Raw genomic sequence first — 57,671 nt, forward strand, 5'->3', positions numbered from 1 at the left:
CATCTATTCGATCGAAGATCTGGCGCAGCTGATCCATGACTTGAAGAACGCCAATCCGCGCGCCTCGATCTCCGTGAAACTGGTGTCGGAAGTGGGCATCGGCACGGTGGCTGCCGGCGTCACGAAGGCGAAAGCCGACCACGTGGTCGTCGCCGGCCACGACGGCGGCACGGGCGCTTCGCCTCTGTCGTCCGTGAAACATGCGGGCACGCCGTGGGAGCTGGGTCTGGCTGAAACGCAACAAACGCTGGTCTTGAACGGCTTGCGCAGCCGCATCCGCGTGCAAGCCGACGGCCAGATGAAGACGGGCCGCGACGTGGTCATCGCCGCCCTGCTGGGCGCCGACGAGATCGGTTTCGCCACGGCGCCGCTGGTGGTCGAAGGCTGCATCATGATGCGCAAATGCCACTTGAATACGTGCCCGGTGGGCGTGGCCACGCAAGATCCGGTGCTGCGCGCCAAGTTCTCGGGCAAGCCCGAGTACGTCGTCAATTACTTCTTCTTCGTCGCTGAGGAAGCCCGTCAGTTGATGGCGCAGCTGGGCATCCGCACGTATGACGAGCTGATCGGCCGCGTGGACTTGCTCGATAAATCGAAGGCGATTTCGCACTGGAAGGCGCAGGGACTGGACTTCTCGGCCATCTTCTACAAGCCGGAAACCCCGGATGGCCAGGCCTGTCGCCACGTGGAGTTCCAGGACCATGCACTGGAAAAGGCGCTGGACCACAAGCTGATCGCGCAAGCGCGCGCGGCGCTGGAAAAGGGCGAGCGCGTCTCCTTCATCTCGCCCGTGCGCAACTTGAACCGCACGGTGGGCACCATGCTGTCCGGCGAAGTGGCGAAGAAATACGGCCATGCCGGCTTGCCGGACGACACCATCCACATCCAGCTGCAAGGCACGGCGGGCCAGTCGGCCTGCGCCTTCCTGGCGCACGGCATCACCATCGACCTGGTGGGCGAGGGCAACGATTACGTGGGTAAAGGTTTATCCGGCGGGCGCATCATCGTGCGGCCGAATACGGAATTCCGTGGCTGGGCCGTGGACAACATCATCATCGGCAATACGGTGCTGTACGGCGCCATTGCCGGCGAAGCCTTCTTCAATGGCGTGGCGGGCGAACGCTTTGCCGTGCGCAACTCGGGCGCCACCACGGTGGTCGAGGGCCTGGGCGACCATGGCTGCGAATACATGACGGGCGGCACGGTGGTGGTCCTGGGCAACACGGGACGCAACTTCGCGGCCGGCATGTCGGGCGGCATCGCCTATGTGTATGACCCGGCGGGCGACTTTGCCAGCAAGTGCAACACGGCCATGGTCAGCCTGGACAAGGTCGTCTCCGCGGCGGAGCAGCATCTGGACCGCGACGCCTGGCATACGCAGCACCGCGACGGCGTGCCGGAAGCGGATGAAGTCATCCTCAAGCGCCTGATCGAGCGTCACTTCAAGCACACGGGCAGCACCCGCGCCCGCGTCTTGCTGGACGACTGGGCCGCGGCGCGCGGCAAGTTCGTGAAAGTCTTCCCGAACGAATACAAGCGTGCGCTGATTGAAATGGCTGCCGATGCCGCCATGGAAGTCCAAGCCGTCGCCGCCTGAGCCAGCCAAGATCAATCGCATAGAGCAATGACAGGGAGCGGCCCGGCCGCTCCCAGCCAGCAAATACAAAGGAAACATCGTGGGTAAAATTACCGGCTTCATGGAATTCAAGCGCCAGGACGAACACTATCTGGAGCCTGCCGCGCGTCTGAAGAACTACAAGGAATTCGTGCTGCACCTGTCGGACGCGCAAGCGACCGTGCAAGGCGCGCGCTGCATGGATTGCGGCATTCCCTTCTGCACCACGGGTTGTCCCGTGAATAACATCATTCCCGACTGGAATGACCTGGTGTACCGCGGCGCTTACCGCGAAGCGCTCGACATCTTGCATTCGACCAACAACTTCCCGGAATTTACGGGCCGCATCTGCCCGGCGCCGTGCGAATCGGCCTGCACCCTGGGCATCCATGAAGATCCGGTCGGCATCAAGTCGATCGAGCATAAAATCATCGACATGGGCTGGGAGCACGGCTGGGTCACGCCGCAGCCTGCAGGCTTCAGTACCGGCAAGAAAGTGGCCATCGTCGGTTCCGGCCCTGCGGGCCTGGCGGCGGCGCAGCAGCTGGCGCGCGCCGGTCACGCCGTCACCGTGTTCGAGAAGAGCGACCGGGTCGGTGGTTTGTTGCGCTATGGCATCCCCGACTTCAAGATGGAAAAGTCGCACATCGACTTGCGCGTGAAACAGATGGAAGCCGAAGGCGTGGTGTTCCGTACCAGCGTACTGGTGGGCAAGGATTTCCCTGCCCACGTGAACAACTGGGCCAAGGAAACCATTTTCCCGGAAGACCTGGAAAAAGAATTCGACGCCGTCATCATGGCCGGCGGCGCCGAGCAGCCGCGCGACTTGCCCGTGCCGGGCCGCGAGCTGAAGGGCGTGCATTTCGCCATGGATTTCCTGCCGCTGCAAAACAAGGTCAACGCGGGCGACAAGCTCAAGGACCAGATCAAGGCCACGGGCAAGCACGTGGTGGTGATCGGCGGCGGCGACACGGGTTCCGACTGCGTCGGCACCTCGAACCGCCATGGCGCCGCCTCGGTGGCCCAGTTCGAACTGATGCCGCAGCCGCCGGAACAGGAAAACAAGCCGCTGGTGTGGCCGTACTGGCCGACCAAGCTGCGCACCTCGTCTTCGCACGAGGAAGGCTGCGAGCGCGACTGGGCCGTGGCCACCAAGCGTTTCGAAGGCAAGGGCGGCAAGGTGGAAAAGCTGATCGCCTGCCGTGTCGAATGGAAAGACGGCAAGATGAGCGAAGTGCCGAACTCGGAATTCGAGATGAAGGCGGACCTGGTCTTCCTGGCCATGGGTTTTGTTTCCCCTGTGCAACAGGTGCTGGAAGCGTTCGGCGTCGACACGGATGCGCGCGGCAATGTCAAAGCGACAACAGATGGCGCCGGCTGCTACCAGACCTCGGTGGCCAAGGTGTTTGCGGCCGGCGACATGCGCCGCGGCCAGTCGCTGGTGGTGTGGGCCATCCGCGAAGGGCGCCAGTGTGCGCGCGCCGTCGATGAGTTCCTGATGGGGGCTTCCCTGCTGCCGCGCTAAAATTAACGAGCAATTGGTCGTTTTTTTGCCAGGGCCACGGCGCGGAATGCGGCGTGGCCCTTGTTATTTTTACTTGTCAAGTCAACAGCTGTGAACATCGCCGGACAGGGACGCGATGTGCGGGCCAAATTTCCACTACAATATCTGACTTTCGATTCATTAGTGTTGTATTCTTCCCCTTTACGGGGCTGTCCCGAGGGGTGTCTCAGCAGAGGTTGGCGTTTCTGCACTACAATACGCCATTAAAATAGTGAGCTTCGTCGTGCCAAATCTTGTTGAGATCCGTGATTTACACTTTGCCTATGGAGAACGTTCGATTTTATCGGGCCTTCAAATGGATTTCCCACGTGGAAAAGTTGTGGCCGTCATGGGTGGCTCCGGCAGTGGCAAGACGACCGTATTGCGCCTGATCGGCGGGCAGCTGCGTCCCAGTTCCGGTTCCGTGAATGTCGACGGCCAGATCGTGCATACGCTGGGAACCGACGAGCTGTATCAGCTGCGCCGCAAGATGGGCATGCTGTTCCAGCACGGCGCTTTGTTTACAGACTTGACGGCGTTCGAGAACGTGGCGTTCCCCCTGCGCGAACACACGGACTTGAATGAAGAGCTGATCCGCACCCTGGTGCTGATGAAGCTGCATGCCGTCGGCTTGCGCAATGCGGCGCAATTGAAACCGGCCGAGATCTCGGGCGGCATGGGCCGCCGCGTCGCGCTGGCGCGCGCTATCGCGCTCGACCCCGAACTGATCATGTACGACGAGCCGTTCGCCGGCCTGGACCCGATTTCCATGGGCGTGACGGCGAATTTGATCCGCAATCTGAACGATGCGCTGGGTTCCACGTCTATCCTGGTATCGCACGATGTGAAGGAGTGTTTCGCCATCGCTGATTATGTCTATTTTCTGTCATCGGGCAAGATTGTGGCGCACGGCACGCCGGCCGAGATGGCCGTGTCGACGCATCCGTACGTCAAGCAGTTCGTCAATGCCGAGGCCGATGGCCCCGTACCGTTCCATTACCCGGGCAAGTCGCTGGCCGACGACCTGGGCTTGCAGGCGGGGGGCGGCCGATGATCGCGCGTTTCCTGGCGGCGATCGGAGCATGGTTGCGCAATTCGGTACAAGACCTCGGCTTTGCCGTGCGCTCGTTTTTCATCATCATCGCCTCGTCGGGCGGCCTGTGGCGCCGTCCGCGCTTGGTGATTGAGCAACTGTTTTTTATCGGTAACCGCTCGCTGGTGATTACCGCCGTCTCCGGCCTGTTTGTCGGCATGGTGCTGGGTTTGCAAGGCTATTACACCCTGACCACGTATGGCGCCGAGCAGTCGCTGGGCTTGCTGGTGGCGCTGTCGCTGACGCGCGAACTGGGCCCCGTCGTCACGGCGCTGCTGTTTGCCGGCCGCGCCGGCACCTCGCTGACGGCGGAAATCGGCCTGATGAAGGCGGGCGAGCAATTGTCGGCCATGGAAATGATGGCCGTGAACCCGATCCAGCGCGTGCTGGCGCCCCGTTTCTGGGCCGGCGTGATCGCCATGCCTATCCTGGGCGCCATCTTCACGGCCGTCGGCATCATCGGCAGCTACCTGGTCGGCGTGGTGCTGATCGGCGTCGATGAAGGCTCGTTCTGGTCGCAGATGCAGGGCGGCGTGGATGTCTGGAAAGAAGTGGGCAATGGCACCATCAAGAGCCTGGTGTTCGGTATTGCGGTGACCTTCATCGCGCTGTTCCAGGGGTACCAGGCACAGCCGACGCCGGAAGACGTGTCCGGCGCCACCACGCGCACGGTGGTCATTTCATCGTTGATGGTGTGGTGGCTCGATTTCATGATGACGGCGTTGATGTTTAGCAAGTAATTGCCAATCAGCGACAAAACAGCGGGCCTGGGCAAGATGTTGCGCAGGCGGCAGCAAGTAAAAATTATTTAGGATTGTTTATGCAACGTAAATCTTTGGATGTCTGGGTCGGCTTGTTCGTCTTGCTGGGTGTGGCGGCATTGATGTTTCTGGCGCTCAAGGCCGGCAATATGAGCTCGCTGTCTTTCAGCAAGACGTATACCATTAGTGCCAAGTTCGACAATATTGGCGGCCTCAAGCCGCAGGCGCCCGTCAAGGGCGCTGGCGTGGTGGTGGGGCGCGTGGCGGAGATCCGCTTTGACGACAAGACGTATCAGGCGCTGGTGAAACTCGACATCGAAGATGGCTACAAATTTCCGAAAGACAGCTCGGCCAAGATTTTGACGGCCGGTTTGCTGGGTGAGCAATATATCGGCCTGGAAGCAGGCGGCGATCTGGCGAACCTGGCGGAGGGCGACAAGATTGCCCGTACTCAATCGGCCACAGTGCTGGAAGACCTGATCAATCAGTTCATCTACAGCAAGGCAGCGGAAGGAAAGGACAGCAAATGAGCGAGTCGACCAAACAATCCCAAGGCAGCCTGGCGCGTATCGGCCTGGCCCTGGCCATCGCCGCCAGCGTGAGCGCTTGCGCCACCGGCACCAATCCGCGCGACCCGCTCGAGGGTTACAACCGCGCCATGTTCAAGTTCAACGACACCGTCGACCAGGTGGCCCTGAAACCGGTCGCCACGGCTTACAAGACCGTCACGCCATCGTTCGTGCAAACGGGCGTGGGCAATTTCTTCGGCAACTTGTCCGATGTGTGGAGCGCCGTGAACAACTTGCTGCAAGGCAAGGGTGAGGCGGGCTTGCAAGACGTCGTGCGCGTCAGCATGAACTCGACCTTCGGCATCTTCGGCCTGATCGACATCGCGTCGCAGGCGGGCATTCCGAAGCATAACGAAGACTTTGGCCAGACCCTGGGCTGGTATGGCGTCCAGCCTGGTCCGTACGTGATGCTGCCGCTGCTGGGCCCATCGACCGTGCGCGACACGGTGGCCCTGCCGCTCGATATCACGGGCGACCCATGGCGCTACAAGGAGCCTGTCTCGGTGCGCAATATCGGCACGGTGACGCGCGTCGTCGACAAGCGCGCCGCGCTGCTCGACGCGACCAACCTGATGGAAGCGGCCGCACTGGACCGTTATGAATTCATCCGCGACGGCTTCCTGCAGGCGCGCGAAAGCAAGGTTTTCGATGGCGATACGGACCGCCGCGACCGCAAAGTGCCAAAAAACGACACCAGCGATTACGAGCCGGCCTATGAGGCGCAACCGCAGCCTGTCCCAGCGGAAACGCCGCCTGCGACGGCCGCGGCCGATGTGGCGCCGGCGGACCTCGTAACATCTGGTAGCAATACCGTGGCTTCCCAGGCTAGGCCTCAGGAGTAAACTGCGGTAAAGAAACACCACGGCTGCGATCGACGCCAGCCGGTGCATAGCAACACCATGAAAGGTAGAACCATGAAATTGATGAAACAACTGCTGGCGATGGCCACCATCGCCTTTGCCACCGCCGCCCAGGCCGCTCCCGCCGTGGAAGCGCCGGACGTCTTGGTCAAACGCATCAGCCAGGACGTGATCGAGACGGCCAAGAACGACAAGGCCATCCAGGCTGGCGATATCAAGCGCGTCACCGAATTGGTGGAAAGCAAGATCCTGCCGTACGTGGATTTCCAGCGCATGACGGCCCTGGCCGCCGGCCGCTTCTGGCGCGACGCCACGCCGGACCAGCAAAAACAGCTGTCCAGCGAATTCCGTACCCTGCTGATCTACACATATTCGGGCGCCTTGTCGCAGATCAAGAACGAAACCGTGGAATTCAAGCCGCTGCGCGCCGACCCGGCCGACACGGAAGTGGAAGTGCGCTCGCAGGTGAATGTGGCGCGCGGCGAACCCGTGCCCCTGAACTACCGCGTGGCGAAAACCCCATCCGGCTGGAAGATCTATGACATCAACGTGCTGGGCGCGTGGCTGGTGGAAACGTACAAAAGCAGCTTCGCCAGCGAGATCAGCAAGGGCGGCATCGATGGCCTGATCAAGACCTTGCAGGCAAAAAACAAGGCCCTGGCCAGCCGTCCCGCTGCCAAAGCCAAATAATCGGCTATCATATAGCTCCTGACCCAGCTCCAGACCAGCGCAGCCCGACGCCATGCCCGACTCTCTCGACACCTTGCAGTCCCTGACTTCCCTGACCGTGCACAATGCCACTTCGGCATTGGAGCAGGGTCTGGACGCCATCCGCTCGGGTCAGACGAAGTTTGACTTGCGCAACGTCAAAGCCGTCGATTCGGCCGCCGTCTCCGTCATGCTGACGTGGCAGCGCGCCGCGCAGGATGCCGGCGGCGTGCTGGAGCTGAAAAACCTGCCGGACAACCTGAAAAACCTTACCAAGCTGTATGGCGTCTGCTCGCTCGTTTCGAGCACGTTGACGACCGACGACTGCGCCAGCGCCGGCGGCCACGCCGAACGCAGCCCGTCCGACCTGCATCATCATTGATCCTGTCCCACTCCCCGCATCAGCAGTAGCTTTCAAGCCGGCAGGCCAGCAGCGCCGTCGGATTGATCTCCAAGTGTTCCACGAAGTTTCCAACTATAATTGACTGTTGCGCCACCCTCTGCGGAAGGGGCGCCCTGCACCGGCCAGCCGGCCTGCATTGCACCGGCAACTGGCGCATCACACCAGACGCATTACACTTGAAACAAGCACATGACCGCAATTCAAATAACGAATGTAGAAAAGAGCTATAAATCGCTCAAGGCGCTGGGCGGCGTGTCGCTGGCCATCGAAGAAGGCGAGTTTTTCGGCCTGCTCGGCCCGAACGGCGCCGGCAAGACCACCCTCATTTCCATCATCGCCGGCCTGATACGCCCCGACGCGGGCACCGTCAAGATCCATGGCCACGACGTGGTCACGGACTTCCGCAATGCGCGCCGCAACCTGGGCGTGGTGCCGCAGGAACTGGTATTCGACCCGTTTTTCACCGTGCGCGAAACTTTGCGCCTGCAGTCCGGCTATTTCGGCTTGCCGAACAACGACAGGTGGATCGACGAGGTCATGGAAAACCTCGACCTGACCGGCAAGGCCGATACGAACATGCGCGCCCTGTCCGGCGGCATGAAGCGCCGCGTGCTCGTGGCCCAGGCGCTGGTGCACAAGCCGCCCGTCATCGTGCTCGATGAGCCGACGGCCGGCGTCGACGTGGAACTGCGCCAGACGCTGTGGAAGTTCATCTCGCGCCTGAACCGCGAAGGCGGCCACACGGTCGTGCTGACCACGCACTACCTGGAAGAGGCGCAAGCCATGTGCCAGCGCGTGGCCATGCTGAAAACCGGCAAGGTGGTGGCGCTCGACACCATGTCGGCCCTGATCCGCCGCATCGCCGGCTCGCAGCTGCAGCTGCACCTCAAGAATGGCAGCCTGCCGGCCGACCTGCAGCACCTGGTGCTGCACCCGGAAGAACAGCAGGCGCCGAACAAGTTCAGCCTGCGCGTCAACGAATACAGCGAAGTCGAAAAAATCCTCGCCCGCCTGCGCGAAGCGGGCGCCGAGATCGATGAAATGCAATTGCAACAAGCCGACCTGGAAGATATCTTCTTGCAGATCATGGATAAAGGTACCGTATGATTTCGACAGGATTTCGCACCCTCGTCTACAAAGAGACGCTGCGCTTCTGGAAAGTGGCGACGCAAACCGTGGCCGCGCCCGTGCTCACGTCGATGCTGTACCTGCTGGTGTTCGGCCATGTGCTCGACGGCCGCGTGGAGCCGAGCCCCGGCGTCAGCTACACGGCCTTCCTGATTCCCGGCCTGGTGATGATGAGCGTGCTGCAAAACGCGTTCGCCAATTCCTCGTCCTCGCTGATCCAGTCCAAGATCACGGGCAACCTCGTGTTCGTGCTGCTCACGCCTTTGTCGCACTGGGAAATCTTCTCGGCGTATGTACTCGCTTCCGTCGCGCGCGGCCTGGCCGTGGGCTTTGGCGTGTTTGCCATCACGTGCTGGTTCGCCGACCTGTCGTTTGTCGCGCCGCTGTGGATCGTCGTCTTCGCCTTTTTGGGCGCCGCCATGCTGGGCACCATGGGCTTGATCGCCGGCATCTGGGCCGAGAAATTCGACCAGCTGGCCGCCTTCCAGAACTTCCTGATCATGCCGGCCACCTTCTTGTCGGGCGTGTTCTATTCGATCCACTCGCTGCCGCCGTTCTGGCAGACGGTATCGCATCTGAACCCCTTCTTTTACATGATCGACGGTTTCCGCTACGGCTTCTTCGGCGTGTCCGACGTCAGCCCGTGGCTCAGCGTGTCCATTGTCGCCGGCTTCCTCGTGATCCTGGCGCTGGCGTCGATCCGCCTGCTGAAGAGCGGCTATCGTTTGCGACATTGATTACGACACTCATTGCGCCGTTGATTGCGGCACATCACATCACTACATTATTCAATATCAAGGACTTATCGTGACCACCACTCCAGAACTGATCCACGGCTATCTGTCGGCCGGCCTCGAATGCACGCACCTCGAAGTGGAGGGCGATGGCCAGCACTTCCAGGCCGTGATCGTTTCGCCCGCGTTTGCCGGCAAGCGTTTGATCCAGCGTCACCAGATCGTCTACGCGGCGCTGGGCGACCGCATGCGCGAGGAAATCCACGCGCTGTCGATGAAAACCCTGACACCTGAAGAATTCCAAGGATAAGCACATGGACAAGCTCCTCATCAACGGCGGCAACCGCCTGAACGGCGACATCGCCATCTCCGGCGCGAAAAACGCGGCCCTGCCCATCCTGTGCGCGGGTCTGCTGACCGCGGGCGACCTGAACCTGACGAACGTGCCGCACCTGCACGACGTGGCCACCATGCTGAAACTGCTGGGCCAGACGGGCCTGAAAGTGCAGCAGGACGGCGACCGCGTGGTTCTCAACGGCAGCGCCATCGACACCCTGGAAGCGCCGTATGAACTGGTGAAAACCATGCGCGCCTCGATCCTCGTGCTGGGCCCCCTGCTGGCGCGCTTCGGCGAAGCCAAGGTTTCGCTGCCGGGCGGCTGCGCCATCGGTTCGCGTCCCGTCGACCAGCACATCAAGGGCCTCGAAGCGCTGGGCGCCGAGATCCGCATCGAAGCGGGCTACATCTACGCCAAGTGCGCCAAGCTGAAAGGCGCGCGCATCGTCACCGACATGATCACCGTCACCGGCACCGAAAACCTGCTGATGGCAGCGACCCTGGCCGAAGGCGAAACCATCCTGGAAAACGCCGCCTGCGAACCGGAAGTCACCGATCTGGCGCACCTGCTGGTGGCCATGGGCGCGAAGATCGACGGCATCGGCACCAGCCGCCTGGTGATCCAGGGCGTCGACGCCCTGCACGGCGCCTCGCACGCGGTGATCGCCGACCGTATCGAAACGGGCACCTTCCTGTGCGCCGTGGCGGCCACCGGCGGCGATATCACCCTGCGCAACGTGCGCACCGATATCCTCGACGCGGCCCTCGACAAGCTGCGCGCCATGGGCCTGACGATGACCTTCGGCGCCGACTGGATCCGCGCCGAGATGTCGGCCCGTCCGAACCCCGTCAGCTTCCGCACCACGGAATACCCGGGCTTCCCGACCGACATGCAGGCGCAGTTCATGGCGGTGAACACGATCGCGAATGGCGCCAGCCGCGTCACCGAGACGATCTTCGAGAACCGCTTCATGCACGTGCAGGAAATGAACCGCCTGGGCGCCGACATCACCATCGAAGGCAACACGGCCATCATCGCCGGCGTCAAGCAGCTGCGCGGCGCGCCCGTGATGGCGACCGACCTGCGCGCTTCGGCGTCGCTGGTGATCGCGGCCCTGGCCGCCGATGGCGAAACCCTGATCGACCGCATCTATCACCTCGACCGCGGCTACGACCGCATGGAAGTGAAATTGTCGGCCGTCGGCGCGAACATCGTACGCATTAAATAACAAGGAACGAGCATGAACGGATCGAACACGGGCGACAATTCGCAGCTGATACTGGCGCTCTCGAAAGGCCGCATTTTTGAGGACACCATGCCGCTGCTGGAAGCGGCCGGCATCAAGGTGCTGGAAAACCCGGAGACCTCGCGCAAGCTGATTTTGGCCACCAACGATCCGAACGTGCGCGTCATCATCGTGCGCGCCAGCGACGTGCCGACCTACGTGCAGTACGGCGCGGCCGATTTCGGCGTGGCGGGCAAGGATGTCTTGCTCGAACACGGCGGCGAGGGCCTGTACCAGCCGATCGACCTGAATATCGCCTCTTGCCGCATGTCGGTGGCGGTGCAGGCCGGCTTCGACTACGAAAAGGCCGTGCACCAGGGCGCGCGCCTGCGCGTGGCCACCAAGTTCGTGCACACGGCGCGCGAGCATTTCGCCGCCAAGGGCGTGCACGTCGACCTGATCAAGCTGTATGGCTCGATGGAGCTGGCGCCTTTGGTGGGCCTGTCGGACGCCATCGTCGACCTGGTCAGCACGGGCAGCACTTTGCGCGCGAACAACCTCGTCGAGGTCGAGCACATCATGGAAATTTCGTCGCGCCTGGTGGTCAACCAGGCTGCGCTCAAGCTCAAGCGCGAGCGCTTGCAGCCGATCATCGAGGCGTTTGAACGCGCTTCGCAAGCCTAGATACCTTCAGTAGCAGAAAGCCGATTATGCCGATACAGATACGCAAGCTCGATTCAAGCCAGGATGGTTTCCAACAATCGCTCGATACGCTGCTGGCGTTCGAGGCGGGCACCGATGCAGCGATTGAAACGTCGGTCGCAAAAATCCTGGCCGATGTGAAAACGCGCGGCGACGCCGCCGTGCTGGAATACACCAACCGTTTCGACCGCATCCCGCATGGCGGCGCGGCGGAAATGGCGGCGTTTGATATTTCGCAAGCCGAATTGCAGGCAGCCTTGAACGGCTTGCCGTCGGCCCAGCGCGAGGCGCTGCAGATCGCCGCGCAGCGCATCCGCGCCTTCCACGAACGCCAGCGCGAGGAGTTGCGCGGCTTTACCTACACCGAACCCGATGGCACGGTGCTGGGCCAGAAGATCACGCCGCTGGACCGGGTCGGCATCTACGTCCCGGGCGGCAAGGCCGCCTACCCGTCGTCCGTGCTGATGAACGCCATTCCCGCGCATGTGGCGGGCGTGGGCGAAATCATCATGGTGGTGCCGACCCCCGACGGCGTGAAAAACCAGATGGTGCTGGCCGCCGCCGCGATTGCCGGCGTGACGCGCGTGATCACCATCGGCGGCGCGCAAGCGGTCGGCGCACTGGCCTACGGCACGCAGACGATTGCCGCCGTGGATAAAATCGTCGGCCCCGGCAACGCCTACGTGGCCGCCGCCAAGCGCCGCGTGTTCGGCATCGTCGGCATCGACATGATCGCGGGGCCTTCCGAAATCCTGGTGCTGTGCGATGGTACGACGGACCCGGACTGGGTCGCGATGGACCTGTTTTCGCAGGCCGAGCACGACGAACTGGCGCAAGCGATCCTGCTGTGCCCCGACGCGGACTACATCGCGCAAGTCGAGGAGAGCATCGCCAAGCTGCTGCCGACGATGCCGCGCCAGGCCACCATCAGCACCTCACTGGCCGACCGCGGCGCGCTGATCAAGGTGCGCAGCATGGCAGAGGCGTGCGAGATCGCCAATGCCATCGCCGCGGAACACCTGGAAATCTCGGCGGAAAACCCGCAGCAGTGGGCCGAGCAGATCCGCCACGCGGGCGCCATGTTCCTGGGCCGCTTTTCGTCCGAATCGCTGGGCGACTATTGCTGCGGCCCCAATCACGTGCTGCCGACGTCGCGCACGGCGCGTTTCTCGTCGCCGCTGGGCGTGTACGACTTCCAGAAGCGTTCGTCCATCATTCACGTCAGTGAAGCGGGCGCGCAAACCCTGGGCCGCGTCGCCGCCACCCTGGCGTATGGTGAAGGCTTGCAGGCGCACGCGCGCAGCGCCGAATTGCGTCTGAAGCCGCAGCCATGACGAAGTTGGCGGAGCAGCCGGACTGGGTCAACCGGGTCTATTGCGAAGATGCGCTGGCGGGGCTGGCGCGCATTCCCGATGGCTCGGTGGACCTGATCCTGACGGATCCGCCGTACAACCTGGGCAAGGACTACGGCAATGCCTCGGACCAGCAGTCGGTGGCCGACTACCTGCGCTGGACGGAAGAATGGATCGATGCGGCGCTGCCCAAGCTGAAAGCCAACGGCAGCCTGTATATTTTTCTGACCTGGCGCTATTCGCCGGAGATCTTCGTCATGCTGAAACAGCGCATGGCGATGATGAATGAAATCATCTGGGACCGCCGCGTGCCGTCCATGGGCGGCAGCGTGCGCAGCTTTTCATCGGTGCACGACACCATCGGCTTCTTCGTCAAGCGCAAGGATTACTACTTCGACCTTGACGCGGTGCGCATCGCCTACGACGCGGCCACCAAGAAAGCCCGTTCGCGCTCGATCTTCATCGGCGCCAAATGGCTGGAAGTGGGCTACAACCCGAAAGACTTGTGGAGCGTGTCGCGCTTGCACAAGGAACACCCGGAACGGGCCGACCACCCGACGCAAAAGCCGCTCGAAATCATCGAGCGCATGCTCAAGGCTTCGTGCCCGCCCGGCGGCGTGGTGCTCGACCTGTTCATGGGCAGCGGCACCACGGCGCTGGCGGCGAAGCGCTGCGGGCGCGATTTCGTCGGCTTTGAGTTGAACCCCGATTACTGCGCCATCATCGAACAGCGATTGGCGGCGCTGGCGCAGGAGCTGGCCGAACCGGCCGCGCCGAAGGCGGAAAAGAAGAAGGCGCCGGCCAAGCGCCGCGCCGCCGCCGTGCCCAAGGCCGCCAAGGCGGCCAGTAAACAACCGGCTGCCGTGAAAAAGCCGCCCGCCGCGAAAAAAGCGCCGGCCCGCAAGGCGCGCAGCGCTAGCGTGCCGGAAGACGTCGTCATTTAGTCTCCCTTTAATTCCATCAGGAGTGTTTGCAGCATGTCTTTCCTCGATCAGTTAATCAGCAACACCGTGCGGTCCGATGTGCGGGCCGTCAAAAGCTACCAGGTAGCCGATGCCAGCGGTTACATCAAACTCGATGCGATGGAAAACCCGTATCCGCTGCCGGCGCAGCTGCGCGAAGAGCTGGGCGCGCGCCTGGCCGGCGTGGCGCTGAACCGCTATCCGCCGTCGTACGCCAGCCTGCAGGCGGCCATCTGCGCCAAGCTGGGCGTGCCTGCCGGCTTCGACGTCATGCTGGGCAACGGCTCCGATGAGCTCATTTCCGTCCTGGCCATGGCGTGCGCCCATCAGGAGCCGGGCAAGCGCGCCGTGCTGCTGGCGCCCGTGCCGGCCTTCGTCATGTATGCGCGCTCGGCGCAGTTCGCCGGCATGGATTTCGTCGGCGTGCCCTTGAAGAGTGATTTCAGCCTGGACATGGACGCCATGCTGGCGGCGATTGAACAGCACCGCCCGGCGCTGGTGTTCCTCGCCTATCCGAACAACCCGACGGGCAACCTGTTTGCCAGCGCCGACATCGAACGCATCCTGGCCGCCCTGGGCGACACGGGCATCGCCGTCGTCGACGAAGCCTATGAGCCGTTCGCACAGCACAGCTTCATGGGCCGCCTGCCCGAGTTCGAGAACCTGGTGGTGATGCGCACCGTGTCGAAACTGGGCCTGGCCGGCATCCGCCTCGGCTACATGTCGGCTGCGCCGGCCCTGCTGGCGCAGTTTGAAAAAGTGCGCCCGCCGTATAACGTGAATGTGCTGACGCAGACGGCGGCCGAATTCGCGCTCGAACACCTCGATGTGTTGAATGCCCAGGCGGACCTGCTCAACAGCGCGCGCGATACGCTGGCGCTGCGCCTGGCGGAGCTGCCGGGCGTGACCGTGTTTCCCTCGAAGGCAAATTTTCTTCTGATTCGTGTGGCTGATTCCGACGATGTTTGCGCAAAACTGCTTGCCCGCAGGGTTTTAATTAAAAATATGAGTAAAATGCATGCTGCGCTGGCCAATTGCCTGCGCATCAGCGTCAGCACCCCGGAAGAGAATTCCCTTTTTTACGATGCCTTCAAGGCATCCCTCGTTTAGCCTATCGCCAGAGCCTCCCATGAACCGCACCGCAGAAATCACGCGCAACACCAATGAGACGCAAGTTCGCGTCGCCCTCAACCTCGATGGCACGGGCCAGCAAAAGCTCAATACCGGCGTGCCCTTCCTCGACCATATGCTGGACCAGATCGCCCGCCACGGCTTGATCGACCTGGATATCGAAGCGACGGGCGACGTGCATATCGACAACCACCATACGGTGGAAGACGTGGGCATCACCCTGGGCATGGCCGTGGCCAAGGCTATCGGCGACAAGAAGGGCATCCGCCGCTACGGCCATGCATACGTGCCGCTGGACGAGGCGCTGTCGCGCGTGGTGCTCGATTTCTCGGGCCGCCCTGGCATCGAATACCACATCCCGTTTACGCGCGCCATGATCGCCGGCTTCGATGTCGACCTGACCCTGGAATTTTTCCGCGGCTTCGTCAACCATGCGGGCGTGACATTGCATATCGACAACTTGCGCGGTACGAATGCCCACCATCAATGCGAAACCGTGTTCAAGGCCTTTGGCCGCGCGCTGCGCATGGCTGCCGAGCTCGACGAGCGCGCGGCCGGCATCATTCCATCGACCAAGGGCAGCCTGTAAACGCCGCGCTCGCTATATTGTAGATTCCGGGATCAAACATGAATAAAATTGTGGTGGTGGATTACGGCATGGGCAACCTGCGCTCGGTGGCGCAGGCCCTGCGCGCCGTGGCGCCGGAAGCCGACGTGCGCATTTCCGGATCGGCGCAAGACATCGACAGCGCCGACCGCATCGTCTTGCCGGGCCAGGGCGCCATGCCCGACTGCATGCGCAGCCTGCGCGAATCGGGTGTGCTCGAAGCGCTGCTGCGCGCGGCCGACAGCAAGCCCGTGCTGGGCGTGTGCATCGGCGAGCAAATGTTGTTCGACGGCAGCGAAGAGGGCGATGCGGCCGGTCTGGGCTTGCTGCCAGGCAAAGTCGTGCGCTTCCAGCTCGACGGCCAGGTGCAGGAAGACGGCTCGCGCTTCAAGGTGCCGCAAATGGGCTGGAACCAAGTGCGGCAAACGGCGTCCCATGTCATGTGGGATGGTATCGCCGACAACGCCTATTTTTACTTTGTGCACAGCTATTTTGCTCAACCTCAAGAAGCGGCGCACACGGTGGGCGAGACTGTCTATGGCGCGCCGTTCGCTTGTGCCGTCGCCCGTGATAATATTTTCGCGACACAGTTTCACCCTGAAAAAAGCGCTGCCGCTGGCTTGCAGCTGTACAAGAACTTCGTTCACTGGCAACCTTAACGTTAGCTATCCGGCTTCCGCCCCTCACTCACTCTAAATCACACTGACCATGCTGCTCATTCCCGCCATCGACCTGAAAGACGGTCACTGCGTACGCCTGAAACAAGGCGATATGGAACTTGCCACCGTATTTTCCGAAGACCCGGCCGAGATGGCCCGCCATTGGCTGATGCAAGGCGCGCGCCGGCTGCACCTGGTCGACCTGAACGGCGCCTTTGCCGGCAAGCCGAAGAACGAAGGCGCCGTGAAGGCCATCCTGAAGGCCGTGCAAGATTTCGCGGTGGAAAATGATATCGAGGAAATCCCCGTGCAGCTGGGCGGCGGCATCCGCGACCTCGACACCATCGAGCGCTACCTCGACGCCGGCATCACCTACATCATCATCGGCACGGCGGCCGTGAAAAGCCCCGGCTTCCTGCACGACGCCTGCGGCGCCTTCCCGGGCCACATCATTGTCGGCCTCGATGCGAAAGATGGCAAAGTGGCAACTGATGGCTGGAGCAAGATGTCGGGCCACGAAGTGATCGACCTGGCGAAAAAATTCGAAGCCTACGGCGTCGAATCGATCATCTACACGGACATCGGCCGCGACGGCATGATGGGCGGCATCAATATCGAGGCCACCGTCAAGCTGGCGCAAGCCGTCAAGATCCCCGTCATCGCTTCGGGCGGCCTGCACAATATCGGCGACGTGGAAGCGCTGTGCGCGGTCCAGGCCGAAGGTATCGAAGGCGTGATCTGCGGCCGTTCCATCTATGAAGGCACGATCGACCTGGCGCAGGCGCAGGAACGCGCCGACGAACTGACCGACGCCGCCGTTTAAGCCAGCCCGGCCGGGGTGCGCGCGTGCACGCCCTGGCCTGGCGACAATCTGGATACCATCATGCTTGCAAAACGTATCATCCCCTGCCTGGACGTGACCAATGGCCGCGTTGTCAAAGGCGTCAATTTCACGGAATTGCGCGACGCCGGCGACCCGGTGGAAATTGCCCGCCGTTATGACGAGCAGGGCGCCGATGAAATCACTTTCCTCGACATTACCGCCTCGAGCGACAACCGCGGCCTGATCTTCGACATCATCGAAGCCGTGGCGTCGCAAGTGTTCATTCCACTGACCGTGGGCGGCGGCGTGCGCGTGGTGGAAGACGTACGCCGGCTGCTCAACGCGGGCGCCGACAAGGTCAGCATCAACACCTCGGCCGTGACGAATCCCCAACTGGTGTACGAGGCGTCGCAAAAGCATGGCTCGCAGTGCATCGTCGTCGCCATCGACGCCAAGCAAGTGTCGCCCGGTAAGTGGGAAGTGTTTACCCATGGCGGCCGCACTGCCACGGGCCTGGACGCCTTTGACTGGGCGCGTAAAATGGAAAGCCTGGGCGCCGGCGAAATCTTGCTCACCAGCATGGACCGCGACGGCACCAAGGTGGGCTTCGACCTGGGCCTGACGCGCGGCGTGTCCGACGCCGTCAGCATCCCCGTCATCGCCTCGGGCGGCGTGGGCGGCTTGCAAGACCTGGTCGATGGTATCAAGGTGGGCCGCGCGGACGCCGTGTTGGCCGCCAGCATCTTCCACTATGGCCAGCACACGGTGCAGGAAGCCAAGCAGTTCATGGCGCAGCAGGGCATTCCCATGCGCCTGGCGTAAACAAAATAGTACCCAGGATACAGAACATGCAAAACGGAACCATCGTAGCAAGCAATGCCAAGTGGCTGAAAAAGGTCAAATGGGACGAGCACGGCCTGGTGCCCGTGATCGCGCAGGAAGCGGGCAGCAACGACGTGCTGATGTTCGCCTGGATGAACCGCGACGCGCTGGCGCGCACGGTGGAACTGGGCGAAGCCGTGTACTGGAGCCGTTCGCGCAAGAAACTGTGGCACAAGGGCGAAGAGTCCGGCCACACGCAAAAGGTGCTGGAAATCCGCCTCGATTGCGATGAAGACGTGGTCTTGCTGAAAATCGAACAAGCCGGCGGCATCGCCTGCCATACGGGCCGCCATTCGTGCTTCTTCCAGAAATTCGAAGGCGACGAAAAAACGGGCGAATGGCAAGTCACCGACCCCGTCCTGAAAGACCCCGAGACGATTTACGCGGAAAGCAAGAGCAAATGAGTGAAACGTTAAAACGCCTGGCCGCCGTGATCGAATCGCGCAAGCTGGCCAACGGCGGCGACCCCGCCACCTCCTATGTCGCGCGCCTGTTTGCCAAGGGCGATGACGCCATCCTGAAAAAAATCGGCGAAGAAGCGACGGAAACGGTGATGGCCGCCAAGGATGCGCGCCGCGACAACGACCCGTCGAAGGTCCTGTACGAATGCGCCGACCTGTGGTTTCACAGCTTGGTGATGCTGGCGCAGTTCGACCTGACGCCGCAGCAGGTGCTCGACGAGCTGGCGCGCCGCGAAGGCTTGTCCGGCCTGGAAGAAAAGGCGGCACGCAAGGATGAGTTGCGCGACGCCGGCGAAACAGACAAACACTGACCTACTGGAGCGTGCGTGGATAACTGTATTTTTTGCAAGATTGCTGCAAAACAAATTCCCTCGACCATCGTGTATGAGGACGAGGACTTGCTGGCCTTCAAGGACATCAACCCGGCCGCCCCCGTGCATCTGCTGTTGATCCCGAAGCGCCACGTGGCCAGCCTGTCCGACTGCGATGACAGCCATACGGAGATGCTGGGCAAGCTGCTGCGTCTGGCGCCGAAGCTTGCTGCCGAGTTCGGCTGCGCCGTCACGTATGACGCCGATGGCGCGCCTGCCGGGGGCTTCAAGACCATGATCAACAGCGGCCCGAACGGCGGGCAAGAGGTGTATCACCTGCACATGCATGTGTACGGCGGTCCCCGCCCCTGGCGCGGTCAACACTGATTTCGCTGCGCGCCGGGTTCGCGTGTATACTACCGGCATTGGTCGACGCTATTCGGGCACCGTCCCGCAAGGAGAATGTGATGGGTTCATTGAGTATTTGGCACTGGGTGATCGTTCTGGTCATTGTGATGCTGGTCTTCGGCACCAAGAAACTGGGCAATATCGGCGGTGATATCGGCAAGGCCGTCAAAGGCTTCAAGGATGGCGTCAAGGGCGAAGATGACGCCCCGGCAGCCAATACCCCTCCTGCTGCGCCATCGCAAGTGGCCGACAAAAGCACCATCGACGTCGAAACGAAAGAGAAAAGCAAGTTCTGATAGCGTGGCGGGGCGCTTGCCTCGTCCGGTAACAGCCCTTGTCCGCTTATGATCGATCTCGGTCTCTCTAAAATCGCCATCATCGGCGTGGTTGCGTTGATAGTCATCGGCCCTGAAAAGTTGCCGAGAGTGGCGCGCATGGCCGGTACCCTGTATGGCCGCGCGCAACGCTATCTGAACCAGGTGAAATCCGAAGTCTCGCGCGAAATTGAAATGGAAGAGCTGAAAAACCTGCAGAAGGAAGTGCAGGATGCGGCCCATTCCGTCAAGCAAAGCGTGGAGAAATCCATGCATGGCGTGGAAAACTCGATCTCCGGCAACCTGGCCGAGGTGGAAAGCGCCTGGCGCGGCGATGCCAGTGCGTTTGAGGGGCAGCACGACGCCCATGAAGCCATGCTGCGCGCCACCAACGATGACCTGGCCCGCAAGGCGCGCGAATTCCGCCGCAAGAAGCTGGTGCGCAATTCCGCCATCCCCGGCTGGTACAAGCAGCGCCATGGCGGCAAGCTGCACGTGCAGTCGGCGGCCGCCCGCGTGGCGCGCTTTCGTCCGCGCGCCAGTTCCTCCTCCTTTTACTCATGAGTAGCAAATCTCCGGTGGAAGAAACCTTTATCTCGCATCTGGTCGAGCTGCGCAACCGCCTGGTCAAGGCCTCGATCGGTATCGCCGTCGTCTGCGCCGTGCTGTTTTACTGGCCCGGGCCCTCGCATATCTACGATTTTATCGCGGCGCCGATGATCGCCTCGCTGCCGGCCGGCTCGAAAATGATCGCCACCGGCGTCATTTCGCCGTTCCTGGTGCCGATGAAAGTGACCCTGGTGATCGCCTTCATCGTCGCCTTGCCCTGGGTGCTGTACCAGATGTGGGCGTTTATCGCCCCCGGCCTGTACACGCATGAAAAGCGCCTGATCGCGCCGCTGGTCATCTCGTCGTCCCTGCTGTTCATGGCCGGCGTGGCCTTCTGCTATTTCTTTGTGTTTGGCCGCGTGTTCCACTTCATCAGCGATTTTTCGCCCTCGTCGATCGCCGTCACGCCCGATATCGAAAACTACCTCGATTTCGTCATGTCGATGTGCCTGGCCTTTGGCGCCACCTTCGAAGTGCCCGTGGTGGTGGTGATCCTCGTGCGCATGGGCTTGGTTACTATCGCGAAACTCAAGGAAGTGCGTCCCTACATCATCGTCGGCGCCTTCGTGATCGCCGCCATCGTCACGCCGCCGGACGTGGTCAGCCAGTTCTCGCTGGCCATCCCGATGTGCCTGCTGTTCGAGCTGGGCCTGCTGGTGGCGCCCATCTTCGTCAAGGCCACCCAGGCGCCGGAAGAGGCGTCCTAGACGCAAGCTGGCACGTGCAAGATACGCAGGCAAAAGCCGCTGACCTCCTTCCGGAGCAGCGGCTTTTTCATGGTTGCGCAAGTGAGTGCGTGCTTACTGCAGCATCAGTTTGCTGAGGATGCCCAGGTTGAGCAAGATCAGGGTGCTCATCATCCAGTACACGTGTTTCATGTCGGCGCCATGGCGCAAGTCCATGCGTTCCAGGCGGGCGTCGAATTTTTGCTCCAGTGCATCTATTCTGGTATCGAATTTCAGTTCCAGCGCATCCACTCTGGTATCGACCTTTTGCGCCACCAGCTTGATTTCCCCCAGCAGATTGCGCTCCATCGCCGCCAGCTCGCCATGCACGACCACGGCCGAACCCAGTACTTCACCCAGCGCCGTCGCATGCGCTTCCGCCTGTTGCGTGGGCACGCCGGCCGAGGCGAGGCGTTTGGCGTAATCGAGGGTGTCGAACTGGATGGGCATATGCATGGACGCTCCTGTATCCAGCCTAGCAGGAAAATCGGCAATTGCCAGTGAGGAGGGCGGTGGCGCCTGCCTTCACAGCAGATTAACGACTATGGGCCGCGACGGTTTGCGCTGGCGCAAATACTGATGCAAAGGCAAAAAAAAGGGCGCCGCGGCGCCCTTTGCAAGCTGACGGCGAGCGCCAGTTAATTCATCAGTTCCTTGATGACTTTCACGGGCGCGCTGCCGTAGCTGAGGAATTGCTCATGGAAATCCTTCAGCACGAATTTGCTGCCCAGCGCTTGCTTGCGCTGTTCGCGCAAGTCCATGATTTCGCTGTAGCCGCTGAAATAGCTGGTCAGTTGCACCGAGCTCAGCTGCACGCGGCGCCATTTTTCCTTGGCTTCACGCTGGGTCTGGAAGGCCTGGCGCGTCAGCAGATCCAGCGCCTGTGCTTCCGTCATGCCCAGCACGTGGACGCTGTAATCGAGGATGGTGTTGGTGACGCTGCGCAAGTTCCACTTTGAATACATCAGCCACATTTCCGGCGCATTATTGCCATAGCCGGACTCGAGCATCATGCGCTCGCCATACACGGCCCAGCCCTCGATCATGGCGCCGTTGCCGAAGATGGACTTGACCAGCGACGGCGACTTGTTGGCGTACACGAGCTGCGTGTAGTGGCCGGGGATGGCTTCGTGGATATTCAGGATCTGCAAGATCCAGTGGTTGTACTCGCGCAAGCTGCTTTCCGCCTGCTCCGGCGTTTCGCCATCGAGCGGCGTCACGTTGTAATACGTGCGGTCCTGCGGGCGATACGGGCCGGGCGCCTCGATGCTGGCGCCAGCCACGCCGCGCTGGTAGGCGGGCGTTTCACGCACGACCAGCGGTTTTTTCGGGTCCATCGTCAGCAGGTTGTGGCTGGTCACCCATTCCTGCAGTTCCGGGATCTGGCGGCGGATTTCCGGCACGAAATCGGCGGGCGCCACGTGGTTGCTCGACAGCTTGTCGATCACCATGCCGATCTTTGCCGTGCGGTCCGCCGGCTTGGCCGTGGCGCCCATGGTTTTCACCCACAGCTCGTCGGACAGGCTATCCATGTGCTCGAGCAGCTTTTCGCGCGCGGCCAGGGCTTTCTGGTACATCTGCTCGGCGCTCACGCTGGCCTGGATATCGTAGGCAAATTTCTGTTCATACAGCTCCTTGCCGATGCGGAAGGAGCGCGCGTTGCCGTTCTGCGCCAGCGCGGCGTCCTGTTCCGTCAGCCAGGCGGCATAGCCTTGCACGGCTGTGCGGGCCGCGGCGATGCGGGCCGTGTACAGCTGTTTTTCCACCGGCGTCAGGATGGACGCCTGTGCCGTCTTGTTCAGGTCGTCAAGCACGCTGAGCACGCCGGCGCTCTGGGCGATGGCCAGCTGCGTGTGTTCGCGCGTGGGTTGATGGATGCTGGCGCGCGCGGCCGCGTAGTATTGCGGCACGGTGGCGATGCGCTTGAGCAAGGTACGCAGACGCTGCGGCTGCGCCGCGTATTCCGTGTTCAGGATGAAGTCGATGGAGCCGGCCACGTTGTACTGGGCGGGATTCCATTCGAATTCGCGGAAGGTGGTCAGATACCAGCGGTCCGATTGCAGTTTATTCGTCAGCAAGGCCAGGTCGGTACGTTGCTTGTCCGACATTTTGCTCGCATTCAGCTTGCCGAATTTACCCAGCCATTCTTCGATGAAGGCCAGTTGCTTCTGGCGGCTGGCCGCGTCGGGAATGCTCAGGTTGGCGGCGCCATCGTATTTGCCGACCGAAATCGCGCTTTCCGGGTCCAGGCGCCACAGGGCCGTGAGGAACTGGCCGCTGAGGTTATTCATGGAGCGGTCGCTGCTGTTCTCGCTGGCGACGGCCGCTACCGTGGCTGCCGTGGCGGCGCTGACGACGGCCGCTTTCTTGCCGACGGTTTTCTTCTTGCTGCTGCTGGTGCTGGCCTTGCCTTGCTTCTGCGGCTTCTTGGCGGCGCTGGCCGGTGTCAGGGTAAAGGCCATCATCAATGCGGCGAGCGCAACTTTATTTTTTATCAGCATAGTTTATCTCTTGAATATTTTGCTGTTTGTCCTGATCAGAAAATAATAAACTGATAATATAAGTAACAAACAACTATTGACAGGTTGGCCTTGCTTGCCTGGGCGGCCCAAAGATTAGCATTAATTGCCGCCGCTGCGCAGTTTTTTGCGCCGGGAGCGCGCCGCGCTAGACCACGATGGCGCTGCCGTGCAGCAATTCTTGGTGGCGCGCATTGATGGCCGCCACGGCATCCTTGCCGCGCGCCATGCCGGTGGCGTGGATTTCCGTTTCCTGCGTGTAGCGCTGGCTGACTCGTACCGTATAGGACTGGAACAGCCAGCTCCAGAAGTTCGTTTCATAGACGGCTTCATCCATGTCGCGCCATTTGACGCCCGTCAGTTTCTTTTTCCACGGCAAGATGCCGGACGCCAGCCAGACGCCCGCCTCGTCGTAGTACAGCTGATAGCTGCGGATGGTCAGCAGGCGGTAGCCGACGATCAGGGCCGAGCCGATCAGCACGACGAAGGCGGCGCGCGCGTTGTACTTGAAGGCCAGCGGCAGGGCGGCGAAAAACAGCAGCACGGCGATGAGGAAGGTGCTGACGTAGGCGGTCCAGGATTTGCCGCATAAAAAGGTGGCGCGCTGGCCGGCGCTGGTGGCGATATAGTCGGTCATGGCGTGGCATCAAAACAGGGAAAAACGATCATCGCATGGAACGCGGTGGCGCCGCTCATTTTTTCAATCTCATTGCTTCAACCCTTCCTGCAGCATGCCCAGCATGTCATTGGCCGACATGCGCGCGGCCGCGTCGCTGCCTTCCAGCAGGCTGTCGGCCAGGTCGCGCTTGTGCTGATGCAATTCGACGATGCCTTCCTCGATCGTGTGCTTCGCCACCAGCCGGTAAATGGTGACGGGGCGCAATTGCCCCATGCGGTGGGCGCGGTCCGACGCCTGGTCTTCCACGGCCGGGTTCCACCACGGGTCCATGTGGATCACGTAGTCGGCCGCCGTCAAATTGATGCCCATGCCGCCCGCCTTCAGGCTGATGAGGAAAACGTCGCCCTCGCCCGCCTGGAAGGCGTCGACGCGGCGCTTGCGCTCCTGCATGGGCGTGCTGCCATCGAGATACTGGTAACTGACGCCATGCTGCTCCAGGTGCTGGCGGATCAGGGTCAAATGGTCGACGAACTGGCTGAAGACGAGCACCTTGTGGCGGTTTTCCAGCAAGCCCGACAACAACTGGGCGAACGCCGCCAGCTTGCTGCTGGCCAGGCCCAGCTCGGGCGCCACCAGTTGCGGGTTGCAGCAGGCGCGGCGCAGCTTCATGATCTCGGCCAGGATCTGAATGGCTTTTTTCGATGCCGGCCCTTCCACCATGGCCAGCTTTTCCAGCGCTTCGCGGCGCAAGGATTCGTACAGCGCCGTTTCCTGCGGCGACAATTCCACTTCCAGCACGATTTCCGTGCGCGACGGCAATTCCGACAGCACTTGCGTCTTCGTGCGGCGCAGGATGAATGGCGCGATCAGGCGGCGCAGCCGCAGGCGCGCGCCGGCCGCCGCGCGCTTGTCTTGATCTTTCTCAATGGGACCGGCAAAGCGCAAATTAAACTGGTCGAGGGTACCCAGCAAACCGGGGTTGATGAAGCGGAACAGGTTCCACAATTCACCCAGGTGGTTTTCCAGTGGCGTGCCGCTGGCCACCATGCGGAAGTCCCCCTGCAGGGCCATCACGGCTTGCGAGCGCTTGGTGGCGCCATTCTTGATGGCTTGCGCTTCGTCGAGCACGATCGTATGCCAGCGCACGCCGGCAAACATAGTGGCTTCCTGTTGCAGCAAGCCATAGCTGGCCACCACCACGTCGAACGGCTGCAGTGTTTCCAGCATGTCGGCGCGGTCGCCGCTGCCGAACAGTTTGATGTTCAAGGTGGGGGTGAAGCGTTGCGCCTCGCTGATCCAGTTCATGCATACGGACGTGGGGGCGACGACGAGAGTGGGGCCGTGCGGCGCGCGCGCCAGGATCAGGGCCAGCGCCTGCAAGGTCTTGCCGAGTCCCATGTCGTCGGCCAGGCAGGCGCCCACGCCCCAGTGCGCCAAGCGCGCCAGCCAGTTAAAACCGGCCAGCTGGTAGTCGCGCAAGTCCGCCTGCAAGGTGCTGGGCAGCTGCGGCTGATAGTCGTCGAGGGCGCGCAGGCGCAGCAAGTGTTCGCGCCACAGTTTGTCGGCCTTCACGCCGCCCGCGTCGTTGGCCAGTTCTTCCAGCGCAAACGTGGCCAGCGGGTGGATGTGCACGCCGTCGGCATGTGCCTCGCCATACGCGGCCAGCTCGGACAGGCGGCGGTGCAATTCGTCGCTGAGGGCGAGGAACTGGTTGTCGCCCAGGGCCACGAAGCGGCTTTTATTGTTCTGCATCAAGTCCAGCAGGGCGCGCAAATCCATCACCTTGTCTTCGTCGATCTGCACTTCGCCGCTGGCGGCAAACCAGTCTTTCTCGCTCTTGATATTCAGGCGCATCTGGCCGCTGTCGATGCGTTTCGACACGCGCATGGTTTCGCCTTCGGGCCAGGCCAGTACCATGCCGTCCGGGTCCAGCGCCTGCAGCTCCACCAGCAATTGCAAGCCCAGGGCAGGCTGGCCCAGCAGCCACTCGCCATGCTCTTCTTCCGCCTCTTCCAGCACCAGGCAGCGACCGATGAGCTGGCGCTGCGCTTCGCGTTCCCCGTTCAAGTCGCGCCGCGCTTGCACGGCCCGGCCCGCCACATCGGCAAACACGCTTTCGGCGCCGCTGCCCGGTGCGTAATAGGCGCCGTTGTCGAGCAGGGGGCGCACCAGAATCTGCATTTTCAGACCCTGCTGGTAGGGCAGCAGGTGCACGTGCAGGCGGTGGTCGGCCGTGATCGCTTCCGCATCGCCCGCGCCGCCGCCGATGTCCGATTGCACGGTGACCATGGACGAGATGGCGCCGATCGCCTGCATCACCTGTTTTTCCGCATGCAGGGGCACGGACAGGCCCAGGCCCACGATGGCGCCGATGCGCCGGTGTTCGTCGAGGATGTGCACCACGCGCAAACGCGTCGGCGTCTCGCGCTGCACCACCACATTGCTGCCGTTGTCGGGCAGCGGCGGCTGCATGCCCAGCCACAGCTGCCCCTCGTGCGACTTGATGAGGAGCTCGGGCGCGCCGGCGATCAGTTCCACGCGCGTGTCGGGATGATCGAGCCAGAAGACGAGCGGGTGGCCCACCAGCAAGACGGCTGCCTTGTCGAGCTCGACTTCATAGCGGGGCGCCGACGAATAATATTGTTTAAAAGGCGCGATGCTGCCCGCCGCGCGCGCATCCTGCGGCGTGAGGAAGTCGATGTCGCCCGCCTCTTCGGCCAGGCGTTTCAAGCCCATGGCGCGGCCCTTGCTCCAGCCGCCCCGCGCATCGCGTTTCTGCTCGCGCACTTCCACCGCCGTCAGGCCAAAGCGCGGGTCGAACGCCACCAGCCACACCAGGCGCGACACGCCGCCCAGCGCCTCGGCGGGCGCGTTCTGCTGCAGGTTGATCAGCGCGCTCAGCTGGCGCTGCCACGCTTCCTGGCGCTCGAACCACGGCGCCATGTCCGTCAAGCCATGTTGCGCCCGCTTGGCCGTCGCATAGCGCTCCTGCTGCGGCTCGCCCATCAAGCCCAGCAAGCCGGCCGCCTGCGCCGCGATCAGGTCGTAGCCGGCCGCGTCGGCTTGCTGCACCAGCGATCGCAGCTGATCCTTGCGTTCGCTCAACTGCGGTAAGGCCAGCCAGTAGTACAACAAGGCCTGGAACAGTTGCGCCTGCAGTGCCGTTTCCCAGCTGCGCGTGGGGATGCTTTCCGCCAGTTGCACGCCGGCGCGCACCAGGCGCAGGGTATGGAGTTGCTGGTAGACGATGCTGTCGTGGTTCGGCTGCGCGTGCAGGGCGATATCGAGGTAAGTTTCCGCGCTTTTCAGCAGCTTGGCGTCGTTGCTGCGCAGCAAGGCCAGCACGTACAAGTGGCCGCCGATGCCCGTGAAGCACAGCTTGCGCTTGCCTGTTTCCTTGCGCAAGCCCTTCAAGGCTGTCTCGAAGCCCGCCACGGCGTGCGCATGTTCGCCGCGCAACAGGGCGATGCTGCTGTCGAGAAACAACACCTGCGGGCCCTGCTGGCCTGCCAGGTAGCGCGCAGCCGCATCGAGTTCGCCGCACAGCAGGGCGTCTTCGGCCAGGGCCAGCGGCAGGGCGGCGCCGATATGGTCGCCAGCCGCCGCCTGGCGCGCGTGGTGCGCGCGCGCGTACGCGCGGATGGCGTGCGCCGTGCCCGGCTCGCGCGGCGCATTGCCCAGCAGCACGGCGAGGATGTCATCCTGCAGTTGCGGCATGACGAAAGACAACATCTCCGGCTCGAACGGCCGGCCGAAGATTTCGATCAGCGGATGCAGCTGCTGCGCTTCATAGCACGCCATGCAGGCGGCCAGGATGGCGGCCACGTGGCGTACCTCGTCATTGCGCAGCAGGGCGATGCGCAGCCGCGCCACGCCCTGGCGGTAGCTGCGCAGCTCCACATAGCCATCCCAGTTGCGGCGCACGGGATTGATCAGCTCGATGGCCTGGCACAGGTCGCGAAACACCAGGTGTTCGATGGCGGCGCGCATGGCGGGCCAGCGCAGCCTCGCTTCGCAGGCAAAGCCCCGTCCCACGATTTCCGACGCCAGCGCCAGGCGCGTCAGCCGCAGCAGCATGTTCGTCACCACCAGCAGGGAAAACGGCGTGCCGTCCGGTTCGACGACATTGGCGCGCTGCAAGTGTTCATACACGGCATGCTTGCCCACCGGTTCGCCCGTGATCGCCAGCAGGGCCAGGATCATCTGCTCATGCTGCTCCAGTGCGGCGAACTCGTCCAGCAGATGCTGGTCGACATTTTGCTGGGTCATGCGGGCAAATTGGCGATATGCACGGGAGGCTCGCCGGCAGCCACGGGCAGGCCGAACACGCGCTGGTAGAAATACAGTTCCGCGTCCAGGGTGCGCACGATGTTTTCCGCCTTGCGGAAGCCGTGGCCCTCGCCTTCGAGCGGGACATACGCGACGGGCACGCCGCGCGCCTGCAGGGCGTCGACCATCAGCTGCGACTGCTGCGGCGGCACCACCTTGTCATCGAGGCCCTGGAAGAAGATCATCGGGCGCGACAATTTATCCGTGTGGTGGATGGGCGAGCGCTCGCGGTACAGCGCCTCGGCTTGCGGCTGCGAAGCGATCAGGTAGTCGGTGTAGCGCGATTCGAACTTGTGCGAATCGTTGTCCAGGCCCTTCAGGTCGGACACGCCATAGTAACTGGCGCCCGCCTTGAAGACGTCGTGGAACGTCAGGGCGCACAGGGTCGTCAGGCCGCCGGCGCTGCCGCCGCGGATGATCAGGCGTTCCGGGTCGGCCAGGCCGTTGGCGGCCAGGTAGCGCGCGCCGGCGATGCAGTCTTCCACGTCGACGATGCCCCACTGCCCGCGCAGCGCGTCGCGGTATTCGCGGCCGAAGCCGCTGCTGCCGCCATAGTTGACGTCGAGCACGCCGATGCCGCGGCTGGTCCAGTACTGCGTCGCCAGTTTCAAGGTATTACTGGCCATGCTGGTGGGGCCGCCGTGGCTGATGACGATGACGGGTGGCAACGTTCCTGCCGGCGCCTGCACGTCGCCATTCGTGGGCGCATAAAAGAAGGCGTGCGCCGTGCGGCCATTGTTGCTCGGATAGCTCAAGCTGCGCGGCACGGACAGGTAGCCGAGCGCAGGCAGGGCCGTGATCGACTGCGCCAGCACTTCCAGTTCATGGTTGGCCAAATCGATGCGCGCCAGTTCCAGCGCGATGGTGGGGCTGCCGCCCAGCAGCGCGACGAAGCCGGGGCCCACGCGCAGCTCGCGGATTTCCTGGTACGGGTGGGGAATCGGTTCCAGCTTGGCCGCCGCCACGTTCAATTGCGCCAGGTAGCTGATGCCGGCCTGGATATACGTGCAGACGATCTCGTCGTCGGACAGGAAACCGTACATGCTGCCGCCGAAGGTCCAGTGCGGCGTGGCAAATTCCGCTTCCATCGGGCACAGCGCCTCGATGTCGGCGCCGTGCAGGCGGTACAGGTTCCACCAGCCGCTGCTGTCGGACACGAAGTGCAGCAAGCCGTTCGGCGACCATTCCGGCTGGCAAATCGACTCGCGCGCGCCGCCGGCGATCAGGCGCGGCGAGCCCAGGCTGCCATCTGCCTGCACGTCGGCCAGCCACAGTTCCGTGCCTTGCCACGGCAGGCGCGGGTGGTCCCAGCTGATCCAGGCCAGCTGGCTGCCGTCCGGCGACAAACGCGGCGCCGCATAGAAATCGTGGCCGCGCGCCAGCACCGTTTCGCGCCCGTCGAAGCCGACGGCGGCCAGGCAGTTTTCCGGCAGGGCATGGCCTTCCTGCGGATGCTGTTCGCGCACGGCGATCAGGCGGGAACGGGCCGCATCGACCACGAAATCCGCATGGCGCGTGTTGCCGCCGGTGGTGAACGCTGCGGGCGCGGCGTCGCCGCTCACGCGGTACAGGCAATTGTCGGCGAAATGCGAAAAGTAGACCGTATCGCCGGCCACGGCATACGCGCCGCCGCCATATTCATGCACGCGGGTGCGCACATTGAAGGGCGCCGGCGTCAATTCATCGACGCGTGCGCCGCGCTGGCGCAGCAGGGTGTTGCGGCCCGCCTCGCTGGCGCGCCCGGCCAGCCAGAACACGTCGCCGCCATCCGCACCGCCCAGGGCCAGCTGCGTCAGCGGCGAGGCGCCGGCGGCGACGATGGCCGCGCTGATCGGCGATGGCCAGATGCCATAAGGGGTGCTGGATGCGGTCGAGGTCATGCGGGCTCCGTATAGTGAGGGGATCAAGGGCCGCCAGGCAGGGTCAAGGCGCGCGGCGGCGTGCATCATCATAATGGAAGGGCTGGCACAACGAAAGTCATCGCTGTGCGTGGCAAATGCTGCAAAGCGGCACCGGAATCAATGAAATGGCGGCGATTGGATGCGATAATACCGCTTCTCCAAGCTATTGATTGCCTTCCATGCCACAATTTGCTCCGCTCCAGAACGATACTTTCCTGCGCGCCCTGCTGCGCCAGCCGACCGAGCACACCCCAGTCTGGCTGATGCGCCAGGCAGGCCGCTATTTGCCCGAATACCGCGCCACGCGCGAGCGGGCCGGTTCCTTCCTGGGCCTGGCAAAGAATCCCGATTACGCCACGGAAGTGACCCTGCAGCCCCTGGAGCGCTTCCCGCTCGACGCGGCCATCCTGTTTTCCGACATCCTGACGGTGCCTGACGCCATGGGCCTGGGCCTGTATTTCGCCGATGGCGAAGGCCCGAAGTTCGAGCGCCCGCTGCGCACGGAACAGGACGTGAAGGCATTGCAAGTGCCGGACCTGGAATCGCTCGACTACGTCTTCAAGGCCGTCACGCAGATCCGCACGGAACTCAACGGCCGCGTGCCGCTGATCGGTTTTTCCGGCAGCCCGTGGACCCTGGCGTGCTACATGGTGGAAGGCGGCGGCTCGAAAGAGTTCCACACCATCAAGAAGATGCTGTACAACCGCCCGGACCTGATGCACCACATCCTGGCCATCAACGCCACTTCCGTGGCGCAGTACCTGAATGCGCAAATTGATGCCGGCGCGCAAGCCGTGATGATTTTCGATTCCTGGGGCGGTGCGCTGGCCGATGGCGCCTATCAGGAATTCTCGCTGGCCTACATGCAGCAAGTGGTGGCGCAATTGAAACGCGACAAGGATGGCGTGAAAATCCCTGCCATCGTGTTTACCAAGGGCGGCGGCCAGTGGATCGAGCAGATCGCCGACATCGGCGCCGATGCCGTGGGCCTGGACTGGACCGTCAACCTGACGCGCGCGCGCCAGCTGGTGGGCCATAAAGTGGGCTTGCAAGGCAATCTGGACCCGGCCATCCTGTTCGCCAGCCCCGAGCAGATCCGCGCCGAAGTGGCGAAAGTGCTCAACGCCTTCGGCGCGCCGTCGGAAGGCACGGGCCACGTGTTCAACCTGGGCCACGGTATTTCCCAGTTCACGCCGCCGGAGTCGGTGGAGGCCATGGTGGAAGCCGTGCACAGCATGAGCCGCGCCATGCGCAGCGGCCAGTAAGTAGCCGTTTTCCCCTGGCGCAGGGGCAGAAAGGCAGGCTTTCCAGCGGAAGCCTGCCTTTTTCTTTGCTGCGCCTTCGCAAGAAATACCGACTTATGCACAATTTTTTTTGCTGCGGAAATAAGAGGCAGTCGAAAAGCCATGCCCGGAGACGCTCTGCAAGTGCTTGATTATTAAGACATAAAAAAAGCCTTGTTCGGCGGACTTTGTTGCTATTGATAAGGTTATTCTTTCGTTCGCCTGCCTTATTCCTTCATTGTCCACAAAGTTATCAACAGATTCTGTGGATAAAATTGAAAAGTATTTTGTTAACCGATACTTAGCGCCGATGTTCAGGTTTCACCTGAAGTGCATGTTGCACTGCATGATAATTGAACAATGTTTCGCCGCCCGGCAGGGAAAAACGAACGCTTGCCCGGCAATTGTCAACTTTGCAGCATGCCGCCGCCGGTTTTCCGGATCGGCCGCCGCAAAAGCGGGCTGATTTCTGTATAAATAAATTACAAATGGTTCAGTTATGCACAGCGGCGGAAATGCCCTGCGGTTTTCCAGCCTCCCGGGCGTCAATTTTTAAGTCGTTGATTTTAAATACTTAATTTTTCTTGCGTGCCGCTCTTGACGGCGATCGAAATTTTCTGTCCACATTTTTCTGAAAGTTAATTTTGCTTTGTCCACAAAGTTATCCACAGAATTTTCTTCAGGCACGATGCCGCGCCATCCTGCCTGCCGTTAGGCGTTTGAGGGGCGAAACAAGTATCATGGCCCGCTGGCTTGATGCCGGACATCCCGCGCGCCATCGATTCTGCGGCGCGCTTTTTTATTGAGATAGGCCCTATCCCCATGTCGCAGTGCATTTTGACGTCGTGCATCCTGAACATCGCGCTCGACACGCCCTTGAACGCCCTGTTCGACTACCGCTGGAACGCGGCGGCGGACGCGGATGCTGCCGTGCCTCTGCCGCAAGTGGGGCAGCTGGCGCTGGTGCCGTTCGGCCGGCGCGAGGTGATGGGGCTGATCGTCGGCGTGTCCGACAGCACCGACGTGCCCGCCGCGAAACTGAAGGACGTGCTGGCCGTGCGCAGCCAGCTGGCGCCGTTGTCGGAACAGTGGCTGGCGCTGGCCGCCTTTGCGGCCGATTACTACCAGCGTCCGCTCGGTGAAGTGGCGCTGCCGGGTTTACCGAAGAATTTGCGCGTGCTCACCACCGTGGCGCTCGACCGCGCCATCAAGAAGCTGGGCAAGCTGGCCGACGCGCATGACGGCACGCCGTTGAACATGCCGGCCCTGAATCCTGCCCAGCAGGAAGCGGCGGACGCCATCGGCGGCGCCCAGGGTTTCAAGCCAACCCTGCTCTACGGCGTGACGGGCAGCGGCAAGACGGAAGTGTATCTGCAAGCCTGCGCCCAGGTGCTGGCGCGCGAGGACGATGCGCAAATCCTGATTTTGGTGCCGGAAATTAACCTCACGCCCCAGCTGGAAGGCAATATCCGCGCGCGCTTTCCCGGCGTCATGCTGGCCACCCTGCACAGCAGCCTGTCCGAAGGCGAGCGCATGCTGCACTGGCTGGCCGCGCACCAGGGCCAGGCGCGCATCGTGCTCGGCACGCGATTGGCCATCCTGGCGTCCTTGCCGAAACTCAAACTGATCGTCATCGACGAGGAACACGACCCGTCGTACAAGCAACAGGAAGGCTTGCGCTATTCGGCGCGCGACCTGGCCGTGTGGCGCGCCTGGCAATTGCAGATCCCCATCGTGCTCGGTTCGGCCACGCCGTCGCTGGAAAGCTGGCACCATGCACAGACGGGGCGCTACCGCAAGCTGGAGTTGCGCGAACGGGCCGTCAAGAATGCGGTGTTGCCGCGCGTCAAGATTCTCGACATGGAGCGCGACCGGCCAAAAGATGGCCTGACTTCGCATTTGGTAGCCGCCTTGAAACTGCGCATGGAGCGCGGTGAACAGTCGCTGCTGTTCTTGAACCGGCGCGGCTATTCGCCCGTGATCTGCTGCGAATCGTGCGGCTGGATCAGCAATTGCACGCGCTGCACCTCGTTCATGGTGCTGCACAAGCCCGAACACCGGCTGCGCTGCCACCATTGCAGCCTGGAACTGCGCATTCCCCGCCATTGCCCCACGTGCGGCAACGTCGACCTGCAGCCGCTGGGACGCGGCACGCAGCGCGTGGAAGAGGGCTTGCAGCAATTGTTTCCAGAGGCGCGGATCTTGCGCATCGATGCCGATTCCACGCGCAAGAAGGGCAGCGCGCAGGAAGCGTTCGACACCGTGCACCGGGGCGAAGTGGATATCCTGATCGGCACGCAGATGGTGGCCAAGGGCCACGATTTCAAAAAGCTGACCCTGGTCGGCATTTTGAATCCGGACACGGCCCTGTTTTCCCAGGATTACCGGGCCAGCGAACGGCTGTTCGCCCAGCTGATGCAAGTGGCGGGCAGGGCAGGGCGGGCTGCGCAGACGGAGGGCGGCAGCGTTAGCGAAGTGCTGATCCAGACGCGCTATGCGCGCCATCCGCTGTACGACGCCGTCGTCAACCACGATTACGATCACTTCGCCACCACCTTGCTGGAAGAGCGGGCGCAGGCGGCGCTGCCGCCGTACCTGTTCCAGGCCCTGCTGCGCGCGGAAGCGCCCGAGCTGGCCACGGCCATCGAGTTCCTGCAGGCGGCCAAGGAATGCATGGAACATCCGCAGGTGACCATCAACGACCCGATTCCCATGAGCATGACACGCGTCTACAACGTGGACCGCGCGCAGTTGCTGCTGGAGTCCGCCTCGCGGCCCGCCCTGCAGGCGTTTTTAAAGGAATGGCTGATGGCATTGCGCGCCATGAAGACGCGCGTGAAATGGTCGCTGGAAGTGGACCCGCTGGATATTTAAATCAAGTCACTGAATTAGTTCAGGTAGTCGCGCGCGGACTTGACGATCTGCTCGGACAGCAGCTTGGTAAACGGCGTGTCCAGGGTCCAGGCGTGCCAGCTCAGCGGTACGTCGAGGGTGCTGCCCGGCATCAGATCCACGAGACGGTCCGTCGCCAGCGCTTGCGCGGCCAGGCGCTGCGGCATCAAGCCATAGGCCAGGCCATCCTGGACGCAGCCGCGGCGCGCCGCTTCCACCGGCAAGGTGTGGTGCGGAAACGGTTCACGCATGTTCAATTGTTCCGCGAGGAAACGCGCCAGCAAGCCGTGCTGGCCCACGACGGCCGGCGCCAGTTGCACCGCTTCGGCAATAAAGCCGTCGCCGAACCAGTGGCCCGCGAACACGGGCGTGGCTACGCAGACATAGCGCAAGGTGCCCAGCGGCGTGACGCTGGTGGCGGCGGCCGCATCGATCGCTGTGCCGGACTCTGCCGCCACGCAGCCGAACACGGAGCCGTCGCGCACCATCTGCAAGGCGCTGTCGCTGTCGGCCAGGCGCACGTCGAGCTGGCAGCGCGGCGGCGCCAGCAGGGCGGACAAGGTGTCGGGGAACCACGTGGCCAGGCTGTCGGCATCGATGGCGATGGCGATTTCCGGCATGCTGACGCTGTTGCCCAGGTCGATGTCGAGCGAGGCTTCCATCAGCTTGACGTTGCGGTGATGCACGATCAGGCGCTGGCCCAGGCCCGTCGGCACGGCTGGCTGGCCACGGATGATCAAGAGGCGCCCGCTGGCGTCTTCCAGCGCCTTGATGCGCTGCGAGACGGCCGACTGGGTGATGCCCAGCGCCAGGGCGGCCTTGTCGAAACTGCCATGGCTGGCGACGGCGTCCAGCACGGCCAGCGCGCGATAATCGAGTGATCCCATTAGCTCAGCTTATAAATTTTGAAAATGATTAGTTATACTAATGCATATATTGCTGCAAAGTAAAACCTTATTTTTGCGAAACGGGTAGTATCGAACGCTGTGAGCAACCTCAAACGGATGGGCAGCGGCATGAAGACGATACGAGTGGATGTGGCCGTGATCGGCAGCGGCACGGCCGGCATGACGGCGCACAGGGCGGCGCGCATGCAGGGCAAGCGCGTGCTGATGATAGAAAGCGGGCCGTACGGCACGACGTGCGCCAGGGTGGGCTGCATGCCCAGCAAACTCTTGATCGCGGCGGCCGAGGCGGCCCATGCGGTGGCGGCCGCGCCGGCTTTCGGCGTGCATGCTGGCCCCGTGCGCATCGATGGCCGGCAAGTGATGGCCAGGGTGCGCAGCGAACGCGACCGTTTTGTCGGCTTCGTGCTCGACGGCGTCAATGCCATTGCCGACGAAGAAAAATTGCGCGGCCATGCGCGTTTTATTTCCCCCGGCACATTGCAGGTGGATGAACATACCTTGGTGGAAGCGGCCAGCGTGGTGATCGCCACCGGTTCCACGGCCATCGTGCCGCCCGAGTGGCAGGCGGCGGGAGACCGAGTCATCACCAGCGACGCCGTGTTCGAGTGGACGGACTTGCCCGCTTCCGTGGCCGTGGTCGGCAGCGGCGTGATCGGCCTGGAACTGGGCCAGGCGCTGGCGCGTCTCGGCGTGCGCGTGACCCTGTTTGCGCGCGGCAATAAAGTCGCGCAGCTGACGGACCCGCTGGTGCTGCGCGAGGCGGACGCCGTGCTGGCGCGCGAACTCGATATCCGTTTCATGACCGGCGTCGCGCACGTGGCAAAAACGCCCGACGGCAAGGGCATCCTGCTCACCAGCCGCGATGCCGCGGGCGTGGAAAAAACCGAGCAGTTCGAGTATCTGCTGGCCGCCGTCGGCCGCCGCCCGAACGTGGACAAGATCGGCCTGGAAACGGCGCAAATCGAGCTCGACCGTCACGGTGTCCCCCTGCATGATGCGCACACCATGCAGTGCGGCAAGAGCGCCATCTTCATCGCCGGCGATGCCGACAATGCACTGCCGCTGCTGCCCGAAGCGGCCGACGAGGGCCGCATCGCGGGCGACAACGCGGCGCGCTTTCCGGACGTCAAACCGGGCTTGCGCCGCACGCCCTTGACCATCGCCTTCACGGAGCCGCAGATCGCCACCCTGGGCGCGACGTACCAGCAATTGTGCGTGAGCCACGCGGGCCGTTTCGCCGTCGGCGCCGTGTCGTTCGGCAACCAGGGCCGCAGCCGCGTGATGCTGCAAAACCAGGGCTTGCTGCGCGTGTATGCGGAATTTGGCAGCAAGCGCTTTCTCGGCGCCGAGCTGATCGGCCCACGGGCGGAACACCTGGGCCATTTGCTGGCTTGGGCGTGCCAGGCGCAGCTGACGGTGCCGGCCATGCTCGACATGCCGTTTTACCACCCCGTCATCGAGGAAGGCGTGCGCACGGCCTTGCGCGAACTGGCGCTGCACCTGGAAAAAGACCCGGAACACGCGCCCGGCTGCGCCGACTGTACCCCCGGCCCTTGAATGCAACTTTGCGATTTACATAATTTTGTAGACAAGCTCACATGATTGCGCGATCATCGCTGCCACATTGAAATATTGATTAAAAGCAAAAAACATTTCAATCGGTACATACCGCTGATGCCAGGATGGTAAAAACAGGCGGGTGCAGGCGATGATGGAGACGATGTGAAAATTCGGCGCATTTACGCAGGAGAACTCGCACTGGGCGTGGCCTTGCCCTGGGACGTGCACGGCGAAACGGGCGGCTTGCTGGCCAGGCTGGGCCATGTCATCAGCAGCGAGAACCAGATCGAATTGCTGCTGGCGCGCGGCGTCATCGCCGATGCCAGTGCCGACGTGCCGCGCACGGCTACGGAAGCGCCGTCAGCCCTGCGCATGCTGAACCTCGTCACGGCGGGCCTGGCCCTCGTCTTGCCAACGATTGCCGCCGGGCAAGCGGGCAGCCACCTGCCGCTGGCCGCGCTGGCGCAGCTGGTGGAAGAAGCTGTCGTGCTGGACGCCGACGTGGCGCTGGCCTGCATCTTGCACAATCAGGGCGCGGGCGACTTTGCCGTGCGCCACAGCGTCGACACGGCCGTCATCACGGCCTTGCTGGCGCGCGCCCTGAAACTCGATGAGGGCGTGATCCGCAGCGTGGTGCTGGCCGCGCTGAGCATGAATGTGGGCATGCTGGAACGCCATGCGGATTTCCAGCACAAGGCGGGGCCGCTGGATGCGCAGGAACGCGCCTATTTGCGCGCCCATCCGCAAGCCGGTGTCGACTTGCTGCGCGCGACGGGCGTGACGGACGCCGTCTGGCTGCAAGCCGTGTTGCAGCACCATGAAAATATCGACGGCAGCGGCTATCCGCTGGGCACGCAAGGCGAGGCGATCGGCATCGGCGCGCGCCTGATCATGCTGGCCGACCGCTATTGCGCGCGCGTATCGAAGCGCAGCTACCGCCAGCCCTTGCTGCCGAACGTGGCCCTGCGCGAAATGTTGATGGCCGACAAGGCCACCCTGGATGCGCCGCTGGCGTCCTTGCTGGTGCGCGAGCTGGGCATCTACCCCGTCGGCACCTTCGTGAAACTGTTGAATGGAGAAATCGGCGTCGTCACGCGCAAGGGCTTGAATGCCACCACGCCCCACGTGCAATCGCTGATCGGCCCCCGCGGCGCGCGCCTGGACGTGCCGCTGCGGCGCGATACGCGCGTGGACTTGCACGCCATCCGCGAAGTGCTCAGCGCGGAGCAGGCGGGGCTGCAGTTTCGGCCCGACCAGCTATGGGGCCGCAGCGCCAGGGTGTAGAGCGCCTGGAAAGACGCCCATGGCGTTGTTGCATTGCCTGGTCGTACTTTCGTACTGCCTTCGGCAATGCGCCTAGCCCTGAGCGTTTTCCAGACACTCTCTACATGAATAGTTTAATTCAGCAAACCCGCATCGAGCCGCCCTTCGAGCGCCAGTTCGCGCATGATGCGCACGGTGTCGATGTCGGACTCCTTGTAGGCGGAGCGGCGGAAGTCGTCGTACAGGGCGTTGGCCGCATCGGTGGCCGCGTCGTGGCCGTCGTCGTACTGGAAGCGCACCCACAGGCTCGCTTCGTCGGGCATCTCGATGGTCATCACCAGCGAGGAGGCGCTGATATCCTTTTGCGCCGGCACTTCGTAGCGCACCTGCAGTTGCGGCACCAGCACCACCTTGTCGTTGATGACCAGTTCGCCATAGCGCAGGCTGCGCGCGAAACCGGCGTCGCTGCGCTCGCTGATCTGGCATTCGTCCAGGTGCGGCACGAACAGTTTCGGCGATTCGGCGCGCAAGACGAGGCCGCGCCAGACCTGTTCCAGGGTCAAGGTGTCGATCAGCGGGTTCAAGGGATCGTTGATTTCAATCAGGTGTTCAAATTTCATGGGACTGCCATTCGGTAAGTGGGCGCGCAGGGGCGATATAGGCGGAATGGTACTCCAGGCGTGGCATCGCCGCACGCATTGCAGCGGCCCAGATGGCGGCATATGGCGATATATCAATGCCATTGTCTGTTTTTTGGGCATGCGTCAGCGTGCAAAAGGCGGGCGCGACGCTGTTACAATGGGCTGCTGTTCCCTGCGGAAATACCCTGATGTCCAAAGCACCACAGTTCGGTCTGAATGCGCCCCAAAGCGAAGCGGTTACCTACCTCGACGGCCCCTGCCTGGTGCTGGCGGGCGCCGGCTCGGGCAAGACGCGCGTGATCACGCAAAAGATCGCCCATCTGATCGAAGACCGGGGCTATGACCCGCGCACCATCGCCGCCTTGACCTTCACCAACAAGGCGGCGCTGGAGATGCAGGAACGCATCGCCAAGCTGTTGAAACAGCCGCGCCAGGCCAAGCAGTTGACGGTGTCGACCTTCCACTCGCTGGGCGTGAAGATCCTGCGCCAGGAAGCCAATGGTGTGGGGCTGAAGGACCGCTTTTCCATCATGGACAGCGACGACTGTTTTTCTCTCGTGCAAGATCTCGCCATTACCACCGATAAACAGGTGATCCGTGGCATCCAGAACGCCATGTCCTTGTGGAAAAATGGCCTGATCGATCCGGATATGGCCCTGGCGCAAGCCAAGGATGAGGACGAGGCGAATGCGGCGCGCATCTACCGCAGCTATGTGGCAACGCTGTCCGCCTACCAGGCCGTCGATTTCGACGACTTGATCCGCCTGCCGGTGGAGCTGTTCCGCAACAACGGCCCCGTGCGCGACAAGTGGCAGCGCCGTTTGCGCTATCTGCTGGTCGATGAATACCAGGATACGAACACGTGCCAGTACGAACTGGTGAAACTGATGGTGACGGGCATCGGCAAGAAGCCGATGTTTACGGCCGTGGGCGACGATGACCAGGCGATCTACGCGTGGCGCGGCGCCACCGTGGAAAACCTGAAGACCCTGGAGACGGATTTCCCCGATTTGCGCGTGATCAAGCTGGAGCAAAATTACCGCTCCACCATGCGCGTGCTCAATGCGGCCAATGCCGTCATCGGCAACAATCCCAAATTGTTTGAAAAGTCGCTGTGGTCCGAGCACGGCCTGGGCGAGCCGATCAAGGTGCTGGGCATGCAGACGGACGAGCAGGAGGCGGAGCAGGTCGCCATCATGATCTCGGCCGACCATTTCGAGCGCAAGAACAAATTTTCCGACTACGCCATTTTGTACCGAGGCAACCACCAGGCGCGCATCATCGAGCAGTGCCTGCGCAAGGAGCGCATCCCGTACACGATCTCGGGCGGCCAGAGTTTTTTCGACAAGGCCGAGATCAAGGACATCATCAGCTATCTGCGCCTGCTGGCCAACGAAGACGACGATCCGGCGTTCATCCGCGCCGTGACGACGCCGCGCCGTGGCGTGGGCCAGTCGACGCTGGAGGTGCTGGGCGCGTTTTCGGGGCAGTGGCAGTGCTCGCTGTTCCAGGCCGTTTTTAAAGGCGGCATCGAGGCCAAGCTGACGGATCGCCAACTGGGGCCGTTGCGCGACTTCTGCAACTTCATCAACGACCTGGAATCGCGCGCCAGCCGCCCGGGTGCGGCCGGCAGCGGCGACAACGCGGCCGAAGTGCTGGACGACATGATGAAGGAAATCCACTACGAATCGTATCTGTACGATGCCTTCGAGGAGCGGCAAGCGCAAAGCAAGTGGCAGAACGTGCTGGAATTCGTCAATTGGCTCAAGGAACGGGGCCGGGGCGGCAAGGACCGCGACGGCGAAGAAAAGAACGTGCTGGAATTGACGCAGATGGTGGCCCTGATGACCATGCTGGAAGGCAAGGACGAGGAGCAGGATGCCGTGCGCATGTCCACCCTGCACGCGTCGAAAGGCCTGGAATTTCCGCACGTATTCCTGGTTGGCGTGGAAGAGGGGATTTTGCCGCACAAGGGCGATGCGGATGCGCCGGCCGAAACCATCGCCGCGCGCATCCAGGAAGAGCGCCGCTTGATGTATGTGGGCATCACGCGCGCGCAGCGCACCTTGCACGTCACCTGGTGCAAGAAGCGCAAGCGGGCCGGCGAGCAAGTGCATTGCGACCCGTCGCGTTTCATCAAGGAAATGCAACTCGACGTGGGCGACGCCGTGCCGACGGAGGCGGAAGTGATTTCGCCGAAAGAACGGCTGGCGCGCATGAAGGCGCTGTTGGCCGCGCCGAAAGTGTAAGCGGCGTTCAGGCTTCCGCGGCGCCGTCCGGCGTGGTTTTCGGCACGATGGCCAGCTGCATGCCCAGCGCATCGAGCATCTTTAAAATGGTTTCGAAGCGAGGTTTGCTGCCTTCGCGCAAGGCTTTATACGCGCCTTCACGCGTGATGTCGGCACGGGCCGCCACCTTGCCCATGCCGTAGGCGCGCACCACGTCGTTCATGGCCGACTGGAACAGTTCGGCATTGCCGGTGGCGACGATTTCGCTCATGTAGGCGGCCACGGCGGCCTTGCTGGTCAGGTGTTGCGTCGGGTCGAATTTGCTCAGTCCCAATGCTTCCAGGTCGTCGAGGTCGAAGGTGTCGTGGTCGATGTCGTGGTTCATTTCTTTCGTACTCCTGTCGAGGGGCTTGCCGCTGCTTTCTTGAGGGCCGCCTGCCGGGCTTTCAGCTCCCGCAGGATGGCTTGCGCCTGCCTGATGTCGCGCTGCTGGCTGGATTTATTGCCGCCCAACAGCAGCAAGATCAGGGTGCCCCGGTTCGTTTCATGAAAATACACGCGCCAGCCCGGTCCCGTCTGTAAAAAACGCAGTTCGCACACGCCTTCGCCCACTGGCCGCCAGTCGCCCTTTTTACCGTGCTGCAAATGCTTGATGCGCGCATCGATGGCGGCGGCCGCCACATCATGCAGGGAATCTTCCCAGCGCCGGTATTCGGCCGTCTTGCGCGTGTCGATCAGCAGTGGCTCGGTTGGTGTTGGTGTTGGTTCAACCATTGTAATCGTTTGTTCTCATTCGTCAAGCGGCTTGAACCCATGCAGGAAGAATAAACAGAAATCGGGGCCTGTCCACGGTGAATGGACGGAGTTTGTCCTGGCTCACGCCGCGGCGGCGGTAGAATGCCGCTTTCAGTCAGAAATGAGCAGAAGCACCATGGACAATGCAGAACAGATGGAAGTACGTTTCGTCGATATCGAAATCAAGCTGGCGCAGCAGGAAGACCTGGTCGAGTCGTTGAACCAGATGGTGTACCAGCAGGGCAAGCGCATCGACCAGCTGGAAGCGATGCTGCACAAGCTGGGCGAGCACGTGCGCGACGGGGCGCAGCAGGCAAATGGCGGGCTGGTCAATGAACGTCCGCCGCATTACTAAATAGGCATCGTGATGCGGGGCGCATGAAAACCGTTCATCACTGGCGGGCGCGCTACCATCGGTAGTTGCTGGTGACGCAAGTGTTTCAGGCTGTTATTATTTCAGGCTGGCCCGCGACACAATCGCGGCTCTCTTGCGTTCCTTGAAAGTAGACATGACCCGTCCAACAATGCTCGTCATCGCCGCCAGCCTGATGCTGGCGCCAGCCGCTTTTGCCGCCACCACCGCGCCTGCCACCGCCGCTACCGCAGCCGCGGCGCTGCCCGTTTCGAACCCGTTTGCGCAAGCCAGCAGCCTGCCATTCAACTACCCGCCGTTCGACAAGGTGCAGGACGCCGACTACGCGCCGGCCTTTACGGCAGGCATGGCCGCCAACCTGGCGGAAATCAATGCCATCGCGAACAACCCGAAAGCAGCCACCTTCGACAACACCATCGTGGCCATGGAACGCTCGGGCCAGCTGCTGAGCCGCGTGCGCACCGTGTTTTCCGTCATGTCCGGTTCGAACACGAATGACACGATCCAGGGCCTGGAACGCGAACTGGCGCCGAAAATGGCGGCCCACAGCGACGCGATCATGCTCAACGACAAATTGTTCAAGCGCATCGACACCCTGTACGCCAAGCGCGGCAAGCTGGGCCTGGATGCGGAATCGAAACGCTTGCTGGAACGCTATCACACGGACTTCGTGCGCGCCGGCGCCAAACTGTCGGCGGCGGACAAGGAAAAGCTGCGCGCCTACAACGGCCAGCTGGCTGCCCTGTCGACCAAGTTCGCACAGAACGTGCTGAAAGAATTGAACGCCTCGGCCGTCGTCGTCGATACGCGCGAAGAACTGGACGGCCTGTCGCCGGCCGCCATCGAGGTGGCCGCCGGCCTGGCCAAGAAGCGCGGCCTGGACGGTAAATACGTGATCGCCCTCGTCAACACGACGGGCCAGGCGCCGCTGTCGCTGCTGACCAATCGCGCCGTGCGCGAACGCATCATGGCCGCTTCGCAAGCGCGCGGCAGCCGTGGCGGCGAGTTCGACAACACCCAGGAAGTGCTGGAACTGGCGAAACTGCGCGCCGAACGTGCCGCGCTGATGGGCTACCCGAACTACGCGGCCTACTCGCTGGAAGACCAGACGGCGCACGACACGACCGCCGTGAACGCCTTGCTGGGCGAGCTGGCGAAGCCGGCCGTCGTCAATGCGCGCCGTGAAGCGGACGATATCCAGAAGGTCATCGATGCAGGCAAAGGCGGCTTCAAGGTAGGCGCCGCCGACTGGGCCTTCTATAGCGACAAGGTCCGCGCCGAACGCTATAACTTTGACGAAAATCAACTCAAACCGTACTTTGAAATGCACAGTGTGCTGACCAAGGGCGTGTTCTTTGCCGCAGGTAAATTGTACGGCTTGACCTTCAAGCAGCGCACCGACTTGCCCGTCTACACGTCCGACATGCTGGTGTACGACGTCTTCAACGAAGACGGCACGCAACTGGCCATCTTTACCTTGGACCCTTACGCGCGCAGCAACAAGCGCGGCGGCGCCTGGGCGAATGCCTACGTGGGCCAGTCGACCTTGCTGAACCGCAAGCCGGTCATCGCGAATAACCTCAACATTCCGAAGCCGGAAGCGGGCCAGCCGACCCTGATGACGTTTGACGAAGTCAACACCATGTTCCACGAATTCGGCCATGCGCTGCACGGCATGTTCTCGAACGTGAAATACCCGCGCTTTGCCGGCACCAGCGTGCCGCGCGACTTCGTCGAATACCCGTCGCAAGTCAATGAAATGTGGGCGCTGTGGCCGGAAGTGCTGCAAAACTACGCCAAGCACTATCAGACGGGCGCGGCCATCCCGGCCGAGCTGCTGGCGAAAGTGACGGCGGCCGACAATTTCAACCAGGGCTATAAAACCACGGAATACCTGGCGTCGGCCCTGCTGGACCAGCGCTGGCACCAGCTGACCCCGGCACAGATCCCCACCGACGTGCTGGCGTTTGAAAAAACCGCCTTGAGCGACGCGGGCGTCGATTTCGCCCCGGCGCCGCCGCGCTACCGCACCACCTACTTCTCGCATGCGTTCGCGGGCGGCTATTCGGCCGGCTACTACGCGTATCTGTGGTCGGAAAAGCTCGACGCCGACACGGTCGAGTGGTTCAAGGAAAACGGCGGCTTGACGCGCAAGAACGGCGACTGGTTCCGCAATAAACTGCTGTCGCGCGGCGGCAGCGCCGATGCGCTCGACATCTACCGCAACTTCCGCGGCCGCGATGCGAAGATCGAGCCGCTGCTGGAACGCCGTGGCTTGAACGCCAAGTAATCCCCCGTCACCGGCCTGGCCGGTGCTGAACATCGATGGCCGCCCCGCAACGGGCGGCCATTTTTATTTGGCGATTCTGCTCGTAAACCGTGGTAAACCGCGCAGTTGGCGTGATGCACCACAGGATCGCCCATGTTGGATGACGCCTGTGTGACAGGCTGCTATGATCTGCCACTGGCCCGCGACGCGATCGCGGTTCTTCCCGCGCTTCCTGAAAGATGTCATGATCCGTCCACAACTGCTCGTCATCGCCGCCAGCGTCATGCTGGCCCACGCCGCCCCATCCGCCATGGCTGCCGCCACTGCAAAAACCGCGCCTGCCGCCACCGTCAGCGCGCAGAACCCCCTGCTGAAAGCGAGTCCGCTGCCATTCCAGATGCCGCAGTTCGGCCTGATCAAGGATGAACACTACGCGTCGGCGTTTGCCGAAGGCATGAAACGCCAGTTGGCCGAAGTCAACGCGATCGCCAGCAACCGCCAGGCGCCCACGTTCGAGAACACCATCGTGGCCCTCGAGCGCACGGGGCAGCTGCTGCACCGCGTGCAAAGCATCTTCAGCAACATGACGTCGACCAACACGAACAGCGTGCTCGAAGCGGTGGAAGTGGATGTGTCGCCGAAACTGGCCGCGCATGGCGACGCCATCACCCTGAATCCGAAACTGTTTAACCGCATCGACACCCTGTACGCCAAGCGCGACAAGCTGGGCCTGGATGCCGAATCCCTGCGCCTCTTGGAACGCTATCACACGGATTTCGTGCGCGCCGGCGCCAAGCTGTCCGATGCGGACAAGGAAAAACTGAAAGCCTATAACGCCGAACAGGCAGGCCTGGAAACGGCCTTCGCGCAAAACGTGCTGAAGGAAACGAATGCCAAGAGCATTGTCGTCGACACGCGTCTTGAGCTGGCCGGCATGACGGACAGCGATATCGATACGGCCGCCACGGCAGCCAAGGAACGCGGCTTGACGGGCAAGTTCGTCATCGCTCTCGTGAACACCAGCGGCCAGCCGCCGCTGGCGGTATTGACGGATCGCAAGACGCGCCAGCGCCTGATGGATGCGTCGCTGAACCGCGGCAGCCAGGGCGGCGAGTTCGACAACCGCGCCATCGTGCTGAAGCTGGCCAAGCTGCGCGCCGAACGGGCCACCCTGCTCGGTTACGCCAACTACGCCGCGTATTCGCTGGAAGACCAGACGGCCAAGACGACCACGGCCGTCAACACCCTGCTGTCGGAACTGGCGAAACCGGCCGTTGCCAATGCGCGCCGCGAAGCGGCCGACCTGCAGCAAATCGTCGATGCCGAGAAGGGCGGTTTCCAGGTAGCAGCAGCCGACTGGGCCATCTACACGGACAAGCTGCGCAAGCAGCGTTTCAATTTCGATGAAAACGAGCTGAAACCGTACCTGGAATTGAACAGCGTGCTGAACAACGGCGTCTTCTTTGCTGCGAACAAGTTGTACGGCATCAGCTTCAAAGAACGCAAGGACTTGCCGGTGTACAACCCGGACGTGCGCGTCTACGACGTGCTGGACGCGAACGGCAAGCCGCTGGCCCTGTTCATCGCCGATTTCTATGCGCGCGGCAACAAGCATGGCGGTGCATGGATGAATGAATACGTGTCGCAGTCTATGCTGATGGGCACGCATCCCGTCGTCGCCAACCAGCTGAACATTCCGAAGCCGCCCGCCGGCCAGCCGACCTTGTTGACGTTCGATGAAGTGACGACCATGTTCCACGAATTCGGCCATGCGCTGCACGGCATGTTTTCGAACGTGAAATATCCGCGCTTTGCCGGCACCAGCGTGCCGAGCGACTTCGTCGAGTATCCATCGCAAGTCAATGAAATGTGGGCCGTGTGGCCGGAAGTGCTGCAAAACTATGCCAAGCACTACCAGAGCGGCGCGGCCATGCCGCAGGAATTGCTCGACAAGGTGACGGCGGCGAAGAAATTCAACCAGGGTTTCATGACGACGGAATACCTGTCGGCGGCCCTGCTGGATCAGCGCTGGCACCAGCTGGCGCCGAGCCAGGTCCCGACCGATGTGCTGGCCTTTGAAGCGGCATCGCTGAAGGATGCGGGCGTCGATTACGCGCCCGTGCCGCCGCGCTACCGCACCAGCTACTTCTCGCACAGTTTCTCCGGCGGCTACTCGGCGGCGTATTACGCCTACCTGTGGTCGGAAAAGCTGGATGCGGAATCGGTCAACTGGTTCAAGGAAAACGGCGGCTTGACGCGCAAGAATGGCGACTGGTTCCGCAGCAAATTGCTGTCGCGCGGCGGCAGCGTCGATGCGCTGCAGCTGTTCCGCGACTTCCGCGGCCGTGATGCCACCGTGGAACCATTGCTGGAACGCCGCGGCTTGAACGCCAAGTAAGACGTCCCCATCAGAAGCTTGCGTTGCGTTGACATGGCGCACGCAAGCTTTCCGTGCCGGCGGCGTAGAATTGAGTAAGATGTAAACAAGAAGGCAGTCGAAAGAGTATATGAGTCAGCAAGATTTGAATGGCATTACCCTGGAAGGTATCGTAACGCGCCTGCACGCCCACTACGGCTGGGACGGCCTGGCCAAGCATATCGATATCAATTGCTTCATCAGCGATCCCAGCATCAAGTCGAGCCTGAAGTTTTTGCGCAAGACCCCGTGGGCCAGAAGCAAGGTGGAACAATTGTTCCTGGACACGCAATTTACTGACTGACAGGAAAAAACATGGATAGCAAACTCAAGGAATCGCTGCAACAACTGCATTCGACGCTGGAAACCAGCGGCCCCGTCGATGAAGAACTGCATGGTTTGCTGCAAAAACTCGATGTCGACATCAAGTTGCTGATGGAAAAGCGCGCCGCGCAGGAACAGGAAGAAGAGTCGACCACGTATGGACTGGCCGAGCGCAGCCAGGAATTGTCGGCCAAGTTTGCCGTCAAGCATCCGAAACTGGAGCCGGCCTTACGCGAATTGGGTGAGATTTTAGCCAACATGGGTATTTAATTTAACCCTAAAGCAACATCTGGGGTCAGACCCGGCGGGTCTGACCCCAAGGGCCCGTTTCTCCCAAGTAATTGAAAAATAAACGTTTTTTGTACTGAAATCCAACAGTAAAAAGCAGGCCGTCAGGTTGGAAATGGCCAATTCCGGTACAATCCGTACCCTATGAGCTCCCCTACCAATTTATTTGCGACCGTTCCCAAGCGGTCTGCCCGCGCTGCCGTGGCGCCTTTCCTGCCGATGTCGCGTGCCGAGATGGACACGCTGGGCTGGGACCAGTGCGACGTCATCCTCGTCACGGGCGACGCCTACATCGACCATCCGAGTTTCGGCATGGCCCTGGTCGGCCGCCTGCTCGAAGCGCAGGGTTACCGAGTCGGCATCATCAGCCAGCCGGACTGGCTGTCGGCCGACGCCTTCCGCATCCTCGGCAAGCCGCGTTTGTACTACGGCATTACGGCTGGCAACATGGATTCCATGGTCAACCAGTACACGGCCGACCGCAAGATCCGCTCCGACGACGCCTATACGGCCAATGCCGAACCAAATAAACGCCCGGACCGCGCCGTCACCGTGTACGCCCAGCGCGCGCGCGAAGCGTATTCCGACGTGCCCATCGTCATCGGCAGCATCGAAGCGTCGCTGCGCCGCATCGCCCATTACGATTACTGGTCGGACAAGGTCCGCCGTTCCGTCTTGCCCGATTCCAAGGCTGATTTGTTGATCTTCGGCAATGCCGAGCGGGCGCTGGTCGACCTGACGCACCGCCTGGCCGCCGGCGAATCGATCAAGGATATCCGCGACTTGCGCGGCACGGCCTTCATGGTGCCGTCCGGCTGGCTGCCTGGCGACGACTGGGGCGTGCACAATTCCACCCGCGTCGACGTGCCCGGCAAGATCGACCCGCACTACAGCCCGTACGAGATGGTGCAGGAAGACAAGACCGCCTGCGCCACGGAAAATGCGTCGAAGTCGGCTGAAGTCACCAAGCCGATCCGCATCATGAGCCGCGAAGAACGCCTGGCCATGGCCAAGGAAAAGCACGACAAGACGGTGGTGCGCCTGCCCGCCTACGACGTCGTCAAGGATGACCCCGTCATGTATGCGCACGCGTCGCGCGTGTTCCACCTGGAATCGAATCCCGGCAATGCGCGCGCCATGGTGCAGGCGCACGGCGAACGCGACGTGTGGCTCAACCCGCCGCCGCTGCCGCTGGCCATGGACGAGATGGATGGCGTGTACGACATGAATTACGCGCGCGCCCCGCACCCGAGCTATGGCAAGGCGCATATCCCCGCCTGGGAAATGATCCGCTTTTCCGTCAACATCATGCGCGGCTGCTTCGGCGGCTGCACCTTCTGCTCGATCACGGAGCATGAAGGACGCATCATCCAGAGCCGTTCGGAACCGTCGATCCTGCGCGAAATCGAGCATATCCGCGATAAAACCAAAGGCTTTACGGGTACCATTTCCGATATGGGTGGTCCGACGGCGAATATGTACCGCCTCGCCTGCAAGGAAAAAGAGATCGAAGTGTCGTGCCGCCGCCTGTCCTGCGTGTATCCGTCCATCTGCGTGAATCTGGGCACGGACCACAGCAAGCTCATTTCCCTGTACCGCAAGGCGCGCGCCATTCCCGGCATCAAGAAAGTGCTGATCAGCTCGGGCCTGCGTTACGACCTGGCCGTGCGTTCGCCCGAGTACGTGAAGGAACTGGTCACGCACCACGTCGGTGGCTTGCTGAAAATCGCGCCCGAGCACACGGAAGAGGGCACCTTGTCGAAGATGATGAAGCCCGGCATCGGCGCGTATGACGAGTTCAAGGAAATGTTCGACCGTTTCTCCCTGGAAGCGGGCAAGAAGCAGTATTTGATCCCGTACTTCATCGCCGCCCATCCGGGCACGACGGACACGGACATGCTGAACCTGGCCCTGTGGTTGAAGAAAAACAATTTCAAATTGGATCAGGTGCAAACCTTCATGCCCACGCCGATGGCCATGGCGACGACGATGTATCACACGCGCAAGAATCCTTTGCGCAAGGTGACGGCCGATTCGGAAGTGGTGGAAACGGCCCGCAGCGGCAAGATCCGCCGCACCCATAAAGCGTTCCTGCGCTACCAGGACCCGGCCAACTGGCCGATCCTGCGCGAAGCGCTGGTCAACATGGGCCGTGGCGACTTGATCGGCAATGGCGACAAGCACTTGATTCCCGCCTGGACCTCGTCCGAGTCGGGCGGCCTGGCCGCCGGCGAACGCAGCCGCCAGACGCATGGCGCCGGCACGCCGGACAAGTTCAAGGTTACGCCGGGCAAGAACCGTATCGCCCTGGGCGGCACGGCCGCCGCGCCGAAGGCGACCGCCGTCGAGTCGAAGGTGCGTCCATCGATCTTGTCGACCATCAAGACGAAGGCCAAGCCGGCCGCCGTGCCGATGGGCCGTGGCAGCAAGCCGCCAGCCAAGGGCGGCCATGCCGCACCGGCACGGGGCGGACGCAAGTAAGCGGTCCTCGGCACCCCGGGCATCGCCTGAAAACCCGGCAACGCAGACAGCGTTGCCGGGTTTTTTGTTATCTGCGCACCAGCATGGGGCGGCGCACGGCCGTGATGGCGGAATTTTTACCAATATTTAAAAAATGAATAGAGCAAAAGGCAATTTTCCCTTGTGGCAACTTGGTGTTTGAAAATATACTCGTTGAATATTTAGCCGTACGGCAACAATGCTGCCATTCTGGCAAGCGCCAGCGTACGCGCCTTCCAGCGTTTAGATGAAAAGAGATGCCAATTGAAATGCCTTTCCTGCCAGGCCGAGAATAAGCCGGGCGCAAAATTCTGCTCTTCCTGCGGCACGACGTTTGCCGTTGCTCCTGCCGCCGCCGCTCCCGTGCCAGGCAAAGCCTGCGGCCAGTGCGGCCATGATTGCAAGCCGGATGCCAAGTTCTGCCCCAAGTGCGCATTCAGCTTTGCCGTGGCACCCGTTGCCGCAGCGGTGCCGCCGCCGCTGCCGGAAGCGGTCATCGAGCCGCGCATCGAGCCGCTCATCGAGCCGGTCATCGAGGCTGCGATCGCCCCCGTGATCGAGCCGCTTATCGAGCCCGTCACTGAGCCCGTCATTGCATCCATACCCGTGCCTGAGCCAGAACCTGAGCCTGCCCCAGCGCCAGCGCCAGTGGCGGAGCCTGTCGCGCCACCAGCGCCAGTGCTGGAAAAGCGCCGTGCCGATCCTGGCTCCGCAGCGGAACCTGTTCCCGCACCCGCCAGCGTGCCCGCAGCGGCATCCGACAGCAGCCCGGCCGGCGGCAGCCGGATCAAGCTGATCGTCGCAGCCGTCGCGGCGGTAGTGGTAGTGGGCGCGGCAGGCGGATACTATTACCTGTCAGCCAAGCCTGCCGAACCCGCGCCAGTCCCCACGCCGACGCTTCCCGCCGAAGACACGACGGCTGCCGCCGAGCAGCCGCTGGCCATCAGCGACCCTGCGCTCGATGGCGCCACGACGGCCGACCATGCCGCGACACCTGCTGCCGAGCCTGAGCCTGAGCCAGCGGCAGCTCTTGCACCGGCGCCGGCACCGGCACCGGCACCTGTCGCGGAAAAACCCGCCAAGCCTGTCAAGGTGACGCCGCCGGCCGCGCCTGTCAGCAAGCCTTCCGGTCTCGAAAGCGTGATCACGGACAGCCTGTCGGAAGCGAGCCACTGCATGAGCCAGCGCAAATACGACTGTGCTATTGCCAACGCGAATGCCGTGTTGCGCATGGACACGGGCAACCGCTACGCGCTCGACATCAAGCGCAAGGCGAAAGAAGCGCAGGACAAGGCGCTGTCGCAAATCCAGATCGAGTAAGCCGCGCTGCTTGCCTTCCCCCTATTTTGATCTTTCCGGAGAATAACGTGAAAAACCTGAAACAAATGGCCAAGCCCCTGGTGGCGATGCTGGTCGTGTCCTCGATGCTGGCCGGTTGCGCCGCGCCGGGCGGCCCTGGCGCCACCGGCAATACCACCACCGCCGGTACGGACGCGGCCAGCGGCGAATGCAATACGGCCATGCTGGCCGGCATCGGCGCCGTCGTGGGCGGCTTGCTGGGCGGTGGCAACAATACCGTGCGCGGCGCGGCCCTGGGCGCCAGCCTGGGCGCGCTCGCTTGCGTGGCCTTGAATTATCAAAGCCAGCAAGTCAAGACGGCGCAGCAGGTGCAGACCGACTACAAGGTGGCCAACAAGGGCAAGCTGCCCGAGCAGTCGACCCTGGTGAAATACGAGACGGGCTTTACGCCGTCCTCCGTGCGTCCGGGCCAGAAGGCGCAGACCAATTCGTATATCGAAGTGGCGGCCGGCACGCGCGATCCGAACCCGCTGGTGGAAGAGGAATTGAGCCTGTACAAGCCAAATGGCGACTTGATCAAAACCGTGCGCAAGGTGGTCAGCAGCAATAACGGCAGCGGCGCCTACAAGGGCGGCTTCTCGATTCCCATGCCGGAAGGCGTGCCGCAGGGCATTTACCCGGTGCGCACGGCCCTGTACCTGAATAGCAAGCGCGTCGGTGGCCAGGACGTCAAGCTGCAGATCGTCCAGCGCCAGGCGCCGGCATCCGAGCTGCAACTGGCGCAGGCCTACTAACACCGTGTTACCACGGGGCGGCCAGGCAGGCCGTCCCCTTCCGATTTCCCCCTTTCAGGCTAGACATGACCATTTCCACCGAAGCAGCTAAACCTCTTCCCTTTTCCTCCGCCGTGGGTTCGCTGATCGAAGCGACCGACGCCATCAGGAACTTCCGCGCGATTGCCTTGCTGGCCCTGACCTTCATCGGCGCCGTGCTCGTCGGTGGCGTGCTGACGATGCTTGCCGGCGGCATGAGCAGTGCGCTGCTGGCCTTTCTGGGCGCCTTGATGGCCTTCCTCGTGATGTTTTACGGTTCCAATGCCGTGGGCATCCTGCTGATGCGCGATGCGCAAGGCCAGCCGGGCATGAGCCTGGTGGATGCCGTGCTCGTTTCGCTGTACACGAGCCATCGCCTGATCGCGGTCGTCTTCCTTGAATTTCTGATCGTGCTGGCGGCCATGATCGCCATCGCCATCATCTTGTTCGTCTGCAAGATCCCCGTGCTCGGCCCCGTGCTGTACGCGGTCGTCTTCCCGCTGTCGGCCATCGTGCTGGGCGTGCTGGTGTTTGCGCTGTTCTACGTGATGCTGCCGCTGGCCGGCCCTGCCGCCTGGTCGGGCGCCAGCGTGTTCCAGATCATTGCCCGCCTGAACCAGATCGTGCGCACCAAGCTGGTGTCCGTGATCTTGCTGGAAGTGCTGCTGTTCCTGATCACCGCGTTTGTGGCCCTGCTGATCTTTGGCGTGCTCGGTACCGGCGTGTCGCTCACCACGGGCATGTCGGCCGGCATCCTCAGCCTGGGCGAGATGAATATGTATGCGCTGGCTGCGGGACTGGGTCGCGGCGGCTCCGGTTCCGGCTACATCGTCGCAGCCGGCCTGGGCGGCGGCTTGCTGATGGCGGCCGCGGCCGTGGTGCCTGGCCTGATCTTTACCAAGGGCGTGTGCATCATTTACCTGGACGCCACGCGCAATGTCGATTTCAGCGCCTCGGAAGCGAGCCTGAACGACGGCCTGGCCACGGTCAAGAAAAAAGCCGAGGAAGCGCGCGAGCGCGCGCGTGCCCTGGCCGAGCAGGCGAGCGCCCCCGCCGCGCCCGCCGCTCCCGCTGCACCGACCGCCGCGCCGGTTGACAGCCTGCAGTGCCCAAGCTGCAAGGCACCGGTCGCATCCGATGATGTCTTCTGCGGCGAATGCGCGCATAAACTCAAGTAAGGCATACCATGGCACACTTCTGCACCCAATGCGGCACCGCTTATGTCCCCGGCGCGCGTTTTTGCGATGAATGCGGCAAGGCCGTGAATGCCGCGCCGTCGCCCGCACCTGCGCCGTCGCCCGTCGCGCCCGTCAAGCCGGCCGGTGTGCAGCGGCGCCACCTCCTCCTTGCCGGCGGCGTGCTGGCGGTGGTCGTCGTGGCCGGTGGCGCGCTGGCGTGGTTGCTGGCGCCAGAGGCAGCCTCGTCCAGCAGTTTCAGCCGTGCCATCGATGCCCACCTGGCGGCCGACGAGGCGGTGCGCGACAAGTTGCTGTGCCTTGCCAACTTGCCGTACCAGAAGGAAGAGATCCGCGTGGCGTCGTACGACAGTTCTACCCGGCAATGGCTGGATATCCTCGTGCGTAGCGGACTGTACAGCGCACCCGTCGAACAAAGCAGCGGCGGCTGGGTTGCGCAATCGCAATTCGTCTACGCGCTGGCCGCGCCGGGCAAGGCGGCCTTGCGCGGCGACAAGCTGTGCGTGGCCAAGGGCGTGAAAGTGGCCAAGGTCAGCGGCTACGATCAGGTGCGCGACCTGGGCGAACAGCAAGTGGCGATGGCCAAGGCCACCCTGGCGTTGACCGATGAGGCGGCGTGGTTCGCCAAGTCGCCGGACCGCGCATTGATCCTGCAACGCTTGCCGGACGGCGACCTGGAAGTGCGGCTGCCGCTGGCGCTGGTCGACAAGCAGTGGCAAGTCATCGACCAAGCGCAGATGAGCCAGGCGGCCATGACCGGCGCGATGGGCAAAGCGCGGGCAGGGCAGGGCGCGGGCATGCTGGACAAGCTGAAAAGCGTGTTCCGCTTTGGCGGCCACCCGGCGGTGGGGAAATGGCAGGCGGCGATGGGCAATGTCCTGGAATTTACACGCGACAGCGTGATCAATAACGGGACTTCGACCAAGGCCACCTTCACCACCAACGGCAATACCGTGACGATCGCGCCGGAAGGCGCGGGCGAAACGGCCATGGACATTATCGTCAGCGACGACGGCAGCACGGCGCAGATCAGCATGGGCGGCATGCGGGTGACGACCCTGCGCCGCATGCGCGATTAGGCAGCTGTCCAGGCGGCGCAGCTTGCCGCCTTGCAGCATTCCAGAAGCCCGGCCATGCCGGGTTTTTTTTCGCCGCCGGCCAGACAGGGGAAGCAGGTATTTATCTTGACATCAAGATAGTTCGCGCCCACACTGGTCTTTTATCTTAATGTCGAGATAGTTTCATGGCCTCTTCCTTTGCCCGCCCCGCCTGGGGCGATATTCTGCTCACGGCGCTGGCGCCCCTGATCTGGGGTTCCACGTATATCGTCACGTCCGAACTGCTGCCGCCGCACCGTCCCTTCACGGCGGCCCTGATCCGCGTGCTGCCGGCCGGTCTGCTGTTGCTGCTGCTGATGCGGCGCCTGCCCGCGCGGCGCGACTGGGGCCGCGTGCTGATCCTGTCCGCGCTGAATATCGGCGTCTTCCAGGCCCTGCTGTTCGTCGCCGCCTACCGCTTGCCGGGCGGTTTGGCGGCCGTGGTGGGGGCCATCCAGCCGCTGCTGGTGATGGGGCTCGCCTGGGGCGTGGAAGGGCGCCGCCCGGCCCGCCTGGCCCTGGGCGCCAGCGTGCTGGGCGTGGCTGGCATGGGCGTCTTGCTGTTGTCGCCGCGCACGGTGTGGGAACCCATCGGCATCGCCGCCGCGCTGGGCGGCACGGCTTGCATGGCGGCCGGCACCTATCTGACGCGGCGCTGGAAGCCGGACTTGCCCGTGCTGGCGCTGACGGGCTGGCAATTGCTGCTCGGCGGCCTGATGCTGGCGCCCGTCGCCTGGCTGGCCGACGCGCCCTTGCCGGCACTGTCCGTGCAGCAAGTGCTGGCCTACGCCTACCTGTGCCTGGCCGGCGCCCTGCTGGCGTATGCCTTGTGGTTCCGCGGCATCGCCCGCCTGTCGCCCGTGGCCGTGTCCTCGCTGGGCTTGCTCAGCCCCCTGATGGCCGTCGTGCTGGGCTGGGCCTTGCTGGGCCAGGCCATGACGGGTTGGTCGATGCTGGGCCTGCTGCTGGTGCTGGCCAGCGTGCTGGCCGTGCAGTGGGCCAGCGCCCGTCCGGAAATTTAAGCTCGTCCCGTCAGTTCCCTCAATAGCCACTATGCATTTTTGATGCTTGCTTTGGGGTGTTTTCAGGTCTCCCATCTATTGCAAATTAAATATTTGGTCAAAAAGTCTTATTTATTAAGTCAAAATGTCTGTAATTTAGTGGCAAATATGACTTCTCCTGTTATTCTGTGATTGTTCCTAGGGTTCTCTAGGCTAATTTTTGCGAAGGAAGCAAAAAATGTTGATGGACACTTCACCCCAGAACTCAGAAGGGGCAGTGCTGTTTCGAAGTTTATTGGAGCAAATTGGTGAGACGGAGACTTCGTTAGCGAAGCTTATGGTTGATATGGGTGATGATCGTCAGGACAGCACTATTCTGCGTGGTCTTCAACGGATATCAAATGGCCAAGCACGCATATCGGGAGAAATGAAGGTGCTGATGAATTTGGTTCGTGCGTTACGACGACGAGTCAATTCGGTCTCAATGCAATCAGATTGGCAGGAGGAAGAAGGCTCCATAGTTGGAGTAACTGCAGATGGGTTTAAGATCCGCATCTCAGAGAAAGCTAAAGGGAGATGGATGGCATCAATTGTGCATCTTCCGTCAGGTTACTGCCCGCCATTCCCTAAATGGCAATATAGTATTCTTGGAGCAAAGGAAGCCGCGATGCGTAGAATTGACGAGGCGAGAAGTGATTCTGAATGGGAGCGTGCAGATGAACTAATTTTTGTCGGGATTAGTAGTGATGAGTCTTACATGTTGCGTAGTTGGTTAAGAGGAATTATTGATAACACACCTAAGCATATCGATGAAGAAAATGCAAAGCAATCTCTCAAAATTTTAGAAGATGCCTTTAGTAAGCATGGTTTAGTGCTTGATGAAGAAAAAGTTGGAGTACTCAGTTTGGAAACCATTCGCTTTACCTTGGGTCCAAATGAAGGGCAAAATGGAGTCGCAGTTCCGATTGCTTTTTTTAAAAATCCACCTATTAATTTGAAACGCTTGTCAATACCTAAGCAAGATGCATAATTGTAAAATTATCCAAAAAGGGCGCCTGTCGGCGCCCTTTTTGCTGCACCGCACATACAGTTTTGCTTGCACTGATATGGGGCATTGAGGCACTATTCGCTTCGCGCAAACGTTTGCGCGCAACGAATTTCCTAAAAAGCATGCAGTACACGTGCTTGACCAACAACTCTGGAGACGCTCATGACATCCCGTATTCGCCTGAAAATGATTGCCGCCGCTGTCCTGGTGTGTGCCTTGCCCGCCGTGCCGGCGATGGCGCAGACACCTGCCAAACCAAAGGTGGCGCTGGTGATGAAGTCGCTCGCCAACGAATTTTTCCTGACCATGGAAAATGGCGCCAAGGCGCATCAGAAGGCGAATGCCGCCAAGTACGACCTGCTGTCGAACGGCATCAAGGATGAAACGGATACGTCGAGCCAGATCAAGCTGGTCGAGCAAATGATCGTCTCGCGCGTCAACGCGCTGGTGATCGCGCCGGCCGACTCGAAAGCGCTGGTGCCGGTGCTGAAGAAAGCCATCGACGCGGGCATCATCGTCGTCAATATCGACAACAAGCTCGACGCGGGCGCCCTGAAAGAGAAGGGCATCACCGTGCCGTTCGTCGGCCCGGACAACCGCAAGGGCGCCAAGGTCGTCGGCGACTACCTGGCGCAGCAAATCAAGAAGGGCGACCCCGTCGGCATCATCGAAGGCGTGTCCACCACCTACAATGCGCAGCAGCGCACCCTGGGTTTCCAGGATGCCATGACGGCAGCCGGTGCGAAAGTTGTCAGCGTGCAGTCGGGTCAGTGGGAAATCGCCCCTGCCAACACGGTGGCGGCCGCCATGTTGAACGCCAATCCGAATATCAAGGCTTTGCTGTGCGGTAACGACAACATGGCCATCGGCGCCATTTCCGCCATCAAGGCGGCCGGCAAGACGGGCAAAGTGCTGGTCGTCGGCTACGACAACATCAACGCCATCAAGCCGATGCTGGCCGATGGCCGCGTGCTGGCTACCGCCGACCAGTTCGGTTCGCAACAAGCCGTGTTCGGCATCGAGACCGTGCTGAAAGCCCTGGCGCAGAAGAAGAAACAGGCCGAGCTTGGTGGCGTCATCGAAACCAAGGTCGAACTGGTCGCCAAGGGCGCCAAGTCCTGATCGTTTGATCCCGCCGGGGCCGGCGCCCGCTTGCTCACCGAGCAGGCGCCGCCGGCCCCGCCGCCAC

At 62.3% G+C, this 57,671-nt stretch carries 53 protein-coding genes and 1 pseudogene (1 of these 54 only partly in view); 45 read left to right on the forward strand and 9 right to left on the reverse strand.

Features of this window, described 5'->3' with window-relative positions; translation table 11 throughout:
* The 26 genes from NCG91_RS24050 to tatC all read left to right on the forward strand — a co-directional run.
* Positions 1–1,597, forward strand: partial view of a glutamate synthase-related protein gene (locus NCG91_RS24050; protein WP_251351537.1) — the 3' end only. 3,104 nt of this gene lie to the left of the window's left edge; the window shows 1,597 of its 4,701 coding nt (coding positions 3,105–4,701); its start codon lies off the left edge, out of view; its stop codon occupies positions 1,595–1,597.
* A gap of 79 nt (positions 1,598–1,676) precedes the next feature.
* Positions 1,677–3,140: a glutamate synthase subunit beta gene (locus NCG91_RS24055; protein ID WP_070257787.1), complete on the forward strand. Its 1,464-nt coding sequence runs from the start codon at positions 1,677–1,679 to the stop codon at positions 3,138–3,140.
* A 262-nt stretch (positions 3,141–3,402) separates the two neighbouring features.
* The gene (locus NCG91_RS24060) at positions 3,403–4,212 is read left to right on the forward strand and encodes an ABC transporter ATP-binding protein (protein ID WP_034753922.1); all 810 of its coding nucleotides are present in this window, start codon (positions 3,403–3,405) and stop codon (positions 4,210–4,212) included.
* A complete protein-coding gene (mlaE, locus tag NCG91_RS24065) occupies positions 4,209–4,991 on the forward strand; it encodes a lipid asymmetry maintenance ABC transporter permease subunit MlaE (RefSeq protein ID WP_034780952.1) in 783 nt (260 codons plus the stop codon). The genes NCG91_RS24060 and mlaE overlap by 4 nt, the downstream gene beginning before the upstream one ends.
* 80 nt (positions 4,992–5,071) lie before the next feature.
* Positions 5,072–5,542 (forward strand): outer membrane lipid asymmetry maintenance protein MlaD, encoded by a 471-nt coding sequence (gene mlaD / locus NCG91_RS24070; protein WP_070346035.1) that lies wholly within the window; start codon positions 5,072–5,074, stop codon positions 5,540–5,542.
* Positions 5,539–6,423, forward strand: coding sequence for an MlaA family lipoprotein (locus tag NCG91_RS24075; protein ID WP_099666075.1), 885 nt, complete (start codon positions 5,539–5,541; stop codon positions 6,421–6,423). Before mlaD ends, NCG91_RS24075 begins: the two co-directional genes overlap by 4 nt.
* Before the next feature lie 72 nt (positions 6,424–6,495).
* On the forward strand, positions 6,496–7,131 hold the full coding sequence (locus tag NCG91_RS24080) for an MlaC/ttg2D family ABC transporter substrate-binding protein (RefSeq protein WP_099666076.1): 636 nt from the start codon (positions 6,496–6,498) through the stop codon (positions 7,129–7,131).
* A 52-nt stretch (positions 7,132–7,183) separates the two neighbouring features.
* Complete coding sequence (locus NCG91_RS24085) at positions 7,184–7,531, forward strand: STAS domain-containing protein (protein WP_077398229.1); 348 nt, start codon at positions 7,184–7,186, stop codon at positions 7,529–7,531.
* Between the two features lie 210 nt (positions 7,532–7,741).
* Positions 7,742–8,659, forward strand: a complete 918-nt coding sequence (locus NCG91_RS24090; RefSeq protein ID WP_251351538.1) for an ABC transporter ATP-binding protein — start codon at positions 7,742–7,744, stop codon at positions 8,657–8,659.
* Entirely contained in the window at positions 8,656–9,417 is a 762-nt protein-coding gene (locus NCG91_RS24095; RefSeq protein WP_251351539.1) for an ABC transporter permease, read from the forward strand. The genes NCG91_RS24090 and NCG91_RS24095 overlap by 4 nt, the downstream gene beginning before the upstream one ends.
* Positions 9,418–9,487: 70 nt before the next feature.
* Positions 9,488–9,724, forward strand: a complete 237-nt coding sequence (locus NCG91_RS24100; RefSeq protein ID WP_034753824.1) for a BolA family protein — start codon at positions 9,488–9,490, stop codon at positions 9,722–9,724.
* Between the two features lie 4 nt (positions 9,725–9,728).
* Positions 9,729–10,979 (forward strand): UDP-N-acetylglucosamine 1-carboxyvinyltransferase, encoded by a 1,251-nt coding sequence (gene murA / locus NCG91_RS24105; RefSeq protein WP_251351540.1) that lies wholly within the window; start codon positions 9,729–9,731, stop codon positions 10,977–10,979.
* A gap of 12 nt (positions 10,980–10,991) precedes the next feature.
* Positions 10,992–11,660 (forward strand): ATP phosphoribosyltransferase, encoded by a 669-nt coding sequence (gene hisG, locus NCG91_RS24110; RefSeq protein ID WP_077398226.1) that lies wholly within the window; start codon positions 10,992–10,994, stop codon positions 11,658–11,660.
* Positions 11,661–11,686: 26 nt separating this feature from the next.
* Complete coding sequence (gene hisD / locus NCG91_RS24115; RefSeq protein WP_077398225.1) at positions 11,687–13,012, forward strand: histidinol dehydrogenase; 1,326 nt, start codon at positions 11,687–11,689, stop codon at positions 13,010–13,012.
* Positions 13,009–13,974 (forward strand): DNA-methyltransferase, encoded by a 966-nt coding sequence (locus NCG91_RS24120; protein WP_251351541.1) that lies wholly within the window; start codon positions 13,009–13,011, stop codon positions 13,972–13,974. Before hisD ends, NCG91_RS24120 begins: the two co-directional genes overlap by 4 nt.
* Positions 13,975–14,007: 33 nt before the next feature.
* Positions 14,008–15,102, forward strand: a complete 1,095-nt coding sequence (hisC, locus tag NCG91_RS24125) for a histidinol-phosphate transaminase (RefSeq protein WP_077398223.1) — start codon at positions 14,008–14,010, stop codon at positions 15,100–15,102.
* A gap of 19 nt (positions 15,103–15,121) precedes the next feature.
* Positions 15,122–15,712, forward strand: a complete 591-nt coding sequence (gene hisB / locus NCG91_RS24130) for an imidazoleglycerol-phosphate dehydratase HisB (protein ID WP_010402123.1) — start codon at positions 15,122–15,124, stop codon at positions 15,710–15,712.
* 38 nt (positions 15,713–15,750) lie between these two features.
* Positions 15,751–16,389 (forward strand): imidazole glycerol phosphate synthase subunit HisH, encoded by a 639-nt coding sequence (hisH, locus tag NCG91_RS24135; RefSeq protein ID WP_077398222.1) that lies wholly within the window; start codon positions 15,751–15,753, stop codon positions 16,387–16,389.
* A 49-nt stretch (positions 16,390–16,438) separates the two neighbouring features.
* Positions 16,439–17,212 carry a 1-(5-phosphoribosyl)-5-[(5-phosphoribosylamino)methylideneamino]imidazole-4-carboxamide isomerase gene (gene hisA / locus NCG91_RS24140; RefSeq protein ID WP_070219639.1) on the forward strand — a complete coding sequence of 258 codons (774 nt, stop codon included), beginning with the start codon at positions 16,439–16,441 and terminating at the stop codon, positions 17,210–17,212.
* 60 nt (positions 17,213–17,272) lie between these two features.
* Positions 17,273–18,034 (forward strand): imidazole glycerol phosphate synthase subunit HisF, encoded by a 762-nt coding sequence (hisF, locus tag NCG91_RS24145; RefSeq protein WP_099666082.1) that lies wholly within the window; start codon positions 17,273–17,275, stop codon positions 18,032–18,034.
* A 26-nt stretch (positions 18,035–18,060) separates the two neighbouring features.
* Positions 18,061–18,498 carry a phosphoribosyl-AMP cyclohydrolase gene (hisI, locus tag NCG91_RS24150; RefSeq protein ID WP_034753847.1) on the forward strand — a complete coding sequence of 146 codons (438 nt, stop codon included), beginning with the start codon at positions 18,061–18,063 and terminating at the stop codon, positions 18,496–18,498.
* Positions 18,495–18,866, forward strand: coding sequence for a phosphoribosyl-ATP diphosphatase (locus NCG91_RS24155; RefSeq protein WP_034753849.1), 372 nt, complete (start codon positions 18,495–18,497; stop codon positions 18,864–18,866). Before hisI ends, NCG91_RS24155 begins: the two co-directional genes overlap by 4 nt.
* A 15-nt stretch (positions 18,867–18,881) precedes the next feature.
* Complete coding sequence (locus NCG91_RS24160; protein ID WP_099666083.1) at positions 18,882–19,253, forward strand: histidine triad nucleotide-binding protein; 372 nt, start codon at positions 18,882–18,884, stop codon at positions 19,251–19,253.
* An 80-nt stretch (positions 19,254–19,333) separates the two neighbouring features.
* On the forward strand, positions 19,334–19,570 hold the full coding sequence (gene tatA, locus NCG91_RS24165) for a Sec-independent protein translocase subunit TatA (protein WP_034780931.1): 237 nt from the start codon (positions 19,334–19,336) through the stop codon (positions 19,568–19,570).
* A 48-nt stretch (positions 19,571–19,618) separates the two neighbouring features.
* Positions 19,619–20,152 (forward strand): Sec-independent protein translocase protein TatB, encoded by a 534-nt coding sequence (gene tatB / locus NCG91_RS24170; RefSeq protein WP_251351542.1) that lies wholly within the window; start codon positions 19,619–19,621, stop codon positions 20,150–20,152.
* Entirely contained in the window at positions 20,149–20,904 is a 756-nt protein-coding gene (tatC, locus tag NCG91_RS24175) for a twin-arginine translocase subunit TatC (RefSeq protein WP_251351543.1), read from the forward strand. The genes tatB and tatC overlap by 4 nt, the downstream gene beginning before the upstream one ends.
* Before the next feature lie 93 nt (positions 20,905–20,997).
* On the opposite strand, the gene NCG91_RS24180 is transcribed toward tatC, so the two are convergent.
* The 5 genes from NCG91_RS24180 to NCG91_RS24200 all read right to left on the reverse strand — a co-directional run bounded on the left by NCG91_RS24180 (position 20,998) and on the right by NCG91_RS24200 (position 30,269).
* Positions 20,998–21,378: a hypothetical protein gene (locus tag NCG91_RS24180; RefSeq protein ID WP_099666085.1), complete on the reverse strand. Its 381-nt coding sequence runs from the start codon at positions 21,376–21,378 to the stop codon at positions 20,998–21,000.
* A gap of 182 nt (positions 21,379–21,560) precedes the next feature.
* On the reverse strand, positions 21,561–23,420 hold the full coding sequence (locus NCG91_RS24185; RefSeq protein ID WP_251351571.1) for a DUF885 domain-containing protein: 1,860 nt from the start codon (positions 23,418–23,420) through the stop codon (positions 21,561–21,563).
* A gap of 169 nt (positions 23,421–23,589) precedes the next feature.
* Positions 23,590–24,078, reverse strand: a complete 489-nt coding sequence (locus NCG91_RS24190) for a hypothetical protein (protein ID WP_251351544.1) — start codon at positions 24,076–24,078, stop codon at positions 23,590–23,592.
* A gap of 69 nt (positions 24,079–24,147) precedes the next feature.
* Positions 24,148–28,329 carry a DEAD/DEAH box helicase gene (locus NCG91_RS24195; protein ID WP_251351545.1) on the reverse strand — a complete coding sequence of 1,394 codons (4,182 nt, stop codon included), beginning with the start codon at positions 28,327–28,329 and terminating at the stop codon, positions 24,148–24,150.
* Positions 28,326–30,269, reverse strand: coding sequence for a dipeptidyl-peptidase 5 (locus NCG91_RS24200; protein WP_251351546.1), 1,944 nt, complete (start codon positions 30,267–30,269; stop codon positions 28,326–28,328). Before NCG91_RS24200 ends, NCG91_RS24195 begins: the two co-directional genes overlap by 4 nt.
* A gap of 200 nt (positions 30,270–30,469) precedes the next feature.
* Between NCG91_RS24200 and hemE the strand changes: the two genes are divergently transcribed.
* The gene (gene hemE, locus NCG91_RS24205; protein WP_251351547.1) at positions 30,470–31,555 is read left to right on the forward strand and encodes a uroporphyrinogen decarboxylase; all 1,086 of its coding nucleotides are present in this window, start codon (positions 30,470–30,472) and stop codon (positions 31,553–31,555) included.
* An 840-nt stretch (positions 31,556–32,395) separates the two neighbouring features.
* Positions 32,396–34,447 (forward strand): primosomal protein N', encoded by a 2,052-nt coding sequence (locus tag NCG91_RS24210; RefSeq protein WP_251351548.1) that lies wholly within the window; start codon positions 32,396–32,398, stop codon positions 34,445–34,447.
* Between the two features lie 14 nt (positions 34,448–34,461).
* On the opposite strand, the gene NCG91_RS24215 is transcribed toward NCG91_RS24210, so the two are convergent.
* Positions 34,462–35,352 (reverse strand): ArgP/LysG family DNA-binding transcriptional regulator, encoded by an 891-nt coding sequence (locus NCG91_RS24215; RefSeq protein ID WP_251351549.1) that lies wholly within the window; start codon positions 35,350–35,352, stop codon positions 34,462–34,464.
* Positions 35,353–35,481: 129 nt separating this feature from the next.
* Here NCG91_RS24215 and NCG91_RS24220 point away from each other — a divergent pair, with 129 nt between their 5' ends.
* Complete coding sequence (locus NCG91_RS24220; protein ID WP_251351550.1) at positions 35,482–36,930, forward strand: dihydrolipoyl dehydrogenase; 1,449 nt, start codon at positions 35,482–35,484, stop codon at positions 36,928–36,930.
* Between the two features lie 165 nt (positions 36,931–37,095).
* A complete protein-coding gene (locus tag NCG91_RS24225; RefSeq protein WP_251351551.1) occupies positions 37,096–38,217 on the forward strand; it encodes an HD-GYP domain-containing protein in 1,122 nt (373 codons plus the stop codon).
* A 113-nt stretch (positions 38,218–38,330) separates the two neighbouring features.
* On the opposite strand, the gene NCG91_RS24230 is transcribed toward NCG91_RS24225, so the two are convergent.
* Positions 38,331–38,816 carry an SRPBCC family protein gene (locus NCG91_RS24230; RefSeq protein WP_099666092.1) on the reverse strand — a complete coding sequence of 162 codons (486 nt, stop codon included), beginning with the start codon at positions 38,814–38,816 and terminating at the stop codon, positions 38,331–38,333.
* A 209-nt stretch (positions 38,817–39,025) separates the two neighbouring features.
* On the opposite strand from NCG91_RS24230, the gene NCG91_RS24235 reads away from it, so the two are divergent.
* The gene (locus tag NCG91_RS24235) at positions 39,026–41,086 is read left to right on the forward strand and encodes a UvrD-helicase domain-containing protein (protein ID WP_077398209.1); all 2,061 of its coding nucleotides are present in this window, start codon (positions 39,026–39,028) and stop codon (positions 41,084–41,086) included.
* 7 nt (positions 41,087–41,093) lie between these two features.
* On the opposite strand, the gene NCG91_RS24240 is transcribed toward NCG91_RS24235, so the two are convergent.
* Positions 41,094–41,450 (reverse strand): addiction module antidote protein, encoded by a 357-nt coding sequence (locus NCG91_RS24240; protein WP_251351552.1) that lies wholly within the window; start codon positions 41,448–41,450, stop codon positions 41,094–41,096.
* Positions 41,447–41,839: a type II toxin-antitoxin system RelE/ParE family toxin gene (locus tag NCG91_RS24245; RefSeq protein WP_251351553.1), complete on the reverse strand. Its 393-nt coding sequence runs from the start codon at positions 41,837–41,839 to the stop codon at positions 41,447–41,449. The genes NCG91_RS24240 and NCG91_RS24245 overlap by 4 nt, the downstream gene beginning before the upstream one ends.
* A gap of 157 nt (positions 41,840–41,996) precedes the next feature.
* On the opposite strand from NCG91_RS24245, the gene NCG91_RS24250 reads away from it, so the two are divergent.
* From NCG91_RS24250 to NCG91_RS24315, 14 genes and pseudogenes are all read left to right on the forward strand, one after another.
* The gene (locus NCG91_RS24250) at positions 41,997–42,215 is read left to right on the forward strand and encodes a SlyX family protein (RefSeq protein ID WP_034753936.1); all 219 of its coding nucleotides are present in this window, start codon (positions 41,997–41,999) and stop codon (positions 42,213–42,215) included.
* A 154-nt stretch (positions 42,216–42,369) separates the two neighbouring features.
* A complete protein-coding gene (locus NCG91_RS24255) occupies positions 42,370–44,523 on the forward strand; it encodes a M3 family metallopeptidase (protein WP_251351554.1) in 2,154 nt (717 codons plus the stop codon).
* A 223-nt stretch (positions 44,524–44,746) separates the two neighbouring features.
* A complete protein-coding gene (locus NCG91_RS24260) occupies positions 44,747–46,900 on the forward strand; it encodes a M3 family metallopeptidase (RefSeq protein WP_251351555.1) in 2,154 nt (717 codons plus the stop codon).
* Positions 46,901–47,009: 109 nt separating this feature from the next.
* Positions 47,010–47,222, forward strand: a complete 213-nt coding sequence (locus NCG91_RS24265; protein ID WP_070219603.1) for a VF530 family protein — start codon at positions 47,010–47,012, stop codon at positions 47,220–47,222.
* A gap of 11 nt (positions 47,223–47,233) precedes the next feature.
* Positions 47,234–47,512, forward strand: coding sequence for a DUF4404 family protein (locus NCG91_RS24270; protein ID WP_034753883.1), 279 nt, complete (start codon positions 47,234–47,236; stop codon positions 47,510–47,512).
* A gap of 237 nt (positions 47,513–47,749) precedes the next feature.
* Positions 47,750–50,011 carry a YgiQ family radical SAM protein gene (locus NCG91_RS24275; protein WP_251351572.1) on the forward strand — a complete coding sequence of 754 codons (2,262 nt, stop codon included), beginning with the start codon at positions 47,750–47,752 and terminating at the stop codon, positions 50,009–50,011.
* Between the two features lie 282 nt (positions 50,012–50,293).
* Positions 50,294–50,401: pseudogene (locus tag NCG91_RS28130) on the forward strand (zinc-ribbon domain-containing protein); the annotation flags it as partial.
* Positions 50,402–50,677: 276 nt separating this feature from the next.
* A complete protein-coding gene (locus NCG91_RS24285) occupies positions 50,678–51,349 on the forward strand; it encodes a hypothetical protein (protein ID WP_251351557.1) in 672 nt (223 codons plus the stop codon).
* Between the two features lie 47 nt (positions 51,350–51,396).
* A complete protein-coding gene (locus NCG91_RS24290; RefSeq protein WP_143451410.1) occupies positions 51,397–52,122 on the forward strand; it encodes a hypothetical protein in 726 nt (241 codons plus the stop codon).
* 65 nt (positions 52,123–52,187) lie between these two features.
* A complete protein-coding gene (locus tag NCG91_RS24295) occupies positions 52,188–53,318 on the forward strand; it encodes a zinc ribbon domain-containing protein (RefSeq protein WP_251351558.1) in 1,131 nt (376 codons plus the stop codon).
* 8 nt (positions 53,319–53,326) lie between these two features.
* Positions 53,327–54,415, forward strand: coding sequence for a zinc ribbon domain-containing protein (locus tag NCG91_RS24300; RefSeq protein WP_251351559.1), 1,089 nt, complete (start codon positions 53,327–53,329; stop codon positions 54,413–54,415).
* A 164-nt stretch (positions 54,416–54,579) separates the two neighbouring features.
* Entirely contained in the window at positions 54,580–55,455 is an 876-nt protein-coding gene (locus tag NCG91_RS24305) for an EamA family transporter (protein ID WP_251351560.1), read from the forward strand.
* Between the two features lie 217 nt (positions 55,456–55,672).
* Positions 55,673–56,464: a hypothetical protein gene (locus NCG91_RS24310; protein WP_251351561.1), complete on the forward strand. Its 792-nt coding sequence runs from the start codon at positions 55,673–55,675 to the stop codon at positions 56,462–56,464.
* 180 nt (positions 56,465–56,644) lie between these two features.
* Positions 56,645–57,604 (forward strand): sugar ABC transporter substrate-binding protein, encoded by a 960-nt coding sequence (locus tag NCG91_RS24315; protein WP_369811642.1) that lies wholly within the window; start codon positions 56,645–56,647, stop codon positions 57,602–57,604.
* The last annotated feature ends 67 nt before the right edge of the window (positions 57,605–57,671 follow it).

The organism is Janthinobacterium kumbetense, from assembly GCF_023703445.1.
GTDB lineage: Bacteria > Pseudomonadota > Gammaproteobacteria > Burkholderiales > Burkholderiaceae_D > Janthinobacterium > Janthinobacterium kumbetense.

Coding starts and splice junctions, on each gene's coding strand:
- NCG91_RS24240 (WP_251351552.1), bottom strand. CDS start 41,450: ATGAACCACGACATCGACCACGACACCTTCGACCTCGACGACCTGGAA.
- NCG91_RS24210 (WP_251351548.1), top strand. CDS start 32,396: ATGTCGCAGTGCATTTTGACGTCGTGCATCCTGAACATCGCGCTCGAC.
- NCG91_RS24220 (WP_251351550.1), top strand. CDS start 35,482: ATGAAGACGATACGAGTGGATGTGGCCGTGATCGGCAGCGGCACGGCC.
- hisD (WP_077398225.1), top strand. CDS start 11,687: ATGCCGATACAGATACGCAAGCTCGATTCAAGCCAGGATGGTTTCCAA.
- NCG91_RS24230 (WP_099666092.1), bottom strand. CDS start 38,816: ATGAAATTTGAACACCTGATTGAAATCAACGATCCCTTGAACCCGCTG.
- hisH (WP_077398222.1), top strand. CDS start 15,751: ATGAATAAAATTGTGGTGGTGGATTACGGCATGGGCAACCTGCGCTCG.
- NCG91_RS24235 (WP_077398209.1), top strand. CDS start 39,026: ATGTCCAAAGCACCACAGTTCGGTCTGAATGCGCCCCAAAGCGAAGCG.
- NCG91_RS24180 (WP_099666085.1), bottom strand. CDS start 21,378: ATGCATATGCCCATCCAGTTCGACACCCTCGATTACGCCAAACGCCTC.
- hisC (WP_077398223.1), top strand. CDS start 14,008: ATGTCTTTCCTCGATCAGTTAATCAGCAACACCGTGCGGTCCGATGTG.
- NCG91_RS24200 (WP_251351546.1), bottom strand. CDS start 30,269: ATGACCTCGACCGCATCCAGCACCCCTTATGGCATCTGGCCATCGCCG.
- NCG91_RS24275 (WP_251351572.1), top strand. CDS start 47,750: ATGTCGCGTGCCGAGATGGACACGCTGGGCTGGGACCAGTGCGACGTC.
- hisF (WP_099666082.1), top strand. CDS start 17,273: ATGCTTGCAAAACGTATCATCCCCTGCCTGGACGTGACCAATGGCCGC.
- hisA (WP_070219639.1), top strand. CDS start 16,439: ATGCTGCTCATTCCCGCCATCGACCTGAAAGACGGTCACTGCGTACGC.
- mlaE (WP_034780952.1), top strand. CDS start 4,209: ATGATCGCGCGTTTCCTGGCGGCGATCGGAGCATGGTTGCGCAATTCG.
- NCG91_RS24265 (WP_070219603.1), top strand. CDS start 47,010: ATGAGTCAGCAAGATTTGAATGGCATTACCCTGGAAGGTATCGTAACG.
- NCG91_RS24095 (WP_251351539.1), top strand. CDS start 8,656: ATGATTTCGACAGGATTTCGCACCCTCGTCTACAAAGAGACGCTGCGC.
- NCG91_RS24260 (WP_251351555.1), top strand. CDS start 44,747: ATGATCCGTCCACAACTGCTCGTCATCGCCGCCAGCGTCATGCTGGCC.
- murA (WP_251351540.1), top strand. CDS start 9,729: ATGGACAAGCTCCTCATCAACGGCGGCAACCGCCTGAACGGCGACATC.
- NCG91_RS24295 (WP_251351558.1), top strand. CDS start 52,188: ATGACCATTTCCACCGAAGCAGCTAAACCTCTTCCCTTTTCCTCCGCC.
- NCG91_RS24270 (WP_034753883.1), top strand. CDS start 47,234: ATGGATAGCAAACTCAAGGAATCGCTGCAACAACTGCATTCGACGCTG.
- hisB (WP_010402123.1), top strand. CDS start 15,122: ATGAACCGCACCGCAGAAATCACGCGCAACACCAATGAGACGCAAGTT.
- NCG91_RS24245 (WP_251351553.1), bottom strand. CDS start 41,839: ATGGTTGAACCAACACCAACACCAACCGAGCCACTGCTGATCGACACG.
- NCG91_RS24215 (WP_251351549.1), bottom strand. CDS start 35,352: ATGGGATCACTCGATTATCGCGCGCTGGCCGTGCTGGACGCCGTCGCC.
- NCG91_RS24155 (WP_034753849.1), top strand. CDS start 18,495: ATGAGTGAAACGTTAAAACGCCTGGCCGCCGTGATCGAATCGCGCAAG.
- mlaD (WP_070346035.1), top strand. CDS start 5,072: ATGCAACGTAAATCTTTGGATGTCTGGGTCGGCTTGTTCGTCTTGCTG.
- hemE (WP_251351547.1), top strand. CDS start 30,470: ATGCCACAATTTGCTCCGCTCCAGAACGATACTTTCCTGCGCGCCCTG.
- NCG91_RS24315 (WP_369811642.1), top strand. CDS start 56,645: ATGACATCCCGTATTCGCCTGAAAATGATTGCCGCCGCTGTCCTGGTG.
- NCG91_RS24085 (WP_077398229.1), top strand. CDS start 7,184: ATGCCCGACTCTCTCGACACCTTGCAGTCCCTGACTTCCCTGACCGTG.
- tatA (WP_034780931.1), top strand. CDS start 19,334: ATGGGTTCATTGAGTATTTGGCACTGGGTGATCGTTCTGGTCATTGTG.
- hisG (WP_077398226.1), top strand. CDS start 10,992: ATGAACGGATCGAACACGGGCGACAATTCGCAGCTGATACTGGCGCTC.
- NCG91_RS24300 (WP_251351559.1), top strand. CDS start 53,327: ATGGCACACTTCTGCACCCAATGCGGCACCGCTTATGTCCCCGGCGCG.
- hisI (WP_034753847.1), top strand. CDS start 18,061: ATGCAAAACGGAACCATCGTAGCAAGCAATGCCAAGTGGCTGAAAAAG.
- NCG91_RS24195 (WP_251351545.1), bottom strand. CDS start 28,329: ATGACCCAGCAAAATGTCGACCAGCATCTGCTGGACGAGTTCGCCGCA.
- NCG91_RS24120 (WP_251351541.1), top strand. CDS start 13,009: ATGACGAAGTTGGCGGAGCAGCCGGACTGGGTCAACCGGGTCTATTGC.
- NCG91_RS24080 (WP_099666076.1), top strand. CDS start 6,496: ATGAAATTGATGAAACAACTGCTGGCGATGGCCACCATCGCCTTTGCC.
- tatB (WP_251351542.1), top strand. CDS start 19,619: ATGATCGATCTCGGTCTCTCTAAAATCGCCATCATCGGCGTGGTTGCG.
- NCG91_RS24255 (WP_251351554.1), top strand. CDS start 42,370: ATGACCCGTCCAACAATGCTCGTCATCGCCGCCAGCCTGATGCTGGCG.
- NCG91_RS24090 (WP_251351538.1), top strand. CDS start 7,742: ATGACCGCAATTCAAATAACGAATGTAGAAAAGAGCTATAAATCGCTC.
- NCG91_RS24250 (WP_034753936.1), top strand. CDS start 41,997: ATGGACAATGCAGAACAGATGGAAGTACGTTTCGTCGATATCGAAATC.
- NCG91_RS24305 (WP_251351560.1), top strand. CDS start 54,580: ATGGCCTCTTCCTTTGCCCGCCCCGCCTGGGGCGATATTCTGCTCACG.
- tatC (WP_251351543.1), top strand. CDS start 20,149: ATGAGTAGCAAATCTCCGGTGGAAGAAACCTTTATCTCGCATCTGGTC.
- NCG91_RS24075 (WP_099666075.1), top strand. CDS start 5,539: ATGAGCGAGTCGACCAAACAATCCCAAGGCAGCCTGGCGCGTATCGGC.
- NCG91_RS24190 (WP_251351544.1), bottom strand. CDS start 24,078: ATGACCGACTATATCGCCACCAGCGCCGGCCAGCGCGCCACCTTTTTA.
- NCG91_RS24310 (WP_251351561.1), top strand. CDS start 55,673: ATGTTGATGGACACTTCACCCCAGAACTCAGAAGGGGCAGTGCTGTTT.